66 protein-coding genes and 1 riboswitch (2 of these 67 running past the window's edge) are annotated in these 57,671 nt (G+C 31.9%); of the genes, 4 read left to right on the forward strand and 62 right to left on the reverse strand.

The genetic code is table 11. The annotated features are described in order from the left end of the window. The 12 genes from lpdA to HMPREF2658_RS05050 form a co-directional block, all read right to left on the reverse strand. A protein-coding gene (gene lpdA, locus HMPREF2658_RS04995) for a dihydrolipoyl dehydrogenase (RefSeq protein ID WP_001291530.1) crosses the window boundary here: on the reverse strand, positions 1–615 show its 5' portion. 807 nt of this gene lie to the left of the window's left edge; the window shows 615 of its 1,422 coding nt (coding positions 1–615); it begins with the start codon at positions 613–615; its stop codon lies beyond the left edge, outside the window. Between the two features lie 150 nt (positions 616–765). Then, the gene (recN, locus tag HMPREF2658_RS05000) at positions 766–2,445 is read right to left on the reverse strand and encodes a DNA repair protein RecN (protein WP_054194577.1); all 1,680 of its coding nucleotides are present in this window, start codon (positions 2,443–2,445) and stop codon (positions 766–768) included. 15 nt (positions 2,446–2,460) lie between these two features. Further along, the gene (gene ahrC / locus HMPREF2658_RS05005) at positions 2,461–2,913 is read right to left on the reverse strand and encodes a transcriptional regulator AhrC/ArgR (RefSeq protein ID WP_001124985.1); all 453 of its coding nucleotides are present in this window, start codon (positions 2,911–2,913) and stop codon (positions 2,461–2,463) included. Between the two features lie 430 nt (positions 2,914–3,343). Then, positions 3,344–4,225 (reverse strand): polyprenyl synthetase family protein, encoded by an 882-nt coding sequence (locus tag HMPREF2658_RS05010; protein WP_000183379.1) that lies wholly within the window; start codon positions 4,223–4,225, stop codon positions 3,344–3,346. Beyond that, positions 4,203–4,433 carry an exodeoxyribonuclease VII small subunit gene (locus HMPREF2658_RS05015; RefSeq protein ID WP_000159865.1) on the reverse strand — a complete coding sequence of 77 codons (231 nt, stop codon included), beginning with the start codon at positions 4,431–4,433 and terminating at the stop codon, positions 4,203–4,205. Before HMPREF2658_RS05015 ends, HMPREF2658_RS05010 begins: the two co-directional genes overlap by 23 nt. Next, positions 4,426–5,763: an exodeoxyribonuclease VII large subunit gene (gene xseA / locus HMPREF2658_RS05020; RefSeq protein WP_001286934.1), complete on the reverse strand. Its 1,338-nt coding sequence runs from the start codon at positions 5,761–5,763 to the stop codon at positions 4,426–4,428. Before xseA ends, HMPREF2658_RS05015 begins: the two co-directional genes overlap by 8 nt. A 16-nt stretch (positions 5,764–5,779) precedes the next feature. Further along, positions 5,780–6,169, reverse strand: a complete 390-nt coding sequence (gene nusB, locus HMPREF2658_RS05025) for a transcription antitermination factor NusB (RefSeq protein ID WP_000087385.1) — start codon at positions 6,167–6,169, stop codon at positions 5,780–5,782. A 59-nt stretch (positions 6,170–6,228) separates the two neighbouring features. Continuing rightward, positions 6,229–6,591, reverse strand: a complete 363-nt coding sequence (locus HMPREF2658_RS05030) for an Asp23/Gls24 family envelope stress response protein (protein ID WP_000241588.1) — start codon at positions 6,589–6,591, stop codon at positions 6,229–6,231. A gap of 14 nt (positions 6,592–6,605) precedes the next feature. After that, entirely contained in the window at positions 6,606–7,961 is a 1,356-nt protein-coding gene (gene accC / locus HMPREF2658_RS05035; RefSeq protein ID WP_000756611.1) for an acetyl-CoA carboxylase biotin carboxylase subunit, read from the reverse strand. Continuing rightward, entirely contained in the window at positions 7,961–8,425 is a 465-nt protein-coding gene (gene accB, locus HMPREF2658_RS05040) for an acetyl-CoA carboxylase biotin carboxyl carrier protein (RefSeq protein ID WP_054194576.1), read from the reverse strand. Before accB ends, accC begins: the two co-directional genes overlap by 1 nt. 473 nt (positions 8,426–8,898) lie before the next feature. Continuing rightward, on the reverse strand, positions 8,899–9,456 hold the full coding sequence (efp, locus tag HMPREF2658_RS05045) for an elongation factor P (RefSeq protein ID WP_000626504.1): 558 nt from the start codon (positions 9,454–9,456) through the stop codon (positions 8,899–8,901). A gap of 25 nt (positions 9,457–9,481) precedes the next feature. Continuing rightward, complete coding sequence (locus HMPREF2658_RS05050) at positions 9,482–10,543, reverse strand: M24 family metallopeptidase (RefSeq protein WP_000087115.1); 1,062 nt, start codon at positions 10,541–10,543, stop codon at positions 9,482–9,484. Positions 10,544–10,647: 104 nt separating this feature from the next. Between HMPREF2658_RS05050 and HMPREF2658_RS05055 the strand changes: the two genes are divergently transcribed. After that, the gene (locus tag HMPREF2658_RS05055) at positions 10,648–11,229 is read left to right on the forward strand and encodes a hypothetical protein (protein WP_000737686.1); all 582 of its coding nucleotides are present in this window, start codon (positions 10,648–10,650) and stop codon (positions 11,227–11,229) included. Positions 11,230–11,242: 13 nt separating this feature from the next. Continuing rightward, complete coding sequence (locus tag HMPREF2658_RS05060; RefSeq protein WP_001244301.1) at positions 11,243–11,461, forward strand: SA1362 family protein; 219 nt, start codon at positions 11,243–11,245, stop codon at positions 11,459–11,461. A 63-nt stretch (positions 11,462–11,524) separates the two neighbouring features. Here the strand turns inward: HMPREF2658_RS05060 and HMPREF2658_RS05065 are convergent, their stop codons facing one another. Continuing rightward, complete coding sequence (locus HMPREF2658_RS05065) at positions 11,525–12,355, reverse strand: lipoate--protein ligase family protein (RefSeq protein ID WP_000141109.1); 831 nt, start codon at positions 12,353–12,355, stop codon at positions 11,525–11,527. A gap of 157 nt (positions 12,356–12,512) precedes the next feature. Here HMPREF2658_RS05065 and HMPREF2658_RS05070 point away from each other — a divergent pair, with 157 nt between their 5' ends. Further along, positions 12,513–12,899 carry a rhodanese-like domain-containing protein gene (locus HMPREF2658_RS05070; protein WP_001276571.1) on the forward strand — a complete coding sequence of 129 codons (387 nt, stop codon included), beginning with the start codon at positions 12,513–12,515 and terminating at the stop codon, positions 12,897–12,899. Positions 12,900–13,262: 363 nt separating this feature from the next. Here the strand turns inward: HMPREF2658_RS05070 and gcvPB are convergent, their stop codons facing one another. The 31 genes from gcvPB to HMPREF2658_RS05225 form a co-directional block, all read right to left on the reverse strand. After that, positions 13,263–14,735, reverse strand: a complete 1,473-nt coding sequence (gene gcvPB / locus HMPREF2658_RS05075) for an aminomethyl-transferring glycine dehydrogenase subunit GcvPB (RefSeq protein ID WP_000202176.1) — start codon at positions 14,733–14,735, stop codon at positions 13,263–13,265. Continuing rightward, positions 14,728–16,074: an aminomethyl-transferring glycine dehydrogenase subunit GcvPA gene (gene gcvPA / locus HMPREF2658_RS05080; RefSeq protein ID WP_000019698.1), complete on the reverse strand. Its 1,347-nt coding sequence runs from the start codon at positions 16,072–16,074 to the stop codon at positions 14,728–14,730. Before gcvPA ends, gcvPB begins: the two co-directional genes overlap by 8 nt. Before the next feature lie 19 nt (positions 16,075–16,093). Next, on the reverse strand, positions 16,094–17,185 hold the full coding sequence (gene gcvT / locus HMPREF2658_RS05085; RefSeq protein WP_000093344.1) for a glycine cleavage system aminomethyltransferase GcvT: 1,092 nt from the start codon (positions 17,183–17,185) through the stop codon (positions 16,094–16,096). A gap of 74 nt (positions 17,186–17,259) precedes the next feature. Then, a riboswitch (glycine riboswitch) is annotated at positions 17,260–17,357 on the reverse strand. Continuing rightward, positions 17,344–17,868, reverse strand: a complete 525-nt coding sequence (locus HMPREF2658_RS05090; protein WP_001015120.1) for a shikimate kinase — start codon at positions 17,866–17,868, stop codon at positions 17,344–17,346. (Overlaps the previous riboswitch by 14 nt.) Then, on the reverse strand, positions 17,858–18,004 hold the full coding sequence (locus tag HMPREF2658_RS05095) for a hypothetical protein (RefSeq protein WP_001789879.1): 147 nt from the start codon (positions 18,002–18,004) through the stop codon (positions 17,858–17,860). Before HMPREF2658_RS05095 ends, HMPREF2658_RS05090 begins: the two co-directional genes overlap by 11 nt. Positions 18,005–18,100: 96 nt before the next feature. Then, on the reverse strand, positions 18,101–18,598 hold the full coding sequence (locus HMPREF2658_RS05100; protein ID WP_029694423.1) for a competence type IV pilus minor pilin ComGF: 498 nt from the start codon (positions 18,596–18,598) through the stop codon (positions 18,101–18,103). Beyond that, on the reverse strand, positions 18,534–18,815 hold the full coding sequence (locus tag HMPREF2658_RS05105; RefSeq protein ID WP_000844412.1) for a hypothetical protein: 282 nt from the start codon (positions 18,813–18,815) through the stop codon (positions 18,534–18,536). Before HMPREF2658_RS05105 ends, HMPREF2658_RS05100 begins: the two co-directional genes overlap by 65 nt. Then, positions 18,802–19,248, reverse strand: coding sequence for a competence type IV pilus minor pilin ComGD (comGD, locus tag HMPREF2658_RS05110; protein WP_001796473.1), 447 nt, complete (start codon positions 19,246–19,248; stop codon positions 18,802–18,804). Before comGD ends, HMPREF2658_RS05105 begins: the two co-directional genes overlap by 14 nt. After that, the gene (gene comGC / locus HMPREF2658_RS05115; RefSeq protein ID WP_000472255.1) at positions 19,226–19,537 is read right to left on the reverse strand and encodes a competence type IV pilus major pilin ComGC; all 312 of its coding nucleotides are present in this window, start codon (positions 19,535–19,537) and stop codon (positions 19,226–19,228) included. The genes comGD and comGC overlap by 23 nt, the downstream gene beginning before the upstream one ends. Positions 19,538–19,550: 13 nt before the next feature. Then, positions 19,551–20,621, reverse strand: coding sequence for a competence type IV pilus assembly protein ComGB (gene comGB, locus HMPREF2658_RS05120; RefSeq protein ID WP_000776409.1), 1,071 nt, complete (start codon positions 20,619–20,621; stop codon positions 19,551–19,553). Continuing rightward, positions 20,593–21,567 carry a competence type IV pilus ATPase ComGA gene (gene comGA / locus HMPREF2658_RS05125; RefSeq protein ID WP_000697220.1) on the reverse strand — a complete coding sequence of 325 codons (975 nt, stop codon included), beginning with the start codon at positions 21,565–21,567 and terminating at the stop codon, positions 20,593–20,595. The genes comGB and comGA overlap by 29 nt, the downstream gene beginning before the upstream one ends. Positions 21,568–21,618: 51 nt before the next feature. Further along, positions 21,619–22,242 carry an MBL fold metallo-hydrolase gene (locus tag HMPREF2658_RS05130; RefSeq protein ID WP_001223009.1) on the reverse strand — a complete coding sequence of 208 codons (624 nt, stop codon included), beginning with the start codon at positions 22,240–22,242 and terminating at the stop codon, positions 21,619–21,621. Beyond that, positions 22,239–22,568 carry an MTH1187 family thiamine-binding protein gene (locus HMPREF2658_RS05135; RefSeq protein ID WP_001018871.1) on the reverse strand — a complete coding sequence of 110 codons (330 nt, stop codon included), beginning with the start codon at positions 22,566–22,568 and terminating at the stop codon, positions 22,239–22,241. The genes HMPREF2658_RS05130 and HMPREF2658_RS05135 overlap by 4 nt, the downstream gene beginning before the upstream one ends. After that, positions 22,568–23,554 (reverse strand): ROK family glucokinase, encoded by a 987-nt coding sequence (locus HMPREF2658_RS05140; RefSeq protein ID WP_000161307.1) that lies wholly within the window; start codon positions 23,552–23,554, stop codon positions 22,568–22,570. The genes HMPREF2658_RS05135 and HMPREF2658_RS05140 overlap by 1 nt, the downstream gene beginning before the upstream one ends. Next, positions 23,551–23,754 (reverse strand): YqgQ family protein, encoded by a 204-nt coding sequence (locus HMPREF2658_RS05145; RefSeq protein ID WP_000087561.1) that lies wholly within the window; start codon positions 23,752–23,754, stop codon positions 23,551–23,553. The genes HMPREF2658_RS05140 and HMPREF2658_RS05145 overlap by 4 nt, the downstream gene beginning before the upstream one ends. Then, on the reverse strand, positions 23,735–25,198 hold the full coding sequence (locus HMPREF2658_RS05150; RefSeq protein WP_001017870.1) for a rhomboid family protein: 1,464 nt from the start codon (positions 25,196–25,198) through the stop codon (positions 23,735–23,737). Before HMPREF2658_RS05150 ends, HMPREF2658_RS05145 begins: the two co-directional genes overlap by 20 nt. 11 nt (positions 25,199–25,209) lie before the next feature. Further along, complete coding sequence (locus tag HMPREF2658_RS05155) at positions 25,210–25,749, reverse strand: 5-formyltetrahydrofolate cyclo-ligase (RefSeq protein WP_000164546.1); 540 nt, start codon at positions 25,747–25,749, stop codon at positions 25,210–25,212. Between the two features lie 208 nt (positions 25,750–25,957). Then, positions 25,958–26,107 (reverse strand): 50S ribosomal protein L33, encoded by a 150-nt coding sequence (gene rpmG, locus HMPREF2658_RS05160; protein WP_001265709.1) that lies wholly within the window; start codon positions 26,105–26,107, stop codon positions 25,958–25,960. Positions 26,108–26,219: 112 nt separating this feature from the next. Next, positions 26,220–28,295 (reverse strand): peptidoglycan D,D-transpeptidase FtsI family protein, encoded by a 2,076-nt coding sequence (locus HMPREF2658_RS05165; RefSeq protein ID WP_000919759.1) that lies wholly within the window; start codon positions 28,293–28,295, stop codon positions 26,220–26,222. A 120-nt stretch (positions 28,296–28,415) separates the two neighbouring features. Beyond that, a complete protein-coding gene (locus HMPREF2658_RS05170; RefSeq protein WP_000863556.1) occupies positions 28,416–29,015 on the reverse strand; it encodes a superoxide dismutase in 600 nt (199 codons plus the stop codon). Positions 29,016–29,290: 275 nt separating this feature from the next. Beyond that, entirely contained in the window at positions 29,291–29,701 is a 411-nt protein-coding gene (locus HMPREF2658_RS05175) for a Fur family transcriptional regulator (RefSeq protein ID WP_001095258.1), read from the reverse strand. Further along, positions 29,688–30,551: a metal ABC transporter permease gene (locus tag HMPREF2658_RS05180; RefSeq protein WP_000564318.1), complete on the reverse strand. Its 864-nt coding sequence runs from the start codon at positions 30,549–30,551 to the stop codon at positions 29,688–29,690. The genes HMPREF2658_RS05175 and HMPREF2658_RS05180 overlap by 14 nt, the downstream gene beginning before the upstream one ends. Positions 30,552–30,592: 41 nt before the next feature. Further along, positions 30,593–31,378, reverse strand: coding sequence for a metal ABC transporter ATP-binding protein (locus tag HMPREF2658_RS05185; protein ID WP_001213908.1), 786 nt, complete (start codon positions 31,376–31,378; stop codon positions 30,593–30,595). A 125-nt stretch (positions 31,379–31,503) separates the two neighbouring features. Further along, positions 31,504–32,394, reverse strand: a complete 891-nt coding sequence (locus tag HMPREF2658_RS05190) for a deoxyribonuclease IV (RefSeq protein WP_000924214.1) — start codon at positions 32,392–32,394, stop codon at positions 31,504–31,506. Positions 32,395–32,403: 9 nt separating this feature from the next. Further along, positions 32,404–33,750, reverse strand: a complete 1,347-nt coding sequence (locus HMPREF2658_RS05195) for a DEAD/DEAH box helicase (RefSeq protein ID WP_001062177.1) — start codon at positions 33,748–33,750, stop codon at positions 32,404–32,406. Between the two features lie 113 nt (positions 33,751–33,863). Continuing rightward, on the reverse strand, positions 33,864–34,964 hold the full coding sequence (locus HMPREF2658_RS05200; RefSeq protein WP_000683915.1) for a Nif3-like dinuclear metal center hexameric protein: 1,101 nt from the start codon (positions 34,962–34,964) through the stop codon (positions 33,864–33,866). 2 nt (positions 34,965–34,966) lie between these two features. After that, on the reverse strand, positions 34,967–35,644 hold the full coding sequence (locus HMPREF2658_RS05205) for a TrmK family tRNA methyltransferase (protein WP_000624564.1): 678 nt from the start codon (positions 35,642–35,644) through the stop codon (positions 34,967–34,969). 130 nt (positions 35,645–35,774) lie between these two features. Next, entirely contained in the window at positions 35,775–36,881 is a 1,107-nt protein-coding gene (gene rpoD, locus HMPREF2658_RS05210) for an RNA polymerase sigma factor RpoD (RefSeq protein WP_001283055.1), read from the reverse strand. A gap of 223 nt (positions 36,882–37,104) precedes the next feature. Then, positions 37,105–38,904, reverse strand: a complete 1,800-nt coding sequence (dnaG, locus tag HMPREF2658_RS05215; RefSeq protein WP_001217237.1) for a DNA primase — start codon at positions 38,902–38,904, stop codon at positions 37,105–37,107. 60 nt (positions 38,905–38,964) lie between these two features. Next, positions 38,965–39,783, reverse strand: a complete 819-nt coding sequence (locus tag HMPREF2658_RS05220; protein ID WP_000411298.1) for a pyruvate, water dikinase regulatory protein — start codon at positions 39,781–39,783, stop codon at positions 38,965–38,967. Positions 39,784–39,793: 10 nt separating this feature from the next. Next, positions 39,794–40,417 (reverse strand): transcriptional regulator CcpN, encoded by a 624-nt coding sequence (locus HMPREF2658_RS05225; RefSeq protein WP_072468919.1) that lies wholly within the window; start codon positions 40,415–40,417, stop codon positions 39,794–39,796. Between the two features lie 334 nt (positions 40,418–40,751). Between HMPREF2658_RS05225 and HMPREF2658_RS05230 the strand changes: the two genes are divergently transcribed. Beyond that, the gene (locus HMPREF2658_RS05230) at positions 40,752–42,143 is read left to right on the forward strand and encodes a glycine--tRNA ligase (RefSeq protein WP_001030077.1); all 1,392 of its coding nucleotides are present in this window, start codon (positions 40,752–40,754) and stop codon (positions 42,141–42,143) included. Between the two features lie 150 nt (positions 42,144–42,293). On the opposite strand, the gene recO is transcribed toward HMPREF2658_RS05230, so the two are convergent. The 18 genes from recO to hemW all read right to left on the reverse strand — a co-directional run. Then, positions 42,294–43,040 carry a DNA repair protein RecO gene (gene recO, locus HMPREF2658_RS05235; protein ID WP_001557361.1) on the reverse strand — a complete coding sequence of 249 codons (747 nt, stop codon included), beginning with the start codon at positions 43,038–43,040 and terminating at the stop codon, positions 42,294–42,296. A 27-nt stretch (positions 43,041–43,067) separates the two neighbouring features. Beyond that, positions 43,068–43,967 carry a GTPase Era gene (era, locus tag HMPREF2658_RS05240; RefSeq protein ID WP_000134765.1) on the reverse strand — a complete coding sequence of 300 codons (900 nt, stop codon included), beginning with the start codon at positions 43,965–43,967 and terminating at the stop codon, positions 43,068–43,070. Next, a complete protein-coding gene (cdd, locus tag HMPREF2658_RS05245) occupies positions 43,968–44,372 on the reverse strand; it encodes a cytidine deaminase (RefSeq protein ID WP_000121871.1) in 405 nt (134 codons plus the stop codon). A gap of 10 nt (positions 44,373–44,382) precedes the next feature. Continuing rightward, complete coding sequence (locus HMPREF2658_RS05250; protein WP_000819532.1) at positions 44,383–44,727, reverse strand: diacylglycerol kinase family protein; 345 nt, start codon at positions 44,725–44,727, stop codon at positions 44,383–44,385. 2 nt (positions 44,728–44,729) lie between these two features. Further along, positions 44,730–45,197 carry an rRNA maturation RNase YbeY gene (gene ybeY, locus HMPREF2658_RS05255; protein WP_000494130.1) on the reverse strand — a complete coding sequence of 156 codons (468 nt, stop codon included), beginning with the start codon at positions 45,195–45,197 and terminating at the stop codon, positions 44,730–44,732. After that, entirely contained in the window at positions 45,198–46,145 is a 948-nt protein-coding gene (locus HMPREF2658_RS05260; protein WP_001117767.1) for a PhoH family protein, read from the reverse strand. 303 nt (positions 46,146–46,448) lie between these two features. Then, a complete protein-coding gene (locus tag HMPREF2658_RS05265; RefSeq protein ID WP_000110602.1) occupies positions 46,449–47,147 on the reverse strand; it encodes an SPOR domain-containing protein in 699 nt (232 codons plus the stop codon). 16 nt (positions 47,148–47,163) lie between these two features. Further along, positions 47,164–48,153 (reverse strand): flotillin-like protein FloA, encoded by a 990-nt coding sequence (floA, locus tag HMPREF2658_RS05270; protein ID WP_000492114.1) that lies wholly within the window; start codon positions 48,151–48,153, stop codon positions 47,164–47,166. 17 nt (positions 48,154–48,170) lie between these two features. Then, positions 48,171–48,854 carry an NfeD family protein gene (locus tag HMPREF2658_RS05275; protein ID WP_001802667.1) on the reverse strand — a complete coding sequence of 228 codons (684 nt, stop codon included), beginning with the start codon at positions 48,852–48,854 and terminating at the stop codon, positions 48,171–48,173. Positions 48,855–49,096: 242 nt separating this feature from the next. Continuing rightward, positions 49,097–49,273 (reverse strand): 30S ribosomal protein S21, encoded by a 177-nt coding sequence (rpsU, locus tag HMPREF2658_RS05280; RefSeq protein WP_000048060.1) that lies wholly within the window; start codon positions 49,271–49,273, stop codon positions 49,097–49,099. Between the two features lie 292 nt (positions 49,274–49,565). Further along, positions 49,566–50,912, reverse strand: a complete 1,347-nt coding sequence (mtaB, locus tag HMPREF2658_RS05285) for a tRNA (N(6)-L-threonylcarbamoyladenosine(37)-C(2))-methylthiotransferase MtaB (RefSeq protein WP_070854231.1) — start codon at positions 50,910–50,912, stop codon at positions 49,566–49,568. Between the two features lie 6 nt (positions 50,913–50,918). Further along, positions 50,919–51,671, reverse strand: coding sequence for a 16S rRNA (uracil(1498)-N(3))-methyltransferase (locus HMPREF2658_RS05290; protein WP_054194575.1), 753 nt, complete (start codon positions 51,669–51,671; stop codon positions 50,919–50,921). Position 51,672: 1 nt separating this feature from the next. Then, complete coding sequence (gene prmA, locus HMPREF2658_RS05295; protein WP_001104614.1) at positions 51,673–52,611, reverse strand: 50S ribosomal protein L11 methyltransferase; 939 nt, start codon at positions 52,609–52,611, stop codon at positions 51,673–51,675. A 3-nt stretch (positions 52,612–52,614) separates the two neighbouring features. Beyond that, positions 52,615–53,754, reverse strand: a complete 1,140-nt coding sequence (gene dnaJ, locus HMPREF2658_RS05300; RefSeq protein ID WP_001119019.1) for a molecular chaperone DnaJ — start codon at positions 53,752–53,754, stop codon at positions 52,615–52,617. Positions 53,755–53,889: 135 nt separating this feature from the next. Continuing rightward, positions 53,890–55,722: a molecular chaperone DnaK gene (dnaK, locus tag HMPREF2658_RS05305; protein WP_054194574.1), complete on the reverse strand. Its 1,833-nt coding sequence runs from the start codon at positions 55,720–55,722 to the stop codon at positions 53,890–53,892. A 68-nt stretch (positions 55,723–55,790) separates the two neighbouring features. Continuing rightward, positions 55,791–56,417 (reverse strand): nucleotide exchange factor GrpE, encoded by a 627-nt coding sequence (gene grpE, locus HMPREF2658_RS05310; protein ID WP_000182215.1) that lies wholly within the window; start codon positions 56,415–56,417, stop codon positions 55,791–55,793. Between the two features lie 31 nt (positions 56,418–56,448). Continuing rightward, positions 56,449–57,426 (reverse strand): heat-inducible transcriptional repressor HrcA, encoded by a 978-nt coding sequence (hrcA, locus tag HMPREF2658_RS05315; RefSeq protein ID WP_000627143.1) that lies wholly within the window; start codon positions 57,424–57,426, stop codon positions 56,449–56,451. Between the two features lie 100 nt (positions 57,427–57,526). Further along, on the reverse strand, positions 57,527–57,671 hold the 3' portion of the coding sequence (hemW, locus tag HMPREF2658_RS05320; protein ID WP_000218098.1) for a radical SAM family heme chaperone HemW. Its footprint extends 980 nt past the window's final position; 145 of the gene's 1,125 nt are visible here — the last part of the coding sequence; its start codon lies beyond the right edge, outside the window — the gene reads right to left on this strand; it ends in the stop codon at positions 57,527–57,529.

Below are 57,671 nucleotides of genomic sequence, written 5' to 3' on the forward strand. Positions count from 1 at the left end.
AACACCTAAATCTATCATCAATGATGCAAATTCCATTCCGATAACACCACCACCAATAATACCAATACTTGATGGTAACGTCTTTAATGATAATATATCATCGCTAGATAAAATTTTATCATGATCAAATGATAAGAATGGCAACTCTGCAGGCGAAGAACCAGTTGCAATTAATACAAATTGGTTGGGTAATAAGTCTGATTCACCATCTTCATATTCGACAGAAATTGTGCCAATTTGAGGTGAAAATATAGATGTACCTAGAATACGTCCCGTGCCATTATAAATGTCAATGTGATTGTGTTGCATTAAATGCTTTACACCTTGATACATTTGATTAATAATGTCTTCTTTTCGTGCCAACATATTTTCAAAATTAACATTAGCATCTTTGACATCAACGCCAAACATTGCTGCCTGTTTTACTGTTTGAAATACTTCAGCAGATTTAAGCAGCGATTTAGTAGGAATACAACCTTTATGGAGACAAGTACCTCCTAATAGTTGTCGTTCTACTATTGCCACTTTCTTACCTAATTGAGACGCACGTATCGCAGCAACATATCCTGCAGTACCTCCACCGAGAACGACTAAATCATATTGTTTCTCTGACATGTTCTTACTCCTAACTAATGATATATATCCATTGAAAATTTATTAATACATAGTTTTCATGTCCATTAATTACCTATTTTACATGATTGTCTATTTAGTTTGAATGCACATAAATAAATCCACAAATGAGTATTCAACACACTTTGGAAATTATCTATGTCTTTGATTGTGTTGTATCATTTCTCTTGCATTTTCTCGAGTTAAATCAGTAACACTTGCACCTGAAATCATTCGTGCAATTTCATCTACTTTATCATCGCCAATTAACTCTTGAACTTGTGTTGTTGTACGATCATCTTTTGATGATTTCGAAATTAATAAATGATGGTCACTCATCGATGCAACTTGTGGCAAGTGAGAAATACAAATAACTTGTATATATTCTGCTATATCTCGCATTTTCTCTGCCATTTTTTGTGCGGCTTGTCCAGATACACCTGAGTCAACCTCATCGAATAAAATTGCAGTTTGACCTCTCGATTTAACAAAAATGCTTTTTAACGCTAACATAATTCTAGAAAGTTCTCCACCTGACGCAATTTTATTTAAACTTTTTAATGGTTCTCCTTTATTAGGACTGATTAAAAATTCTACAAATTCAATTCCATCAATATTCGGTTCTTCTAATTTTTTAAATGAAATCTCAAGATTTGCATCTTTCATTTGTAAGTTTTGAATTTCCGATACAATGTGGTCTCTTAACTCCCTAGCGACTATACGACGCTGCTTAGATAACGCTTGTCCAACCTCTATAACTTGATTATACAATGCATTTATTTCTTCTCGTAACTGCGATGTACTTTGTTCATAGTTTTCAATTTTATTGATTTCATTATTAAGTTTTTCTTGATATGCGATTAATTCTGAAATATCTTTTCCATATTTGCGTTTTAAATTATTCAGCAAATTCATACGAGATTCATACTCGTTTAACACTTGTTCGTCGAATTCTGTATTAGCCATTTCATCATATAACTCATGTTTTGCATCTTCTAAAATGTAATAAAATTGATCAATATCTTCTTTTAATTTGTCATATTTGTTTGGAACTATATCGTTTATTGTTAACAAATGGTTGCTTAGTTCATACAAACGATCAGTGATAGCATTTTCATCCGTTAATGTCATATGTGCGTTATTAAGCGCTAAGCTTAATTTTTCAGAGTTTTGAATGCGTTTAATATCTATTTCAAGTCGCTCTATTTCGCCTTCTTTTAGATGTGCTTCAGACAATTCTTCTAATTGGAATTTCATTAAATCTAAACGCTGCAGCAATGCTTGGTCTGCTGATTCTAAATCTTCTAACTCTTTCTTTTTGGCTTTATAATTTTGAAAAGTTTGGTGATATTTATCCAACAAATCTTGATAACGTGATTCTGCGTAATTATCCAATAATGTTAAATGGTATTTTTGTTTCAACAAAGACTGCGTTTCATGTTGGCCATGAATATCTAATAATTCTAGCATAACTTTTCGTAAATCTTGTAAAGTAACTGTTTGATTATTAATTTTACAAAGACTTTTACCAGAGCTAAAAATTTCCCGTTTAACTAATAAAAAATCTTCATCTACATCAATATCCATATTTTTCAATATATGTATAGCATCTTTACTCTCGTCAATATCAAATATACCTTCGATGACAGCCTTTTTTTCACCATGTCTTACAAAATCAGATGAAGCTCTCATTCCAATTAATTGTCCAATTGCATCTATAATAATTGACTTACCTGAACCCGTTTCACCACTTAAAACAGTTAAACCATCAGAAAATTGAATTTCTAACTCTTCAATAATAGCAAATTGCTTGATTGATAAGGTTTGTAACATAAACTCATCGCATCCTTATAACAAATTGAAAATTCTTGACTTGATTTCATCACTTGCCTCTTTGCTTCGACAAATAATTAAACAAGTATCATCACCACAAATTGTGCCTAGTACTTCTTCCCAATTGATTTGGTCTAATATAGCTCCAATAGATTGTGCATTACCAGGTAATGTTTTTAGAACAAGTAAATTATCAGTACCATCTATATTAACAAAGGAATCCATTAAATAACGTCCCAATTTTTCTAAAGGATGGAATTTTCTATCGTTTGGTAAACTATAAACATATTGACCTGAAGGTATAGGTACTTTAATAAGTTGTAGTTCTTTAATATCACGAGAAACAGTTGCTTGAGTGACATTTAAATCATAATCGTTTAATCGTTTAACTAATTCATCTTGTGTCTCTATCTGTTCATTTGAAATAATTTCTCTAATTTTTATATGCCTAACCGATTTTTTGGGCACAGTAAACACCTCTGATTACGAATATTTATACATTTATTTTAACACATGCACTGATTTACGACTACTAAACACCTTTACGTAAAAAGGGTAAACATGGTTTATCTATCTTGGTTATCTATTTATAAATATTTTTCATATTACGCATAACAATTGCTTAAAATATGTATAAAAATGAATATATGTGTAATAAACTTGCTAATTATTAGATTTAATAAGCGTCAATTGTTTGAACATATTTAATTAAAATCACATTGATATCACAGATGCGAATATTGTCGTATAGAAATTGAAAATTCTATTTTTAGATGAAAGTCTTTAACATAATTTTAAGTTTCAACATGAGAAAAATCGATTAACAAACAACGTCAGTTGAATATGCCTTTTGAGACATTTCAAACTTAACAATTGTTGCTAATCGATATATTTGCTTTTAGTGATCCCTGCTATAAAATAAATCAACGATTTCTAATAAGTGTTTTGTATTGAATTGTTCATCAATTTGCATTAGTTCATCCACTGCTGCGTCTCTATGATAAGTCAATTTATCTTCTGCGCCATCTTTTCCTAATAAACTCACGTATGTACTTTTATTATTTTCAAGATCGCTGCCCACTTTTTTACCTAACTTCGCTTCATCACCATAGCAGTCTAATAAATCATCTTTAATCTGAAACATCATACCTAAATGATAACTATAACTTTCTAAATGTTCTTTAGTTGCATCATCGACATTAGCGATATCTGCTGCACTCATAACCGCAAAAGTTAATAGTGCTCCTGTTTTTGTTTTGTGTATCATTTCCAAAGTTTCAAGATTAATTGGTTGGCCTTCGCTTTGCATATCTAACATTTGACCGCCAACCATTCCAACATGACCACTTGCTATTGACAGCCGTTGTAGAACTTTTATTTTTACTTCATCAGTTAATCTATCATCACTTGAAATAAGTTCAAATGCTTTAGTTAATAAAGCATCACCTGCTAATATCGCCGTCCACTCACCATATACTTTATGATTTGTTAATTTACCTCGTCGATAATCATCATTATCCATCGCTGGTAAGTCATCATGAATAAGTGAATATGTATGAATCATTTCTAGTGCAATTGCGCTCTTCATACCTAACTCATACTCGGTATTTAGTGAATCTAAAGTGAGTAATAACAGAACTGGTCGGATGCGTTTACCTCCAGCATTTAATGAATACAACATACTTTCTTCTAGCTGAGTATCCATTACTGATTTATTTATCGCAACCGATAATTCATTATTGACTTCATCTATTAATTTATTCATCGGTAGATTCGTCATTTTTTACATCCTCAGCTTCTTCTTTTATTAAGTCATTCACCTTTTTTTCGGCATTTTTTAAAGTTGTGTCACAAGCTGCTGATAGTTTCATACCACGTTGATATAAATCTAATGATTCCTCTAAAGATACTGTTTCATTATCTAATTTTTGAACAATTTGCTCTAATTCTTGCATCATTTCTTCAAAACTTTGCGTTTCTTTAGTCATTATTACACCTTACTTTCGTAACTTTTGCATCTACTAAGCCATCTTTCATTGTTAACGTCAATTGATCATTTTCTGTTAAATCTTTAGTACTCGTAATGACTTCGTCTTTTTTATTAACAATTGCATATCCACGCAACATTGTATTAGTTGGACTTAAATTGTTTAAGTTTTCTACTTTATTTTTCAAATCATTTTTATAACTTAATATCTTAGAATTCAATAATTTAACAAGTTGGTTTGTCAATTGAAGATTATTTTGTTGTTCTTGATTAACACTACTTAGTAACGCTTTTAAATTATAGCGTTGTTGCAACAGCATTAATCGATGTCTCTGTTGTTCAAAAGTTGCCTGAATTTGTTGTTTCAGTCTCTTTTCTAAATCATCTCGACGTTGTATCTGTTGATCATACAATAAAGTTGGTTGTTTAAACTTGTAATACGATGACAAATGTTCAACATGTTTACGTTGTTGTTCTAAATGTTTCTTGATGAAACGAGTCAATGTAAACTGATATTGCTGTATTTGTTGCAGCAATTCATATTGGTCTGGTGTTGCAATAACAGCAGCTTGAGTTGGAGTCGCCGCTCTGATGTCTGCAGCAAAATCACTTAATGTAAAGTCTGTTTCATGACCTACTGCTGATATAATCGGTGTCTTACAATTATATATTGCACGGACGACAGCTTCTTCGTTGAAATTCCATAAATCTTCAATGGATCCACCGCCTCGACCTACAATGATGGTATCTACACCTAAACTATCTGCATATTCAATTTTTTCAATAATGTCGTCTTTTGCTTTTTCACCTTGAACCAAAGTACTAATTTGTATTTGTTCAGCTAATGGAAAACGACTATTTATCGTTGAATGGATATCTCGAATTGCGGCACCTGTACTCGCTGTTAAAACTGCAATTTTTTTAGGAAACTTAGGTATTGATTTCTTATTCGCATTATCAAAACAACCTTCTTCAGTTAATTTTTTCTTTAATGCTTCTAATTTTTGATATAAGTTCCCTATACCATCTAATTGCATTTTATTTACATAAATTTGATAGTTTCCACGACGTTCAAAAACAGAAACACGTGCTTCTAATAAGACCTCATCTCCTTCTTTAGGTTCGAAGTTTAATTTAGAAGCACTACCTTTGAACATCATGGCACTTATAACGCTTTCTTTATCTTTCACATTAAAGTATAAATGACCACTTGAATGCTTTTTGAAATTTGAAAGCTCACCTTTAATCAATACAGATTGGAGATGTGGGTCTTGATCAAATTTATATTTAATATATTTCGTTAAAGCTGAAACACTTAAATAATCTGACATATAACATCACTCAATTTTATTTTTTTATATTACTCAATACACCATTTATAAATTTATAATGATCATCATCACTGAATTGTTTTGTTAATTCAACTGCTTCATTCATTACGACTTTAGCAGGTGTATCACTGTGTAATATTTCATATGTTGCCATTCTTAAAATAATACGATCTGTTTTTAATAAACGTGCAATAGTCCAATCTTTTAAATAAGGACTAATTGTCTCGTCTAATACAGGTTCGTGATCTTTAACGCCAGAAACTAGCCAATGAATAAATTCGAAGTCTAAATCTGGATTATCGTCTTTAATAAAGCTTATCGCTTCATTTATCGTTAAATCACTGTCCTTCATTTCTAATTGAAATAAAGTTTGAAAAGCTTGCACTCGGGATTCTTTACGACTCATTTTTAACTCCTTCAAACGTTTGTATTTTTCTTTATTTAATTACTGAATTAGGTATGACATTACTTTTCAATAACGATTTGTGTAATGTGAATATTAATTTGCTTAGGTTCTATCGCTGTCATATTAGAAATTGAATTAAAAATTGACGTTTGAATTTTGTTTGCAGTTTTTGAAATATTAACACCATGTTTTAATGCACAATATACATCTATATATATGCCATCTTCTTTACTCTCGATTTTTAAATCACGGCTTAAATTTTTACGACTAACTTTTTCTAAATTTGTTTCTTTTAATTCAGCAAAATGGCCAGTGATGCCTTCGACTTCCGAAGTAGCTATACTTGCAATAACAGATAGCACTTCTGGCGCTATTTCTACTTTACCTAATTTTGAATTTGAATAATCAGTTACTTTGACCATGGATTGACCTCCTATTAACATTCATCATTCATAATGCTATTTTGCTCTAAAAAGTTTGTATTAAATTTACCGCTTCTAAATATATCGTTATTCAATAATTTAATATGGAATGGAATAGTTGTATCAATACCAAGAACCACAAATTCACTTAATGCACGAATGCCAGCCATAATCGCTTCATCTCGTGTCGGTTCATGTATGATTAATTTCGCAACCATCGAATCATAATATGGCGGTATCGTATAATTAGTATAACATGCTGACTCTATTCGAACACCATATCCACCTGGTGCAAGATATTGCTCAATTTTACCTGGTGATGGCATAAAGTTCTTGTAAGGATTTTCAGCATTAATTCTAAATTCAATTGCGTGTCCTGTTAATTTAATATCTTCTTGTTTATACGGTAACACGTCACCCATAGCAACTTGTAATTGTAATTTAACTAAATCAATTCCTGTTACCATTTCAGTTACAGGATGTTCTACTTGAATACGTGTATTCATTTCCATAAAATAAAATTTATTATCATTTAAATCATATATAAACTCAATTGTTCCCGCATTTTCATAATTTACAGCTTTCGCTGCACGAACTGCGGCATTTCCCATTTCACGACGTGTTTCGTCATCTAAAATTGGGGAAGGTGCTTCTTCCACTAATTTCTGCATACGTCTTTGAATTGTACAATCACGTTCTCCTAAATGAATTACATTACCATAGCTGTCCCCAACAATTTGGATTTCAATATGGCGGAAGTTTTCGATGAATTTCTCCATATAAAGTCCACCATTACCAAATGCAGTTTGTGCTTCTTGTTCTGTCATTCGGAAGCCAGTTTCAAGTTCTTTTTCATCACGAGCAACACGGATACCTTTTCCACCACCACCAGCAGTAGCTTTAATGATGACCGGATAGCCAATTTTCTTAGCGATTTTCTTAGCTTCTGAGACGTCTTTCATTAAACCATCACTACCAGGAACAACTGGAACATTGGCTTTGATCATTTCTGCCTTAGCAACATCTTTGATACCCATTTTTTGGATAGATTGATAACTTGGTCCAATGAACTTCAATTGGCATGCTTCGCATAATTCTGCAAAGTCAGCATTTTCAGCTAAAAAGCCATAACCCGGATGAACGCCATCACAACCTGTAGAAGTTGCAATAGATAAGATATTCGGAATATTTAAATATGAATCTTTAGACAAAGTGGGACCTACGCAATATGCTTCATCAGCAATTTGAGTATGTAGCGCATCTTTATCCCCTTCAGAATAGATTGCAACAGTTTGGATGCCTAAATCACGACAAGCGCGAATAATCCTAACTGCGATTTCACCGCGGTTTGCAATTAAAACCTTTTTCATTATTTCACCTTAAATAACGGTTGGCCATACTCTACCATTTGTCCGTCTTCTACTAAGATTTCAACAATTTCACCTGAAATTTCTGCTTGAATTTCATTAAATAGTTTCATTGCCTCTAAAATACACACTGTTGTTTCATTTGAAACAGTGTCCCCAACTTGAACATACGCTTCTTCATCTGGAGATGGCGATTTGTAAAATGTACCTACCATAGGTGCATTAATTGTTTTGTGATTATCTGAAGTTGGCTTTGGAGCTTCAGTTTTATTGCTATCAGTTGATTGTACTTGAGGCATAGGCATTGCCGCAGCTTCAACTGGCATTTGTGAGATTTGTGGCGTGATAATCTCAGTTTCTTTTTCTTTCTTAAGCGTCACTTTGCCTTTAGTATCTTCAATATTGATTTCCGTTAAAGTTGATTTATCCAGAATTCCAATTAATTCTTTGATTTCTTTAAAGTTCATTATTACTGACTCCTTCAGTTTGTTTTCATCTACCCGTCTATTTTACTTGAGACAACTCTTCAATTCAAGCATGTTCATATCGCAGGCGACATTATAAGTCTATCCCAAAGTTATAATAAAACCACATTTTAAATTAAAAACACTTGTGGATTTATTACTTAACATTGACTCATCTTAACTCTTGATTAAAAATTTTATGCTTTCAGTTAAACATATCAATGTTATTTTTATTTGCTATTATTTCTTATCCTCATCAATATGATATGTAGATATATACCCTTACTCATGTCTATGTTTTTTTACTACCAATTAGACGATTCGTTTTATATTTTAAAATTTATTTTAAAAATAAAAAGCCTCATATCAGCATATAACCTATAATCATTTTAGGCAATAGCTTTATGAGACTTATTTGGAATATCTTACGTTAAATCAGTATAGTGAATATAAGCTATTTGTTAACAAATTAGAGATTATCCTCTTGAAATGTAGCTTCCATCACCAGTGTTGATAATTAAAACGTCACCTTCGTTTACAAATAAAGGTACATTTAATGTATAACCAGTTTCAACAGTTGCCGATTTAGTAGCACCAGTTGCAGTATCACCTTTAATACCAGGTTCTGTTTCAGTTACTGTCAATTCAACAGTTTTAGGTAATTCAACACCGATAGTTTCACCTTCGTATGTTTGAATTTGTACTTCCATACCTTCTTTTAAGTAATTCAATTCTTCTTTTAAGTAATCACTTGAAAGTTCTGTTTGTTCAAAGCTTTCATTATCCATAAATACATGATTATCTCCGTCAGCATATAAATATTGCATGCGACGATTTTCAATCATTGCTGGTTCAACTTTTTCACCAGCTCTAAACGTTTTCTCTTGAATTGCACCAGTTCTTAAATTACGTAATTTTGAACGAACGAATGCTGAACCTTTACCAGGCTTTACATGTTGGAAGTCTATAACTTTCCAAATAGCGTTATCAACAGAAATTGTTAAACCTGTTTTAAAATCATTAACCGAAATCATTCAGTTTCCTCCTCATTTTACACGCTTATGTTAAAACTATAAGGTCTTTTGTGCATTTAGTAAAGACTTGACAACCATTTTCTGTAATTAAAATATCATCTTCTATTCTTATACCGCCCAAACCTTCTATATAAACACCAGGTTCTACTGTAACACAGTTGTTAACTTGAAGTTTATCTTGTATCGTACGAGCCAGCATTGGCCCTTCATGGATTTCTAAACCAATACCATGTCCTAGTGAATGTCCAAATTCTTTTCCATACCCTTTTGACTCTAAATAGTTTCTTGAAATGGCATCAGCTTCTGCACCAGTCATGCCAGGTCTAATCTCATTAATTGCTTTCATTTGAGATTCAAGTACTATTTGATATATTTCTTTCAGTTTAGGATCTGGTTCTCCAATAGCAAATGTTCTAGTAATATCTGAACAATAGCCGTTATAATACGCGCCAAAATCTAATGTAATCATGTCGCCTTTTTCGATAACTTTGTCACTTGCAACACCATGTGGTAATGCACCTCTATGACCAGATGCTACAATCGTATCGAATGATGGTCCATCTGCTCCTAATTCTAGCATTTTACTTTCTAATATTGCCTTTAATTCTTTTTCGGTCATACCTGCTTTTACAACAGTTAAAATATATTCATATGTTTCATCAACAATATTAGCTGCTTTTTGAATTAAAGCAATTTCGTCAGCATCTTTGACGTCTCTAATTTTATCTACAGTATTAGAAATGCTTATTAATGATATACGGCTTTTATTTAATTCAAGGTATGTATCATAACTTACATGGTGCCCCTCAAAACCTACATTTTCAAAATTTTCTTGGTGTAGCAATTCTTTAATCTCACCAATAATAGTAGATTTACGATTAATAATTTCATAATTTGGCGCCTGCTTAGTTGCTTGATCAATATATCTAAAGTCTGTTATCAAATATTGTTTATCTTTAGATATGATAAGTGCTCCACTGGTACCAGTAAAACCTGATAAATATCTTCTATTGTAATCCGAAAGAATGATAATCGCATCTAAATGTTTTTGTTTTAAAATACGATGCACTTGTGTTATTCTGCTCATCTTATTACCTCCTAGTGAAACGTTTGTGCATTTCAACTTTATACATTAAAATAATATCATAATAAGGATAAAAAATAATAGATATTGATTTTAGGGAGATAGTAATGAAAAAATTGGTTTCAATTGTTGGCGCAACATTATTGTTAGCTGGATGTGGATCACAAAATTTAGCACCATTAGAAGAAAAAACAACAGATTTAAGAGAAGATAATCATCAACTCAAACTAGATATTCAAGAACTTAATCAACAAATTAGTGATTCTAAATCTAAAATTAAAGGGCTTGAAAAGGATAAAGAAAACAGTAAAAAAACTGCATCTAATAATACGAAAATTAAATTGATGAATGTTACATCAACATACTACGACAAAGTTGCTAAAGCTTTGAAATCCTATAACGATATTGAGAAGGATGTAAGTAAAAACAAAGGCGATAAGAATGTTCAATCGAAATTAAATCAAATTTCTAATGATATTCAAAGTGCTCACACTTCATACAAAGATGCAATCGATGGTTTATCACTTAGTGATGATGATAAAAAAACGTCTAAAAATATCGATAAATTAAACTCTGATTTGAATCATGCATTTGATGATATTAAAAATGGCTATCAAAATAAAGATAAAAAACAACTTACAAAAGGACAACAAGCGTTGTCAAAATTAAACTTAAATGCAAAATCATGATAGGAGTCTTTTAATGCGTAATATAATATTTTACCTTGTACTTATTATTGCTGCGATTGGATTAGTAATGAATCTAGATGCCTTTATTTTTTCAATCGTCAGAATGTTAGTCAGCTTTGCAGTAATAGCTGGTATTATTTATCTGATTTATTATTTCTTCATCTTGACTGAAGACCAACGCAAATATCGCAAAGCAATGCGTAAGTATAAAAGAAATCAAAGAAGAAAATAGACAAAAAAATGGAAGCACTTGTAGTTAAAATAGTCTACGTGCTTCCATTTTTTATTCTAAAAACTACTTTCTAAACATCCATTCATCTGAACGATATTTTTCAGTTAATTCTTCCACTTCTGCCAATTGAGCTTCTGTTAATTCAAGTGGCTTTAATTCTATATTTAAACCTTTCTTAAAACCTTTCTCGAAAGCTTCTTCCATTTGACTAATAGTAATGTGTTCATCTGAAATATCATTGATGGCAACTGCTTTTTCAACGAATGCCTCTTTCATTTTTAATTTTAATCTTTCATTTTTATAAATAAACATATCAAACAATTCATCAATATCAATATCTTGTAAAATTGAACCGTGTTGGAGGATTACGCCCTTTTGTCTCGTTTGAGCACTCCCAGCAATCTTACGGCCTTCAACAACTAGCTCATACCAACTTGGTGCATCAAAACACACTGAACTTCGAGGTTGTTTTAATTTTTGACGCTCTTCAGGCGTTTTAGGTACCGCAAAATAAGTATCAAATCCTAAGTTTTTAAATCCTTCTAATAATCCTTGTGAAATCACTCTGTACGCTTCTGTAACAGTAGAAGGCATATTGGGATGCGATTCAGGCACTATCACACTGTAAGTTAGCTCTTTATCATGAAGCACCCCACGGCCACCAGTTTGACGCCTTACGAGACCAAAACCTTTCTCTTTAACCTTATCAATATCAATTTCTTTTTGTAGCCTTTGGAAATAACCTATTGATAATGTTGCAGGATTCCATGTGTAAAAACGTATAACTGGATCAATTTCACCTCTAGAGACAAAATTTAATAACGCTTCATCCATTGCCATATTATAATATGGGTCTTTACTTCCTGTATTAATAAAATTCCAAGTTTCAGTCATATTCAAGAACTCCTATCAGCAAAATGTATAATATTTGATTCGCTAATTAATCAATTTAACTAAATGAATAATAATTGCAATTCTTTAGTGAAATATTTTGATAATTTGACCTAACAGTCTTATAATTATATTATCGTTTAATTAGGGAGGATGCAAGATGAGTGCTAGTTTGTACATCGCAATAATTTTAGTTATAGCAATTATTGCTTATATGATTGTTCAACAAATTCTTAACAAGCGAGCTGTTAAAGAATTAGATCAAAATGAATTCCATAATGGGATTAGAAAAGCTCAAGTCATCGATGTTAGAGAGAAAGTTGACTATGACTACGGTCACATTAATGGGTCTCGCAATATTCCTATGACAATGTTCAGGCAACGATTCCAAGGATTAAGAAAAGACCAACCGGTATACTTATGTGATGCCAATGGGATTGCTAGCTATAGAGCCGCTCGTATTTTGAAAAAGAATGGATATACAGATATCTATATGTTAAAAGGCGGCTATAAAAAATGGACTGGAAAAATAAAGTCTAAAAAATAGTTTTGTAAATTTAATATACGATTTAATAAAATCTGAGTGTTAATTGATCATCAATAACAATACTCAGATTTTAATTTTTTAACAAAGACTGTTACTATATTTCTCTAGCTTCACAGATCATTAAATTTAGTTTCTGCATAATAAAGAAAGTTCAACTCATTTTCAATACGATTCAATTACCTCAATCTAAAAAGTGAAAAGACAATTTCTATGAAAGAATCCTGCCAAACCCTAAGAGTTATTACTTCGGTTTAGTTTTCTTGTTCAAATAGAAATTGTCTTTTTTAATTGATTTTGAAACCATTATCCTTAAATCTTCATACAAAGTTAGAATAATAATTCTCAGAAAATGTGTTTAATATCTTATTTTTCCTTTTTAAGATTTTCAAACTTTAATATTGGTTTACGAGCAGCTGTAGCTTCGTCTAATCGATCAATCACAGTTGTATGTGGTGCTTCTAACACTTTATCAGGATCATTTTTAGCTTCTTCAGCAATACTAATTAATGTATCGATGAAATAATCAAGTGTTTCTTTTGACTCTGTCTCAGTCGGTTCAATCATCATACCTTCTTCAACATTTAATGGGAAGTAGATTGTTGGTGGATGTACACCGAAATCTAATAATCGCTTAGCCATGTCTAAAGTACGTACACCAAATTCTTTTTGACGCACACCACTTAACACAAACTCGTGTTTACAATATTGTTTATAAGGTATTTCAAAGTGTTCAGATAAACGTGCTTTAATATAATTCGCATTAAGAACCGCTGCTTCAGAAACCTCTTTAAGTCCAGTTGCTCCCATAGTTCGAATATACGTATAAGCTCTTAAGTAAATACCAAAGTTACCATAAAATGGTTTTACACGTCCGATAGAATTTTTAATGTCATTATCATATTTAAATTTGTCGCCATCTTTAATAACCATTGGCTTTGGTAAGTAACTTGCTAGTTCTTTTACTACACCGACTGGACCTGAACCAGGACCGCCGCCACCATGTGGACCAGTAAAGGTTTTATGCAAGTTTAAATGAACAGCATCAAATCCCATATCTCCTGGACGAACTTTGTCCATAATAGCGTTTAAATTCGCACCATCATAATATAATAGACCACCAGCATTATGGACGATTTCACGGATTTCCATAATGTTTTTTTCGAAAATACCTAAAGTGTTTGGATTGGTTAACATAATAGCTGCTGTATTTTCATTTACAACACGTTTCAAGTCATCAATATCAACTTCACCACGTTCGTTTGATTTTACAGTAACTGATTTAAATCCTGCAAATGAAGCTGAGGCTGGATTCGTACCATGCGCAGAATCTGGCACAATGACTTCATCACGATGACCTTCACCATTATTCTCATGATAAGCTTTAAATATCATCAATGCAGTCCATTCACCATGTGCACCAGCAGCAGGTTGTAATGTTACCTCATCCATACCAGTAATTTCTTTTAATTCTTCTTGCAAACTGTAAATAATTTCTAATGAACCTTGAACTTGGTCTTCATCTTGTAATGGATGTGATTCACTGAATCCTGGTATTCTAGCAACCTTTTCATTAATTTTAGGGTTATATTTCATCGTACATGAACCCAATGGATAAAATCCGTTATCTACACCGAAATTTTTATTTGAAAGTTCAGTATAATGACGTACTAAGTCTAGTTCAGCAACTTCAGGAAACTCCGCTTTGTTTTTACGAATAAATTTATCATCTAACAATGACTCAACAGAATTTGTTTTAATATCACTTATTGGTAATGAATATGCATATCTGCCTTCACGAGATCTTTCAAAAATTAATGGACTTGATTTACTAGTCATTTAACTCACCAGCCTTTTCTACAAATGTATCGATTTCATCCTTTGTTCTTAATTCAGTTACAGCTATTAACATGTGATTTTTAAAGTCGTCTGAAACAACGCCTAAATCAAAACCACCGATAATATTGTACTTAACTAATTCCTCGTTAACTTGTTGAATTGGTTTGTCAAATTTGACTACAAACTCATTGAAAGATGTACCATCTAATACTTCAAAACCTTTTTTAATAAATTGTTGTTTAGCATAGTTAGCATGTTCTATATTTTGAACTGCAATATCATAGATACCTTGTTTACCAAGTGCTGACATTGCAATTGATGACGCTAGGGCATTTAATGCTTGGTTAGAACAAATATTAGATGTCGCTTTATCGCGTCGAATATGTTGTTCACGTGCTTGTAATGTTAATACAAAGCCTCGATTACCTTCATCATCTTGTGTTTGACCGACTAATCTACCTGGTACTTTACGCATTAACTTTTTAGTCGTTGCAAAATATCCACAATGTGGCCCACCGAATTGAGCAGGAATTCCAAATGGCTGAGTATCACCTACAACAATATCTGCACCAAATGAACCTGGAGGTGTAAGTAATCCCAATGCTAATGGATTTGCATATACGATAAATAATGCTTTTTTATCTTCAATAAAGCTATGAATCTTTTCAAGATCTTCAATTGAACCGTAGAAGTTTGGATATTGAACTGCAACAGCGGCTGTTTCATCATCCACTGCTGCTTCTAATTTTTTCAAATCTGTAACAGTGCCATCTAAATCGATTTCCACAACTTCGAATTCCTTACGCGTCTTAGCATAAGTATGAAGTACTTGTAATGCTTGATAATGTAAACCTTTTGAGACTACAATTTTATTTTTCTTTGTTTGACTAAATGCTAAAATACATGCTTCAGCAAAGCTAGTCATCCCATCATACATAGAAGAATTTGCTACATCCATATCTGTTAATTCACAAATTAAAGTTTGGAACTCAAAAATGGCTTGTAATTCACCTTGAGAAATTTCCGGTTGATATGGCGTATATGCTGTGTAAAATTCTGATCTTGAAATCATAGCATCCACAACTGATGGCGCGTAATGATCATAAACACCAGCACCCAAAAATGATGTATGCGTTTCTTTAGTGATATTCTTGCTTGCAATGCGATTTAATCTTCTAAGTAACGTTGTTTCCGCTTCGCTTTCAGCAATATTTAAATCTCTATTTAATAAAATGTCACTTGGTACATCACCGAATAATTCTCCTATAGATTTTGCACCAATTGTTTGTAACATTTCTTGCTTGTCTTTTTCAGTTAAAGGTATATAACGATGACTCACAATGCACACCCCTTTTTAATTATTTATCAATTTGATTTTTCTTAACAATTTTCGCTTTTAATTGACGCTTACGAACTTGAACAAGCAACTCTCTACCCATTTCAAACTCATCTCTTTTTATCATTGCAAGTGCAATTGATTTACCTGATGATGGAGACTGTGTTCCTGAAGTTACTTTTCCAATAATATTTCCATCTAAATCCATAACTTCATAACCAGTTCTTGCAATTCCTTTTTCAAGTAATTCTAATCCTACTGTTCTTCTTGGTGCACCATTTTCTTTTTGATCTTTTAATACAGATTTACCAATAAAATCAGCATCAATTAATGGTTTACTTGCAAAAGCGATACCACCTTCATATGGCGTAATTGATTCAGTTAAATCTTGTCCATGTAATGGCAATCCAGCCTCTAATCTTAATGTATCACGAGCGCCTAACCCACATGGCATAACATTATACTCTAATAAACCATCCCAAATTTTTTCAGTATCATCGATATTACAATAAATTTCAAACCCATCTTCACCTGTGTAACCTGACTGAGATAAAATGACGTTTGCTCCAAATAATTTGACATCCTGTTTAAATTCAAACATTTTCATTTCAGTTACATCTTCATCAACTAATTGATTAATTAAATCTCTAGCTTTTGGTCCTTGTATTGCTAATTGACCATATTGATTTGATACATTTTGTACTTCAACATCAAATTTCTCTTTGTGTTTTAAAATCCAATTAAAATCTTTTTCAGTATTAGCAGCATTAACAACTAATAAATAATTGTCGTCAGCTAATTTATATATTACTAAATCATCAATAATACCGCCTTCTTCATTACATAAAGCAGTATATAATGCTTTTGAAGTAGTTAAATTATCAGTATCATTTGATAATAAATATTGCACAAACTGACTAGCATCTTTACCTGTCACTTCAATTTCACCCATATGACTAACATCAAACAGGCCAATTTCGTATCGAACAGCATTATGCTCCTCTTTAATACTTGAAAATTGAACAGGCATCGCCCATCCTCCGAATTCCACAATTTTTGCACCTCTATCAACATAATTTTGATATAAAGGTGTTTGTTTTAAATCACTTGACATTGAAATACCCCCTTAAAATTATAAAAACAGGATAGCAATCGCTACCCTGTTTATAAATCACCAATTCAGGAACGCGTTACAGTATTATCCTTTTGCCTGAGAGTTTCGTAATAAATTACTTGCACCTTCGGCGATAGAGTCTTAACGCTCTATTCTCTCTAATACTGATCACTCGCTTTTATTAAATTTAGCAATTCATAATATATTTCTGAAATTGATAGCAAATGACTATCAAATTTCTTGAATGCGATTTCATTATATCTTAAAATTCGCGAGCAATACAAGTCATTTAACTGCTTGATTGTCTTATTATTTGCATTAGGTCGATGTGGGTCATCATTGATTCGACTATATATAATATCAATATTACAATCTAACCAAATAATGTTTTTTTGATTTTTCAAAAAATTAAATGCCTCTTCACTTTCAATAATACCACCACCAGTAGCAATTATATCTGCAGTGTTAATACATTCTTGCAAACATGTAAACTCTAAATTCCTGAAATATTGTTCACCATGTTTACTAAATATTTCTGGTATTGTTAACTTATACTTCTCTTCGATATATGAATCTATATCAATAAATGATAAATTTTGCTCATCTGCAACGTATTTACCAATCGTAGATTTACCGGTACCCATGAAACCAATTAAAATTATTGGTGATTTATCATGATTCATGCGTTTTCCCTTCTTTCAATAACAAAACAATCTTATAGTTATAGTCAGTTTCAATATTATATAATGTCTTTAATTTTAAACTATATTGACTGATATAAAAAGTGAAAATGGAAAAATAAATTGCTGTTAGCATCAATAAGAACGGAGTTACATATCCTTTTTCTTTATATAAATCAAAATTAATAAATTATTTCACGTCCTTTTTAATAGTACTCATTTAAATTCTAGTAAGTTATACATAAATTGTTTTAGTCTGCAGATTTGTACCGACTTTAACTGTTATCGTTATTTTAATAATAGATTTATAGTAGATATTTGCAGTAAATGCTGTAACATTATTAATCATTGTTATATTTCCTCTGTCATTTACAACTTTAATAATTTTATTATTTATTAATTTGTATTCGATCATTTCTTCACCTTTATGTAAAATGATACGCTGTTGCCTAATTTCAATATCGTTTTTATCTACACCTTTAAAATCCTCTAGAATATCTCTTGAGAAAAATTCGAAATCTACAGTTGTTAATTCCCTACTTTCAATTAGAAAAGTTTTGCTAAGTCTAATTAAGTCTGGAACAATTAGTAAAGTTATACTTATAACCATCATCGCTACTAACATTTCAATAAGCGAAAAAGCTTTGACATTAATACTGTATACATGTCTATTGATAAGAAGTGGTATTTTTTGAAATGGCACATATTTGTTGGTCACTTTGCTTAATATCATATTTCCCTATAGTTACCCCCTTCTTAAGTTCTTCTTTATTAATTTTAGATACAGTCGTCAAAATTACTTTAGAAGCATCAATTGTTTGTAGTTTATGGTTTATACTCGCTTGCATTTGATTCATCATTGGTATCAATAGTAATGTAATCAATCCAATTAGCAAAAATCCAGCCATACTATCTATTAAGAATGATCCTTTACACTTATAGCTTTTCATAACGAATTCTTCCTTTTTCAATATGGAATATTATTCTATAAATTGAATTGTTATTGTCAATTGTTATGCTACCAAATTTATTGATATTCCCTTTTTTATCAAAGGCAATAATGTCAACTTTTGCAACATTAATTATTTTGCCTACTTTTAATTTTAGAAATCGTATTTTATTATTCTCTATTACTTTAATAGTGTCACTGTTTTCATAAAATCTAACATTGATATATCCTTGATTTGCTATAGCTTGCGATTTAATATAATTCAATTCAGTAATAAGAGAAATGATATTTGCCTCATCATCTATTACTCTAAGATTGCTTAATCCTTTAGATGTCATTGTCAAAAGTAAAAATATACTGATTAACATCATTACCACAAGCATCTCAATCATAGTAAATGCTGACTGCTTTCTAATTTGCAACTGCTTCTCCATTACTAATTGTTATTGACTCTCCTGATTTACATGTCTTTTGTGCTTCTTTTATAAAACCATCTGCAATTAAGTCTTCAATAGACGATGGATTTCTATTATGTTTCAATGCATACGCTTCAATTTGACTATTAACCATTTTTACCTGTGCATTACAACCTGTTGATTGTATGTGAGCAGTTTGTTTAGCAATATTTGGAATGATTAAAATTAATAATAAACTGATGATTAATAACACTAATAGCATCTCTATCAATGTAAACGCTTGAGTTTTCTTTAGAAATTTAAACATATATTAACCTCCATTATTTTATACTTTGCATCATTTGAAACATTGGTAACATAATTACTAAATAAATTGCGACAATAAATAAACCTAAAATCAAAAATAAAATAGGCTGTAAAAACTGAGTCTGTTTTATCGCTTTATCCTCTATTTGCCTCACTAATATTTGCGAATATAGCTTTAGTTCTACTTCTAGCTTTCCTCTCTTTTCACCTTGTAGCACAAACTTAATTAATTGAGGCTTAAAGCATTTTAGTTTTTCTAAAATTTGAGGTAAACCATATCCCATTTCTGAATAAGTTAATAAGTATTTACCTAGAAACTGTCTAAATGGATCACTACTATGGTTAATATAAACGTCTACTATTGATTGAAGTGTAATACCATTTTTATAAAACAACACTAATTCATTAGTTACAAAATAAGTTTTAAATAATTGGAAATAGCCCGATATTAGCGGTAGTTTCATCACAAAGTTTATCTTATTGAGCATATTTAATTTGTTATAAATTAATTTCATAATAATAGCCAACATAGATACTATTATGAGCATTACTACAATTATAGTAGGTAAGCTAGTAATGAAAAAAGACAATGTTTTTTGAAAAGAAGATAGTTGAATATTCATAGAAGTATATAATTGTTGAAACTGTGGAATTACTGTGAAGTTTAATATTATAATCATAGCAATAAAAATAGAGACTAGTATTAAGGGGTATTGCAGTGTCTTTAACAATCGTTGTTCTGACTTTCTATTCACTTTCATATAATTTACGGTTTCTTCTAGAACGTCTATGATATTGCCAAATCTTTCTGCCAAATATACTTGCATGACGATAGTATCGCTATAACCTATCAGTGATAATATCTGGTTGCATGGTGCACCATTTGAAATTTCACTTAGAATGGTGATGCCTAATTGCTTATTTTTATATGTCATTTGAAGATTTAAAAATTGAAAACTTTGATACAGAGTGAAACCATATTTCAACAAATTACATAAATTTGAAAGTAAATCGATTTGTTGGGCCTTACTTAATTGTCGCTTCTTAGAATGTAGTTTAAATGTATTTATCCATTGTAGTTTCACAAATGACACCTGCTTTTGTCATATCATCAAGTTTATCTTCTAAGTTCTTAAATGATGATGGTAATGAATGATTATGGGAAAAGAAATATCGGAGTTGTTGCTGAGATAGAATTTCACATACTAATTGTCGCTGTTGCTTAATAGTAGTTACAAGTCGTTGGTTTATAATTAAGTTAGTTGCCTGTATCAATTCTTGTACAGAAATGCCCATTTCTAATAGCCTTAAAATAGCACCTTTACAATCAGTTGCATGCAATGTAGTCAGAACAAGGTGACCACTTAAACTAGCCTGTATAACACACTTGGCAACATCTTTATCTCTGATTTCACCTATTAAAATAACATCAGGATCACATCTTAAAATAGCTTTAAACGAATTTACATAGTTAATGCCAGCTTTATCATTCACATTAATTTGGACAATACCAGGAATTTGCATCTCTACAGGATCCTCTATAGAAATTACATTTAAATTCAAGGCTTTATTCGCGTATGAGACCATTTGATACATTAATGTACTCTTTCCTGAACCAGTTGGTCCACTAAACAATAGTAATCCTTGTTTCTTATTCATGAGGTGTTTAAAATCATTGAATTTATAAGTTGATTTCTGTTGTTGAAAAAATTGAGGTACAATTCTGATCACACAACTTTCTTGGCCAAGTGACAATGGTAAAGTTGATATTCTCAAAAAATATATTTTATTGAAATGGTAACTATATCGACCGCTCTGTGCGACTTGTTGTGTAGATACATCAAGTCCAGCTTGAAACTTCATATAAACTAATAACTTTTGATAAATGCTATTCCCAATTTGTTCATACTGCTCCAAGTTATCATTAATTCTAAATTTAATACTTACTTCATTTTTAACTGGAATAAAATGTACATCACTCGCTTTCATTTCTATCGCTTTATTAATTATTTCTTGAAATAGAATCTTCAAAAAAACACCTCCTACATATAATCACGTAGGAGGTGTTTTTATTACTTCAATTTAACCGTGTAAAAATGGATTTAATTGTTCATCATCAACCGTCGTATATGGACCATGTCCAGGGAATAAAGGTAAATCGCCTTCTAATTCAAATATTTTATCTTGAATAGAATCAACTAACGTTTCATAATCACCTTTATATAAATCTGTACGTCCGATTCCATTATTAAATAATGTATCTCCAACAACTGCGAATTCATCGAACACATATGTTAAACTTCCTGGTGAATGTCCAGGTGTGTGTAACACATTAAACTTAAATCCTTCTATTTCTGCGCTACCTTCGTTTAACTTTTCAGGAGTTACCTTACTTGTAATAATTGGTAGCCCATATTGCTTAAATTTATCTGCCCCATTTTTAACGGGATCTTTTAGAAAATCAAACTCTGCTTCATGCATATAAACCGGGACATCGAATCGATTGACTATATCATCGACTGCTCCGATATGATCAAAGTGTGCATGTGTTAATAAAATAGCTTTTAACGGTTTATTTATTTGGTTTAATTTTTTAATAATTTTTTCACTTTCACCTGAAGGGTCAATCAGAATAACAGCTTTGTCATTTTCGATGAAATACGTATTGGTATCAACTAAGCCTAAAGTTAAGCTTGAAATCCTCATAGGTTTTCACCACTATTTTCTAAATGTTTTTGTACTGATGTTAGTTTATCATTCATTTTTCTAGATTTGTCTCGTCGGTCATCTATACGAATATTTGTACAAACTCTACTTAAACCTTTATCAAAAGGTAATTCATGTATCACTTGCACAACTTCTAATACATCGCTTAATTCCCCTTCAATTAGAGTATTCATTGGTGTTAATTGAAAATCAATTTTACCCATCGCTTTATATTCTTGAAGTTTTTTCTGAATATCTGCAATATATTTACTAACGCTCGGACCTTCAGTTCCAACTGGAATAACAACCACATCAACAATAGCCATTATTTTACCCCCTCTTTATCTAATACATAGGTCTTGATTAATCCTGCTGCTCCTGTAATACCTGCATCATTACCTAATTTCGCTTGTACAATTTCAGTTTCAAATTGAGCAGGTGTAAATGTTAAATTATGATATTCCGTTTTAATATTTTCAATTAAAATAGGTCCTGCAGTAGACATTCCTCCACCTAGAACGATATATTTCGGATTACTTGTAACACTAATAATACTACATAAATATCCAATATAGTTTGCAACCTTTTCAGTAATGAAAATACAGAATTGGTCACCAGCTTTTGCCGCATCAAAAACAGCTTTTGCTGTAACTTTATTTTCTTTAATCAATTCTAATATAGAAGATCTAAACGTCAACTTCGGATAGTAGAAGTTGACTAAGTTAACAACGCCTGTCGCTGAAGCAACTGTTTCAATACATCCAGAACGACCACAATTACATTTAAATCGTTGATCGAAGTCTGCTCTAAAATGACCTATTTCTGCGCCAGAGCCATTATGACCATGTACGATTTCACCATTTGAAATAATTCCTCCACCTAGTCCTGTACCAAGTGTGATGGCAACAACATCATCGGCACCTTCACCAGCACCTTTGTGTTTCTCCCCTAAAGCAGCTATGTTAGCATCATTATCTACATACACTGGACAATCAACGAATTGTTCAAAAATCTCACGTACATTAACTTTTTCTGGCCAATATAAGTTTACTGCTCCATTTACTGTACCTTTTTCAAAGTCAACAGGACCTGGTACACCAATACCTACGCCAAGTATATTTGAAAAATTATAATTATTTTCATTTACTTTTTCAACAAACGAATCATAAATTCCTTTCAAAAGTGTATATCCTGTACTATCAGATGTATCAGTGTGAATAGACCATTTATGTAATTGTTCTAATTCAGGTGTGAAAATACCTAATTTACAAGTCGTCCCGCCTACATCAGCTGCTAAAATAATTTTTGTCATTTCTGTTCATTCCTTCTCTGATTAATTATCAACGTACATTTCAAATATTCTTCCTTAGATAACAGTTCATATTGATACAATGATGAAATCTCCTGTTGAATCATTTCGTACATATCTTCTGGATTTTTAAAATATATTAGAAATCCGTAACTTTTCAATAACTGTTGTACATCATAAAAGTTATTTATTTTTCGACTCATTTGATTTAGTCAACTCTTTTTCTAAGTTAATATAATCTGTATTTTTAGGGTCTGCATTTAATGCTTTACGCACATATTTTAATGCTTTTTCATCATCATTTAATGAACGATTTGCTATCGCTAACTCAAAATTTAATAAACCTGATTTAGGAAACATTCTAAGTCCTCGCTCCCATTCTGTCATACCTTCAGACTTAGAATTGATAGTAGCCATAATCATACCACTTAAATAATATGTTTGATCATCGGCATAATTTTTATTTATTGTCTGCTTCACAATATTTTGAGCATTATCATAATTACCACTAGTCATATCATCTTTGATCAATTTATTATAAATATTATCTTCTTTAATTGTAAAAATTCTAATTTGAAGTGCAATAAATATAACAAGCATACCAATTAGTAAAATCCAAAAAATATTACGATTCACTTTATAGTAATAGCCAATTAAAGTTATTAATAAACCACCAATGAATCCTCCAATATGCGCCACAATATTTATATTTGACATAAACAGAGAAACACCAACTAATATCACTAATGCAATTAATAACTGTCCTAACATTTTTTTGTTAAATGTTTTCGAAACATACATCATCGCAAAAATTGATCCAATCAGACCAAATATAGCACCACTAGCCCCAACTGAAATTGTAGTCGTATTAAATGATAGTGATACAAAGTTTCCAAACAGCCCTGCAATAAAGTATACAGTTAACATCCTCCATGAACCAATAATTGCTTCGACTATTTTACCAAAAATAAATAATGAAAGCATATTCATAAGTATATGTTCAAAACTAAAATGTAAAAACATCGATGTAACAATTCGATACCATTCACCATGTACGACATTAAAATGCACTAACCCGCCAACATCTAATAATTTTACATCCGAAAAATTATTTAAATATAAAATCATACATAACCATATTAAGACATTTACAAATATTATTGTGTATGTTGCCGGTGAAAATTTCTGCATATATTTATCTAAAAAGTTATCGGTTAATACTTTGCGTTTATAGAACATATATGTCTTTTTATCATTATTTTCTGAAATAAGTCTAGCCAAAAATATATTCGGCATATGCTTTATCAGATCTTTTGTGTGTCTTATAACATTGAATTTAATTCTAATTGGCGAAACTTCATTTAATTGTTCTTCTGAAAATTCCGATTCTGTAAAATAATAAAATTCAAAACTTTGAGGTTCGAAAGAAATAAAATTTGCTATTTCATCTTTGTGTTCAAGCACTTTCGCTTTGTCAAAACGTATTTCTTGGGTAGACTTGATATGTTGTTTAAAAATGACTACTTGTTTTTTTCTTTTATGGGCTAACCAAATTTCTTGGTCATCTTTTTCCCTACTGACAATATCAAAATTCAAGTACCTAATCCAATAATATATTGTTTTCCAAAATTGTTTGTCTATGTTCATTTAGTCCTCCACTATGCTGATTGATATATAATCAATTTATCGACTGGTTGATCGAATGATTCCGGTTCAAATGATGTTATTTGAAAATCGTATAATAAGCTTATTGTCTTTGTCTGATAATTAGCTAAAAACCTGTCATAATAGCCACCACCATACCCAATTCTATATCCATCGTCTTGAAAACCAACACCAGGAACAACAATTAAATCTAGGTTATTCGTTGTTTCACCTTTTGAAGTTGGATAGTAAATCCCCTTATTATCGACATCAATATCTTTTAGATTAAATATCTCTTTAAAAGTCATTTGATGATTTAAATAATCCATTTTCGGCACAAAAATACGTTTATGATCCATTAAGGCTTGTTCAATAATAGAAAAAGTATCTACTTCATGATTAAAAGAAAGAACTAGCGCAATTGCGTTTGCTTCTTTGTATTCTTCAGTTGCAAAAAATTGATTTCTTAACCATGTGTCTGCTTTTCGCTTTTCAGCTTTATTAAAATTCTTCATTTTATGTAAAATGTATTTTCTAATCTCATTTTTAGTCACATTATCACCCACTTTATTCAATTCTATTATATCGTTAATAACAATACATGTCATTATGTTGTCATGATGAATTATGCGACAATTCTAAAATTTATTATTTCAATTGAAAATCTTTTATCATTTCATACGTGTGAATAATTAAAAAGGTGAAACCTCTTATTTTGAGATTTCACCTTTTTTATTGTTAATTTGAATTTAATTTTAATGATTATTTTGTTTCACGGTGTAAAGTTTGTTTGTTTTCACGTGAACAGAATTTCTTCATTTCAACACGTTCTGGATTATTTCTTTTGTTCTTAGTTGTAATGTAGTTTCTGTCACCACATTCCGTACAAGCTAAAGTTACGTTTACGCGCATGGTTATTCCTCCTTATCATTTCTAAATACGACTTTATTATTATACCAACATCTATAATATTTGCAAAGTTAAAATTTTACAACCATGCGCTACACAATCGTCAGGCTAAATTTTATTTGTCTTTGTCTTTATTTTTATCATCTTTACCTAACTGCTTAAAGTAGTAGTTAATTACATCTCTACCTAAGTCTCCACCTGTTAACCATGGTGGTGGTACAGGCTGATTTGTATATACAATTGAAAACGCTAATTTTGGATCATCAATTGGCGCGTATCCTATATAAGTAGAGTTAACTCTTGGCTCTCCGTTTTGAAACACTTCAGCGGTACCCGTTTTACCAGCAGTAGGTACTACTGTATCTTTAAAACTAACATATCCAGTACCATCTTTTTCATTAAATGCCATTTTGAATCCTTCTTGAATTTGTTTGATTTCTTTTTCAGTATTATTAACCTTGTTCAAGACGGTGCCATTAATTTTCTTCTTGAGTGGACCAACCTCATCTTTATTAGTTGATTCATGAATCGTTAATCCAATGTGTGGCTGTATTCTATAACCATCATTCGCTATAGTTGAAACATATTGTGATAATTGTAATGGTGTATAGGTATCATATTGACCAATTGATAAATCTAGATAATTACCTGGATTATTTGTTAATGGTTCGATTTGACCTCTTGTTTCATTTGGTAAATCTATACCCGTTTTCACACCTAATCCTACTTGATTTAATCCTCTTCTTAGCTTTTGGGCAGGTGAACTTATATCTGAAGGTAAAGCCATACCAGAATAATAAGGGTCTCCCGCTAATTTTAATGCTGTTTTAAACATATATACGTTTGATGAATGCATCAAAGCTTGCTTATCATTAATAGATACATGCCCGTTTTTATTAAAGTATGATCGTTTTGTCAAACCACCTTGGAAATGTAATGGTTCATCGACCATTGTTTCTCCAACTTTGATAGCTTTATTCTGATAACCAGCTAATAATGTTCCACCTTTTACAGAAGATCCAACCGCAAATTGAGAAGTAAACGTACCAATGTCATAATCAGTCACTTTACCACTCTTATTAATCTGCTTTCCGGCAAGCGCAAGAATGTCTCCATTTTTAGGATTTTGTACAACCATCATTGCATTATCCATATCTTTGGCACCTTGGCTTCGAAGCTTCTTAATTTGTTTATCTAATAATGCTTCTACTTCTTTTTGAAGATCTATATCGATCGTTAATTTCAAATCTTGACCGCGAGCGCCAGGATTTAACACTTCTGAAGATGTGACTTTACCAGATTTGTCCGTTGTGTATTTCATTTCTTTCTTCTTACCACGCAATACATCTTCATATTGATATTCTAGGTAAGATTTTCCAACACGATCATTGCGTGAATATCCTTTGGATAAGTAATGTTCTGTCAATTCTTTTGGAATACCTTCAGCAGGTGTCGATACATCTCCGAATATACCTCTTAAAGTGTCGCCATATGGATATTTTCTATCCCAATCCATAGCCGTGTTAACACCTGGTAATTTGGAAAGTTGCTGAGAAACTGCTGCATACTCTTTTTCACTGACATCTTCATTTTTTATCATTTGTGGATCTAAAACTGTTCCTGCATTCATCTCTCGAAAAATGGCTAAAACTTGTAAATCTTTAGAAGACAATTCATCTAATTGTGATTTTCCAATTTTCGATAACAGTTGTTTATCATATTGATCTTGTTTAATACTTCCATCTGCTAACATAGCTTGTTCTTTTGTCATCATTGCTTTTGCTTTTTTAGGATGCAACTGAATCCAGAAATCTTTCTTATCACGTTCTGTAATCTTCTTAGTATCCATCTTGATTAGCTTCGATAACTTTTCAGCCGTATCCAACATTTCCGATTGTGTTGTTTTTCGACCCCTAGTATATGTAATAGCCATTTTAGAAGCATTATCAACTAAAACTTTCCCATTTCTGTCTAAAATACGACCTCTTGGCACAGACTCATTCACTGTAATGTTTTCATCATTTTTTATAATTTGTTTATAATGTGAGCCTTGTGCGATTTGTAAATAACCTAAACGTAGTACTAGTACTGCAAAAATAAATACAATCACACCAAATATAAAGTTAATTCTCTTGTTAATTGTATTTTGAACGATTTCATCATTTGATTTTTCTTTTAGTCTTTTTAACAAAACTACCTACCTCTATTCAAAGTCTTTCACTTTAAATCATATATGAATTTAGAAATTATTTCTATCTTTTTGACAAAAAAATAACGGTCTCATTTAAGAGACCGGACAAGTAATCATACTTTATTTTGTTGCGTTATATAATTCGTCAACTTTTTCCCAGTTAACTACATTCCAAAATGCGCCAATGTAGTCAGGGCGTTTGTTTTGATATTTTAGGTAATAAGCGTGTTCCCATACGTCTAAACCTAAAATAGGTGTTTTACCCTCAGTTAATGGATTATCTTGGTTTGGTGTAGTCACAATTTCTAACTGGCCATTGTTTACGACTAACCAAGCCCATCCTGAACCAAAGCGTGCAGCTGCTTTGTCAGCAAATTCTTTTTTAAATTCTTCTAAAGAACCCCATTGTTCTTTAATTTTTTCTACTACAGTACCTTTTTCTTCTGAGTTTGGTGAAAGTAACTCCCAGAATAATGAATGGTTTAAATGTCCACCGCCATTATTACGTACAGCAGTTTGGATGTTAGCTGGTACACTGTCTAAATTAGCAACAATTTCTTCAATAGATTTAGATTCTAAATCTGTACCTTCTACTGCAGCATTTAATTTCGTAACATAAGTGTTATGATGTCTGTCATGGTGAATTTCCATAGTTTCTTTGTCAAAATGTGGTTCTAATGCATCAAATGCGTATGGTAATTTTGGTAATTCAAAAGCCATAAATAATCATCCTCCTAAAATGTCTGTAAGTAAATAATAACAAGCAGTGACTGGTTCAACAAAGAATTTGCTTAAATTCTACTACTTATTATTTTCTCTACTCATTTAATATAACTCAAATCAAAAATAATTAAACATTTTGTATATAAAAAGTTAACAGATTTGCCATAAAATCATACGAACGGAGTATGAAATGAACCTTTATCTTCTATAATTTAAAAAATGAGATTTATGCATACATCTGACCAAATGTGCATAAATCTCATTTCTTTATATTAATCTTGGCAAGACTCACATACACCATAAACTTCAAGTTTGTGTTTGTGAATATTAACACCAGGTAGTGATAATTTTATCTGATCTATTGGACAATAATCTATTACCTTTGTATCTCCACACTTTTCACAGATAAAATGATGATGATGATGGTTTGTACAAGCGATTCTAAACTTCATTTCACCATCAAGTTCTGTATTTTCAATAATCCCTAAATCTTTAAATAAGTGCAGGTTTCTATAAATTGTGTCGAATGAAATTCCAGGATAATTTTCATCCATACGTTGTTGTATATACTTTGCGTTTATATACTTATCTTCTTCGACAAAAATATCTAACATATCTTTACGTTTATCTGTATATTTTAAACCGTTCTCTTTTAAAATTTTAATAGCATCATTTGTATTCATTGATATTAGCTCCCTTTTTAAACTTCATTCGCATTTTCTGATAAGCCATTGTAATCATAAGTAAAATAACTAGTAGAACTACAATTACACCACCCGGAGAAATGTCCATATAGAAAGCTAGGACTAAGCCTAATATTACTGATAATTCACCTAAAAATACACTTAGTAATATCAATTGCTTAAAACTTTTTGTTATTCGCATACTTATTGCAATTGGTAACGTGATTAACGCACTTACTAACAGTATCCCTACAACACGCATTGAGGCAGAAATAACCATCGCTACAATAACAATAAATAAAAATTGAATCCACCTAGGAATGCCAATGACTTTACTATATTCCTCATCAAATGACAATATAAATAATTCTTTATAAAACAATGTAATAAACAGAACAACTATGATGGCAATGACAATAATCGTTGTTAAATCACTTATATTCACTGCGCTTATTGAGCCAAATAGTAATCCAACAATTTCTTGATTGAACCCATCAGCTAATGAAATGAAGATTGCACTCAAGGCGATACCAGCACTCATTATAATTGGAATAGCAATTTCTTGGTAAGCAGTGTATGACGTTCTTAATTTTTCAATTAGAAGCGCACCTACTATTGCGAATAAGATTCCAAACCACATTGGATTAATAAATACTAGTGTTGGCATAATAGTAAGTAAAAACATACCGAAGGATATACCACCTAAAGTTACATGACTTAGAGCATCAGCTATAAGTGATAGTCGTCTAACAACGATAAAAGCACCGATTAGAGGCGCAATAAAACCTATCAAGATACCACTAATTAAAGAGTACCTCATAAAATCAAAATTCAATAATGCATCTATCAATTGTGACACGCCTTTCCATTTTAAATAAACTCAAATCTTTATTAATTACAACATTCTCGATTATGCTGATGATCGACAAAACGTACAGGATGTCCATAAATTTTTGAAATTTCAACTTCATCAAGTGATTTAAACTCATCAGTTGTACCATGGAAATGCAAATGCTTATTTAAACATGCTACTTCAGTAGCAGTATCTGCTACAACACCAATATCATGAGTAACTAAGATAATGGTGATACCTTCTTGTTTTAATTGATCTAAAGTATTATAAAATTCACTTACATGTTTTGCATCAATACCATTCGTCGGTTCATCAAGTACTAATACTGCAGGTTCTGAAATCAATGCTCGAGCAATCATTACACGTTGTTGTTGACCACCTGATAATTCTGCTATATTTTTATGAATTAAATCACTTATATTCAGTCTTTCTAGTACTTTAATCACTTTTTCATTATCTTTGCTATTAAATGTTTGGAAAAGACGTTTTGTCTTTGTTAATCCGCTTAAAACAACTTCTTTAACACTTGCTGGGAAACCTGAATTAAAGGCATTTGCTTTTTGTGATACATAGCTTAATTTAATTGATGTTTTCTTATTTTTAAAATCAATACCTTCAACAAAAATCTCACCACTTTGTAAAGGTAATAATCCTAGAATCAACTTCAATAATGTTGATTTACCAGCACCATTTGGTCCAACAATTGCTAAAAATTCACCTTTATTTATTTTAATGTTTATATTTTCTAACACTTTTTTATGATCATAGTAGTAATTGACATTTTTCAATTCAAAGACTGGTGTCATCGTATTCTCACCTCGCATTCAACTATACAACTCCTAGTAACATATGTAAACAGTAATGTTTACGACTCAAAATTAGACAAAATAAAGAGATATGCCCCCTTCAAGTTTTATTTATCGCATTTCTTGAAGAGAGCATTATCATTTTATTGTTGCATAACCTTATTTTTTAATTCTGGGTCAAATTGCTGTTGTTTTAACATTTCAATTTCAAGCTTATATGGCGGTTTTTTATTTTTCTTATCTTCACCAACATAAGGTGTTTCTAAGATTTTCGGAATATCTTTAAAACTATCATGATGCACAATGTAATTTAATGCATCAAAGCCAATGTAACCGAAGCCAATATTTTCATGTCGGTCTTTTTGAGCGCCACGGTCATTTTTAGAATCATTGACATGAACAACTTTAATTCTGTCGACTCCAATGATTTTATCAAATTCATTTAATACGCCATCAAAGTCCTCTTTCACATTATATCCAGCATCATGCGTATGACATGTATCAAAGCATACTGATAAACGTTCGTTATTATGAACTCCATCAATAATACGTGCTAACTCTTCAAACGAGCGACCAATCTCTGTACCTTTACCTGCCATCGTTTCAAGCGCAATACGTACATTATTGTCATTCGTTAAAACTTCATTTAATCCTTCAATAATCTTATTAATTCCGGCATCAACACCAGCTCCAACATGCGCACCTGGATGTAATACAATATCTTTAGCGCCTATAGCTTGCGTTCTTTCAATTTCTTGTTGCAAGAAATCTACACCAAGATTAAACGTTTCTGGTTTGGTTGTATTTGCAATATTAATGATGTATGGTGCATGAACAACAATATTAGATAAGCCATATTTTTCCATCACTTCATGACCTTTAGTTATATTTAAATCTTCAATACTTTTACGGCGCGTGTTTTGAGGTGCACCAGTATAAATCATAAATGTTGTTTCACCATATTCATGCGCTTCTATAGCAGAACCTTCTAACATCTTTTTACCACTCATTGAAACATGTGATCCTAATAACATAAAACACACCTAACCTTTTTTGTTTTGCTTACGTTTTTGTCTATTTTGCTGCTTACTAAATTGTTTACGCTCTTGACGTTTCATTTTTTCAACTTCTTGTTTAAATTTCTTCTTATAACCTGGTTTAACTTTGTTTTTAATTTTACTTCGAACTTTGTTCTTCACTTGATTAGTTAAATGGTCATCTTTGCGCATTCTTGCTTGACGCTGATTGTGCGCTTTAACTTCTTTTAACTCACCATCTTTAATATCAACAGTATTGAAAACAAAACCGCGATCTTCTATTAATGAAATATTGTGTTCTTCATCAGGACTATAAAGCGTAATTGCTACACCTTTATAATTCCCACGGCCAGTTCGGCCGACTCTATGTGTAAAGAAGTCAATATCATTTGGCACATCAAAATTGATGACATGACTAACACCTTCAATATCAATACCACGAGATGCTAAATCGCTGGCAATAACGTATTGGAATTCTAAATTACGTATACGTTTCATTTGTTGTTTACGTTCACGTGGCGTTAAACCACCATGAATCATACCAACTTTAATACCAGCTTCATTTAGTGAACGTGCTAAATCATTTGCATTATCTCTACTATTACAGAAAATAATACATAAGTATGGATTTAGTATATCAATTAAATTTAAAGTCTTTTCAACTTTAGCTGCACCTTTAGTAGGTATTAAAAAGAATTCGATGTTCTTTTTATTTTGTTTTTTACTGTCGACAGCTACATATTCTGGATGACTTAAATATTTATTTAAAAATGGTTGTAACTGTTGTGGAATTGTAGCACTAAACACCGCAATATTTGCATTATCTTCCAATCTTGCAGCAATGTAATCTACATCTTCAATTAATCCTAAGTCAATCATAAGATCCGCTTCATCAATAACTAAATATGATGCTAAGTGCACATGTAAATGTCCCGTTTTAGCTAAATCATTAATTCTAGTAGGGGTGCCTATAATCAATTGTGGTTGTGCATTACAACGTTGTCTATCTTTCTCTATATCTGTACCACCAATAAAAACTTTAACTGAAACACCAGCTTTAAATTGGCTTAAATGGTTCGCTGCATCGTATAGTTGTTGTGCAAGTTCTCTTGTTGGTGCAACTACGATTGCTTGTGGTTCTTTTATTTCACTATCAATTAACTGCATTAATGGTAATAAAAATGCATGAGATTTCCCTGTACCCGTTTGAGATTGACCAATTAAATTTGTTCTCTTTAGTATTCTTGGAATAATTCGATTCTGAATTTCAGTTGGTTTTTCAAAATTAAGGTCTTTCACAGCGTCAATTAAACTAGATTCTAGATTAAATTGTTCGAATGGATGTTTTGCCATGATTTGGCCTCCTTATATGTTCATCTTTACTATTATAAAGTATAAATGTGCTATTTTAAATAAAAATATTAAAACCTCGAAATTTCAAAATTTAGAAATCCCGAGATTTTAGTTTAAATATATTGAAATGGATCTGTATTAATTGTAGATGCTTCAACATCTATATTTATTTTTTCTGTATTGAACCAATTCATTAGTAATGTTTTTAAACCTTCTTTCATCACATATTCGCTGTAATGATTAATATCAATTAAGTTCACACCCTGAATTTTAGCATCTAAGGCATCATGATGTTTAATATCACCTGTAACAAAGACATCTGCGCCTTGTTGAACAGCTTGATATTCATATCCAATACCTGAACCACCAATAATTGCAATACGTTTAATTTTCTGATTAGACTCACCAACAAAACGGACACTTGGGATATTTAATTTAGATTTAATATCAGCTGCGAAATCTTCCAATGTCATTTGATTATCCACTTCTGCCATAACGCCAAGTCCATAAAGAGATGTTTGTTTTATCTCAATAAAATCAAATACCGGTGTTTCATATGGATGGTATTGTTTAATTAATTGCTCAGCCCTTAACTTTTGACATGCATCTATCATAAATTCAATTTTAACTTCATCTACATATTCAATTTTATCAATTTGTCCTATTGTTGGATTAGCTTCACCAACTGGTTTGAATTGCCCTCTTCCCTTACTTTCAAAGAAACAATATTCATAATTACCTTCTTGTGCTAATCCATTTTCACTAAGCTTATCTTTAAATGGTCCAACATTATCCTTAGGTATATATGTTTGAACTTTATAGTATACATCTTGTTGATTATTTATTATTGAAATGTTCTTCAATCCCATCGCCTTCGCCAACATCATATTGACACCATGAGGATTTACATCTAAATTTGTATGCATCGCTATTAAATTAATGTCATGTTGAATTAGTTTTCTAATAATCAAACCATAACCATTAGCTTTTAATGCTGTTACGCCTTTAAAGATTAGAGGATGATGACTAATAATAGTATTATAGCCTTTTTCGATTGCTTCATTTACTACTTCCAACGTACAGTCTAATGCTGTTAAAACACCAGTAACTTCAACATCTTCATCACCTATTAACAATCCTACATTATCCCAAGATTCAGCAGTTCTAAATGGCACATGATGATCTAACAATGTCATTAAATCAGCTATTTTCATTACTATAACACCCTTTCAATTACAGCAATTTCTTCATTAATTTGAGCTAAACGTTGATGATGTTGTTCAGTATTGAGTTTCGATTTAATATGATAAAGTGCTTCTAACTCTCTTTGCCATTTTTTTATAAAATATTCATTTTTGTTGTTCAGCAATTTTGGTCCGAATTTCAATTCATCAGATGATAGCTCTATTAATTGCGCAGAATATTCTGCTACAACAATTTCATAAATATGGCCTTTTTCTTCCATTATTATTTCATCAATTATTTCATAATTCAATTGTTGTAATGTTTGTCTTAAACTTTCGGTTTGGATATTACTTTGTAAAATCAACCTTGGATGTTGACTTAACTTATCTTGCCCATCTTTTAAAATTTTAGCAATAAGTGGTCCGCCCATACCACAAATTGTGATATTATCGATTACGTCCTCAGGATGAATAACACTTAAGCCATCCCCTAAACGTACATCAATTCTATCTACTAATTGATTTGCAGCTACATTTTTCACAGCAGCTTGAAAAGGGCCTTGAATAACTTCTCCTGCAATACCGCAATCGCATAAATGGTTTTGAATTGCATAGATTGGCAAATAAGCATGATCTGAGCCAATATCCGCGATTGTACCTTGTTTTAAAAATCGACTTACCGTCGTTAATCGGTTATTTAACGAAATCATTTTCTTCTCCTTTATGAAAAAAGAGGTTGAACATTATTCAATGTACCAACCTCACTCAAGTTAAATCTTAATCTAAAAATAAACAAGCGCTTATTCATGTCTTGGTATCAATCATTAAAATTGATATAAATTAATCCATAAAGTCTTTCAAACGTTTACTACGACTTGGATGTCTTAATTTTCTAAGTGCTTTTGCTTCGATTTGTCGAATACGTTCACGTGTAACACCGAAAACTTTACCAACTTCTTCAAGTGTTCTTGTTCTGCCGTCATCAAGACCAAATCTTAATCGTAATACATTTTCTTCTCTATCAGTTAATGTATCAAGTACATCTTCTAATTGCTCTTTTAATAATTCATAAGCAGCATGATCTGAAGGACTTTGTGCTTCCTGATCCTCAATAAAGTCTCCTAAATGACTATCATCTTCTTCACCAATTGGTGTTTCTAATGAAACAGGTTCTTGCGCAATTTTTAAAATTTCACGAACTTTTTCTGCTGGTAAATCCATTTCTTCACCAATTTCTTCTGGTGCTGGATCTCGACCTAAGTCCTGTAACAATTGACGTTGAACACGAATTAATTTATTAATTGTTTCTACCATATGCACAGGGATACGAATCGTACGTGCTTGGTCAGCAATTGCACGAGTGATTGCTTGTCTAATCCACCATGTTGCATATGTTGAAAATTTAAATCCTTTGTTAAAGTCAAATTTTTCAACAGCTTTAATAAGACCCATATTACCTTCTTGGATTAAATCAAGGAATAACATACCACGACCTACATATCTTTTAGCAATACTTACAACTAAACGTAAGTTCGCTTCTGCAAGTCTCGATTTTGCTACTTCATCACCTTGTTCAATACGTTTGGCTAATTCGATTTCTTCTTGTGCACTTAATAAGTTAACACGCCCAATTTCTTTAAGGTACATTCGAACTGGGTCATTTATTTTAACACCTGGAGGGGCACTAAGATCACTTGGATTCAGTTTCTCGTCAGTATCTGAACTATCTTTTTCATTAACTAGTGAAATATCATTATCATTTAATTGATCAAAGAAATCATCCATTTGATCAGAGTCGATATCGAAATTCTGAAGTTTTTCAGCAATTTCTTCATGACTTAAATGACCCTCTTTTTTACCTTTTTCAATTAATTGCTTCTTAACATCTTCTAATGTTAATGTCGGATCAATTGTTTGTTTTTTAATTTTAACTGTGTTATCAGACATGAAACGGCCTCCCGATTTTAAATATGAACTTTCGAAATTTATTCAATATTGCTATTTTAAACTAAATTCTTAATTAATTCATCCATATTTTTAATTTTATTTTACAAATAGGAACTAATCCCAATATTTATTTTTCAATAGTGTTGTTTAAATGCGGTAACTATCATTTACCCTTATACATTTTGACATAATCATTATTCGTATTATTCTTTAATACCACATGCTACATGCGTTCTTTATTCTTAGCAACAATTTGCTGTAAATAGTATTTCTGTAATTCTACATCGCCAATCCTTGTAGCTTCCCTTAATTTATGATTCAATGACTCAATGGTTTCTTGTCCGTTTTCATTAATAACATTGACATAATCATCAATTTCATTTTCATATGGTTCGTCATTCAAACTATATTGTTCTAGGCTAATTAATGTTTCTCTCAACTCATTTGAATTAACATACTGTACAGCATCACTGATATTATATTGATCATTTTCCGCATAAAAATCATGTAAGACTTCGAATACATATTTAAAATGCTGATTTGTGAAGTTATCCTTATCAACACTTTCATAATAATTTAAAAATGTATCTTTATCTCTCATTAAATGTTTTAAAAATGCTCGCTCTGCTTTTTCTTGACGGCTCAAATTGTCAAATTGTGCCATACCAATTGGCTCAGGTTCAATATAACCGCCATACTCATCTTCTGGATAATAATTGGCTGGTGCTTGATTGAATTGTATTTCGTTAGCTAATTGCTCAGGACTAACATTGAAAAATGGCGCAACATCATTTATAGCCTTTTGTTGTAGAATTGATGACTTCATAAATGAAATGTCATGACTCAGTTCTTTCAAATAACGTTCATATGAAAGGTCATTATGTGCAATTTCATCTTTTAATATACTCACTTTATAATGTGCAAATGACTTTTTGTCATTTTTTACAAAAGCAGTAAATGCGTCGTTGCCATACTTACCAATGTATTCATCAGGATCCATGCCAGATGGCAATTGTATAACAAATACATTTAGCCCTTGCTGTAACAAATGTTGACCTGTTTTAAGTGTTGCTTCACTACCCGCAAAATCCCCATCAAACATTAATGTTATATTTGATGTTAACTTTCGTATAAAGGTAATATGTTCATCTGACAACTGTGTACCCATTGTTGCAACAACGTTTTTCAAGCCAGCAGTATCAGATTTTATAACATCCATAAAACCTTCTAGTAATACAATTTCATCTAATTTTCTAATTGATTTACGCGCTTTATCTAAGTTGTATAACAACTTTCTTTTTTGAAAAATAGGTGTTTCAGGACTATTTAGGTATTTTGGTTCTTGACCGGTATATGTTCGGCCTGAATATCCAACAATTCTTCCTTGCGCATTTTTCAAAGGAAACATAATACGATTTCGAAATCTATCGTAATAACTGAAGTTTTCTTCATTACGTGATAATAATCCGGCTTCATATGCTAATTCAATATCGTAACCCTTTTTTTGAAGAAAATCATGACAAAAATGTGAGCTATCGGGTGCAAAGCCAATGCCTCGCTCTTTAATAAGCGCATCTGTAAAACCACGTTCTAGTAAGTATGTTAATGCTTTTTCGCCTTCGACTGTCTTTGTTAAAGCGTAATAGTAAAATTCTTGTATTAACTCATGCATTTCGATCATTTGTAAATCATCAGAAGCAATTTGAACATTTGAGTTAGATTGTGTTGCCTCAATATCTACAGCAACATTAACTCTATCACCTAATTCTTTAACCGCTTCAACAAATGATATGTCTTTAATTTCTTGAGTAAATTGAAAAACATTGCCACCTTTTTTACAACCAAAACAATGACAAATTTGTTTATCTTCAGAAACTGTAAATGAAGGTGTCTTTTCATCATGAAAAGGACACAAACCTATATAATTGCGTCCTCTCTTTTCTAATTTTACATATTCACTTACCAAGTCTAAAATGTCGGTTTTATCTTTTATTTCATTAATGATCGATTGATCTATTCGCAAATTAAATCACCTATTAAGCATTAGTTATACTATTATACCTAATTTTTGACAAAAATGAAATCATTTCGATTTATTTTGTTCAATATAATGGATTATATCGTTTGCTGTTTCTTCGATTGCTTTTTGAGAAACATCAATGACAGGACATCCAATTTCACTTACGATTTCTTCAAAGTAATTCAATTCTTCTTGAATTCGTGCTTCTGTTGCATATCGAGCTGTGTCACCTAGTCCTAATTGTTTTAGTCGCTCTTTTCTAATACGATTTAATTTTTCTTCACTTATTTTAAGTGCGATACATTTCTTTGGATCAATATCATATAAGCCATCTGGCGGTGTCACTTCTGGTACAATCGGTACATTCATAACTTTGTAACTCTTATGCGCTAAATACTGGGATAATGGTGTCTTTGAAGTTCTCGAAATACCAAGTAAAACAATATCAGCTTTAGGTAATCCTTTAGGATCTTTACCATCATCATATTTAACTGCAAACTCTATCGCATCAATTTTCTTGAAATATGCATCATCTAATCTATGAACGATACCTGGCTCATTATAAGGTTTTTCTTCAACCGATGCTGATAATAAATCCATTAATGGCCCCATAATATCGACGGACTTCAATTGGAATTCTGCTACTTTCTCACTCATATATTGCTTCATTTCAGGTTTAATAAGTGTATAAACAATGATAGCATTTGTATCTTTAGCAACTTGAATCACTTCATCAACATCTTCAAAAGATTCAATATATGGATATCTTAATAATTCATTTTTACATTGCTTAGGATTAAATTGTGAAATACCTGCCCTTGCAACTAACTCTGCCGTTTCACCTATAGAATCTGAGGCTACGATAATTTTAATTTTTTCCATTACTTCTCACCTATTCTTTATATAATGCTACTAATAACTTAGCTATTGTTGTTTTGGAAATTCTCCCAATTACTTCATACTTTTGATTATCTTTTTTTCTTACAATTGGAATCGAATCAATTTCTTTTTCAATCATTCTATCTGCTGCGTATATGACTAATTCGCTTTCCTCTAAATAAGTGACATTAGGCATACGTGTCATATTTACACTGATAGGTACTGTATGAATATCTGCTCCAATCATTGAAGCTCTTAATAAATCTTTTCTTGAACACACACCAACAAAATCGTTATTTTCATTAATAATAAATAATGTACTTACATCTTCTAAAAAAATTGTACAAATAGCGTCATAAACTGTTGTATTCTCTCTTAGCACAACAGGTTGAGACATATAGTCCTTAACCTCAAATTGTCGAAGTTTTTCATTAAAAAATTTACCTTTTGATTTACCTGAATAATAATATCCAACTCGGGGACGCGCTTCTAAAAAACCTGACATTGTTAATATCGCTAAATCTGGTCTGAGCGTTGCTCTTGTTAAATTCAGCTTATCTGCTATTTGTTCACCAGTAATGGGTCCTTGAGTTTTAACAATTTCGATGATTCGTTCTTGTCTTTGACTGAGTTCTATAGGTCTTCACCCCTTTTTTATTCACTTATTATTATACCGATATTTCTTTCATGTCACAAACACATTAATTTTACTTGCCTTTAAATAATCTATCAATTAGAATAAACGTACAGCGAGTTAAGGATAGTGTAAGCTTAACAATAAGATTGGCGCAACGAATCATTTTAAAATAAAAGCGAGTGACTACACTAATTTGGGTGGAACCGCGGGTTAAATACGTAACTTATTTTGTATTATATACAATTTAAAATATTAACTCGTCCCATGGAAGTAAAGCATATTTACTATGCTGTTATTTTCCATGGGGCGTTTTCATGTATGAGGAGAGGTAATTATGGCAAAAGATATGGATACAATTGTTTCATTAGCAAAACACAGAGGTTTTGTGTTCCCTGGTAGTGATATTTACGGTGGTTTATCAAACACATGGGATTATGGTCCTTTAGGTGTTGAATTAAAGAATAATGTTAAAAAAGCTTGGTGGCAAAAATTCATTACACAATCACCGTTTAACGTTGGTATCGATGCTGCAATCTTAATGAATCCAAAAGTATGGGAAGCTTCAGGACACTTAAACAACTTCAACGACCCAATGATTGATAATAAAGATAGTAAAATTCGATATCGCGCTGATAAATTAATTGAAGATTATATGCAAGATGTTAAAGGTGATGAAAACTTCATTGCCGATGGTTTAAGTTTTGAACAAATGAAAAAAATTATTGACGATGAAGGTATTGTTTGTCCTGTAAGTAAAACTGCTAACTGGACTGAAATTCGCCAATTCAATTTAATGTTTAAAACATTCCAAGGTGTAACTGAAGATTCTACAAATGAAATTTTCTTACGTCCTGAAACCGCACAAGGTATTTTTGTAAACTATAAAAATGTGCAACGTTCAATGCGTAAAAAATTACCATTTGGTATTGGTCAAATTGGTAAATCATTCCGTAATGAAATCACTCCAGGTAACTTCATTTTCAGAACAAGAGAATTTGAACAAATGGAACTTGAATTCTTCTGTAAACCTGGTGAAGAAATCGAATGGCAAAATTATTGGAAAACTTTTGCAAGTGACTGGTTAACAAGCTTAAATATGAGCAGTGATAATATGCGTTTACGTGATCATGATGAAGATGAATTATCTCATTACTCAAATGCAACAACTGATATTGAATATAAATTCCCATTTGGTTGGGGTGAGTTATGGGGTATCGCAAGTCGTACAGACTTCGACTTACGTAAACATGCTGAACACTCTGGTGAGGATTTCAGATACCACGATCCAGAAACGAACGAAAAATATATTCCATATTGTATCGAGCCATCACTTGGTGCAGATCGTGTAACATTAGCTTTCTTATGTGATGCATATGATGAAGAAGGCGTTGAAGGTAGTAAAGATGCACGTACAGTTTTACACTTCCATCCTGCATTAGCACCATATAAAGCAGCGATTTTACCTTTAAGTAAGAAATTATCTGGCGAAGCGATTAAGATTTTTGAGCAATTAAGTTCTAAATTCTCAATCGATTTCGATGAATCACAATCTATCGGTAAAAGATACCGTCGTCAAGATGAAATCGGTACACCTTATTGTGTAACATTCGACTTTGATTCATTAGAAGATAATCAAGTTACAGTGCGTGACAGAGATTCAATGGAACAAGTTCGTATGCCAATCTCAGAGTTAGAAGCTTTCTTAACTGAAAAAACAAAATTCTAATTAAAAAGACTCTCCACCATATGTGGTGGCTATATAATTTATAAAAAGAGATACTGGTTAGTAAAATTGCCAGTATCTCTTTTCTATTCGAAAAAGGTATTCAAATAAACACATTTATGTGGCTACTTGAATACCTTTTATTATTTTATGTTATTGTTCCAATCTTTTTAATTGGTTGATTAGTTTCTGACTTTTAAAAAACATACCTGCATATTCACGATATAACATTAAAATGATATCTGACATTTCATCAATAATTTCTTGATGGATATTCAATGAATTCATTTTATCTATTGGTAATTTTTGTAATACATCTAATAAATATAGTGTTTTATTCGATAATATAACTGCATGTACATCTTTAGAGGCCTCTTGCCTTGAAATCGCACCGTCAAACTTAAAACTATAACCTATTAAATCTGCTTGTGTGTCATTACCACTCACAGCACAGCGATTAAATGATGCGGTAAAACCAAATCGTTTCATACACTTTAACATAACAACGACTGACATTAACTGTGCAGATGTACCTGATTCTATTTTTTCAAGAACAAATTGTAATAATTGATAGTTATATGGTGCAATGTCCCCTTCATCCATTGAACGCTCAATAGTTTCAGCTGCCAGAGACGCATAACTGCTTACGTAAAGGTCCATTTGTAATTTATAATGTTGACTAATAACATCTACAGAATTTAACGTTCCCATACCTCGCCACTGATTGTAAATAAACAAACCATAAACAAACAATTGCGTTTGCGCTTGCAAACCCGTCTTAACTTTTTTAGCACGCCTTGCCATAAGTGGTACTTTTGCACCATGCTCATTTAAAATCGTGATAATTTTATCAGATTCACCATAATCAACTGCTTTGATGATAATCCCTTTTTGGCGCATTAACAATTATCTTCACCACTTTTAAGATTAATCTTGGTCTTCAACATAACCAATTTGGCGAATAAAGTTAACTTTGTTTCGCCAGTCTCTTTGAACTTTGACCCATAATTCCAAGTAAACTTTAGAGCCTAGAAGCATTTCTATATCACGTCTCGCACGTTTTCCTACTTCTTTTAACTTTTTACCGCCTTTTCCAATGACAATTCCTTTTTGCGAATCTCTTTCAACATATATAGTTGCTTCGATATGAACACGATCTTCGCTTTCTTTAACCATACGGTCTACATTTACACCAATCGCATGAGGGATTTCTTCACTTGTAAGATGAAGGATTTTTTCACGAATGATTTCACCCACTACAAATTGTTCAGGATGGTCTGAAATTTGATCATCTGGATAATATTTAGGTCCTTCGGGTAAATACGTCTTTAATACATCAATAAAATGATCTACATTTAGCCCTTCTAATGCTGAAATTGGTACAATCTCTGTAAAGTCCATATAACTTTGATATTCTTCAATCTTTGGCATTAATTCATCTGGATGCACTAAATCTATTTTATTTAATACTAAAAATACTGGTGTCTTAACATTTTTCAACATTTCTATAATATATTCATCGCCCCGTCCAATTTCCTCATTGGCATTAACCATAAACATGATTGCATCTATCTCAGATAATGTATTTTTAGCGACTTTCATCATATAGTCACCTAATTTGTGTTTAGGTTTATGAATACCTGGCGTATCAATGAATATAATTTGCGCATCATCTCTTGTCATTACACCTTGAATTTTATTTCTAGTTGTTTGAGCTTTATCGGACATGATTGCTATTTTATGGCCAATCACTCTATTAACAAATGTTGACTTCCCAACATTTGGTCTACCTATAATTGAAACAAATCCTGATTTATGTTCTGTCATTTATTCTAAATCCTTTCCTGAAAATCCAAATGGTAGTAACTCTGCGACTGTCATCATAACCATATCTCCTTTATGATTTGTCATATACACAGGCATATCATCATCACATAATTCCTTCAAAACTTGACGACATGCACCACAAGGTGATGACGGTTTATCTGCATCTACGGTTACAGTTATTGATTCAAAATCACCTGGTCTGTATCCTTGAGAAATTGCCGATACCAAACTAGCTCGTTCAGCACATATCGATAATGGATAAGAAGCATTTTCTACATTGGTACCATAAAAAGTTCTACCGTCTTTCGTTTTTAAATAAGCCCCTACTTTAAAATGACTGTATGGCGAATATGATTCTTGTTGTGCTTTTCTAACTTCTTGAAAATAATGAGGTTGATAACTCATATATGCCTCCCTAAAATAACGCTATAAAATGTGGTAAAAATACTATTAAACCTATAATAAATGCTAATATTGAAACTATAAGTACACTAAAAGCCGCTATATCTTTAGCGTATTTAGCTAAATCATGATATTCAACGGTCACTAAATCTACAACATATTCAATAGCAGTGTTTAAAGCTTCAACAGTGAGAACTAATGCAATAGCAATGAGTATAAAAATCCACTCAATCCGATTAATATTTAGTACGAGACCAAAGACAATAGCAACAATCATTGCAAACACATGTAAAAGAAATTTATAGTCTTTTTGAATTAAGATTTTCAGCCCATCAAGTGCATATTTAAACCTTTTCATAATTAGTCTCGTGTTAATCCATATGCGTTTAATATTGTATCTTGTCGACCAAACATTTCCTTTTCATCCGCTTCAGTCATATGATCATAACCTAATAGATGCAAAAATCCATGTAATGCTAAAAATCCTAATTCTCGTTCAAAAGAATGTCCGTAATTGTTTGCTTGTTCTTGCGCTACATCCGTACAGATAATTATATCCCCTAAAACACGTGGTATATCAAGACCACTAAAATCAATATCTGGCTCATCTTCTTCTAAAGCAAATGAGATTACATCTGTAACTTTATCTTTATCTCTATATGTTCGATTAATTTCTTGTATTTCTTGTTTATCTACAAATGTAACAGAAAGCTCAGCATCGTCTTCTATATGCTCTTCTTTTTTAGCAAATTCTAATAAATCTTCAATTTGTTTATACCAAGCATCTTTAACTAAGCCTGTGTGATCGCTAAAATCTATCGTAAACATTTAATTCTCTCCTTCATAATGTTCAATGATCTTACTTACCAATGGATGTCTTACTACATCGCTCTGATCTAATTTCAATATACTTATACCTTTAACGTTGTGTAACCTACTGACCGCTTCCTTAAGTCCACTTTTAACACCTTTAGGTAAATCGATTTGAGTTTGGTCACCAGTAACTACCATTTTTGAGCCAAAACCTAGTCTTGTTAAAAACATTTTCATTTGCGCATGTGTCGTATTCTGCGCCTCATCAAGAATTACAAATGCATCTTCTAATGTTCGTCCGCGCATATATGCAAGTGGCGCTATTTCGATAATGCCTCTTTCAATAAATCGCTCTGTTTGTTCACGCCCAAGAACAGTATATAAACCATCATATAAAGGTCTTAAATATGGATCTACCTTTTCTTTCAAATCTCCTGGTAAAAATCCAAGTGACTCTCCTGCTTCAACAGCAGGTCTTGTTAATACAATACGTTTAACAGCACCTTTACGGAGTTGCTTTGCTGCATAAACTACAGCTAAGAATGTCTTACCTGTACCAGCAGGACCTATACCAAATACTAAATCATTATTTTTCATGGCATTAACATATATACGTTGCCCCATCGTTTTCGCACGAATCGTCTTACCAAAGGCATCTTTAGTTATCTCTTCATCATATAAATCTAACAGATGTTGAATTGTGTTATTATGCGCCATTTTAATAGCTGCTTCAACATCTTTAATTGTAATATTATTACCTAAATCAATAACCTTCAGCAAATTGATTAATACTGATTCCGCTTTTTCTACGTTTTCTATTTTTGTACCTTTAACGGCAACTTCTTGTCCTCTTGCATGGATGACAACATCGAAACTCTCTTCAATTGCTTTTAAATGTTCATCATTATTTCCAATTAAAGCTTGAGATTGGTTCATATCGTCTATTTGTATAATTCCAGGCATACACGCGCTCCTTTTCATATATCATTTATATTCATTCTATGATGCTTTAATATCTACTTAATTATATCATGCAATTGATTGATTTAAACATCTTTGCATTGACTTACTCATTTTTCTTTAATTTAAAAGAATCATTTATACTTTTCACCTTGTCATAAAAGCAGATTCAATTTTAGACTAATCAATTTTTCGTTGTAATTTAAATAACTCATATTTCTCGAAAGATTCTCTTTGTTTTTCAATTTTTCTTAACGTAAAAAAACAAGCAACTACCATTACGATAGTGCTTGTTTTCAAAAAATTTTATAATTGTTTTGGTTTAGCTAAAATTTCTGACCATATCATACCATTGATTACTTCATCTTTATCAAATTGGAACGCTGATTTAGTCAAATCTTTTTCGACATTTTGAGAATTAAGCAACTGCTTTAATTTCAAACGTTTTGTACGTTCAGATAAGTATTTATCCTCAATAATATCTCTAGCACGTTTTTCCATTTTAGCAATTTGCTTTTCTTTTTCTCTATCAATGTCAGTACGAATCGTTTTAATATCATCTCTAAGTGATTTTTCTAATTGACGTCTAATTTCGTCAGAATTATCTTGTCTAGAAGGTCTATGTTTCTGTTCCACCGGTTCTGCTTTAGGCATTGTAATTGGTTTCTCTGTCATCGGTTTTGTTTCTTGTTGTTTTTTAGGTGCCATAGGTTCTACAACAGGCTTCGATTTAGGCTCTTCCTTTGGAAGTTCATCGAATAAAGGTGGTAACGTATCATCATATTTTCGTTTCGATGATTTCTTTTCTTCTTCATTTAATTCTTCACTTATTTCTTTAAACGTTCGCTCAATTTCTTCAAAAAAGCCACCTTTTTTTGGTTCATTATCGGTAGATGTTTTTTGAGGTGGCTTTTGATTTTGTCTATCTTTATGACTATTTTCGCGCATAGTAGTAATGATAGAAATGATCACTGATATGACAAAAATTAGAATACCGACACTCATTTAATCACCTCTCGACTTAATGTTCAGGTGACTCATCATCACTTTGATCAGTTCGTTTATTAATTGCATTTCTCATGCCTGTATCAGCTTCGATATTTTTCAAATTATAATAATCTTTAACACTGATATTACCTGAACGTAATGCTTCAGCCATAGCCAATGGTACTTCAGATTCGGCTTCAACTACTTTAGCATGCATTTCTTGTACACGCGCTTTCATTTCTTGCTCAGTTGCTACAGCCATAGCTCTACGTTCTTCAGCTTTTGCTTGTGCAATATTTTTGTCTGCTAATGCTTGTTCAGTTTGTAAGTCTGCACCAATATTTTTACTAATATCAACGTCAGCAATATCAATTGATAAAATTTCAAATGCAGTACCTGAATCTAAACCTTTGCTTAATACTGTTTTAGAAATATTATCTGGGTTTTCAAGTACTTCTGTGTGATGCTTACTAGAACCAATTGTTGAAACGATACCTTCACCAACACGTGCGATGATTGTTTCTTCACCAGCACCACCAACAAGTCGAGCAATATTAGCTCTAACTGTGATACGAGCTTTGGCTTTCACTTCAATACCGTTCATTGCTACACCTGCGATAAATGGTGTTTCAATGACTTTAGGATTAACAGACATTTGAACCGCTTCTAATACGTCACGTCCTGCAAGGTCAATTGCAGCAGCACGTTCGAAAGGAAGATCAATGTCAGCACGTTGTGCAGCAATATTAGCGTCAACAACTCTGTCAACATTTCCTCCTGCTAGATAATGCGATTCTAATTGGTTTGTTGTTAATGCTAGTCCTGCTTTATGCGCTTTAATTAATGGCGCTATAACTTTTCTTGGAGATACACGACGTAAACGCATACCAACCAATGTACCTATACCAACATGAACGCCAGCTGCTAACGCTGAAATCCATAAGCCAATCGGTACAAATGAGAATAAAATAAGTAATGCAACTACTATAATAACTGCTATTACGATAAAACTTAAACTAAACATGGTATCGCTCCTTTTAATTAATCTACTTCCCTCACAACTACTCTTGTTCCTTCAACTTCAAGGATTTTTACCGTTTTATTGCGTAAAATAAAGTTGCCATCTGAAACAGCATCAATACGTTCATTTTCACAAAAAATAATCCCTGCAGGTCGAAGATCTGTAACTGTTTGAGCAGTCTTTCCTACGAGGTGCGAGCGGTTATCATGAGAATTGTAACCTGACTCAGAATTAGTTGAATCTTTTAAGATAACTTTATCCAAAAACGGAATCTTTCTGTTGAAAATCTTCACTAATATCACCCATTCTACAATCGTTAAAATCAAGGCAACGATAACATTCGCAAGCATAAATAGCAAATTATCTCCGAGCGTTGTTATGCTTATAGTTATCAGTATCATGCCAATAATACCAATTACTGCACCAACTACAAATAATTCAATTACAACTAATATAACGCCAATTGAGAATATTAAGATAGAATGCATATTGACATTTCCTTGGATTAGAAATCCCAAAAATAAAATAAGTAATGATAATGTGGCGATAATACCAGCTGCATTGATTTTTTTAGAGTAAAGTTGATATACAAATCCTAAGAATGTCAAACAGGTTAATATTAACGTAAAAATAGGTTGAACAATTATATTACTAACTTGTTCAACCCAAGTATCTCCAGCCGTTGATTCCAAGATAGTTGTCATTTGTAAAAAATTATTATAACTCACAATTTCACCTCGCCCTCACATTAATTATACATGAAATTGAATATACTTTATAGTTATAAGAACCTATAGAATATCAATTTGATTATTTATAAACTATATAACTTTTTAAATTAAAAATTGACAACAAAAAAACATCACATATTAGTGTCAGACACTAACTTGTGATGTTTATTTTATATAATTAATATTCGTGTTGAGGGAGTCAACAGAGGTATTAATTATTTGAATTTACGTTTACGTGCAGCTTCTGATTTCTTTTTACGTTTTACGCTTGGTTTTTCGTAAAATTCACGTTTACGTACTTCTTGGATTGTTCCACTTTTAGAAACTGAACGTTTAAATCTACGTAACGCATCTTCAAGTGATTCATTTTTACGTACTACTGTTTTAGACATCTGTATTTCCCTCCCTCCAAATATCAACGGAACTTTATAGTCAATTGCACAGTAAAACTATGCATTTATAAGTATAATATATCTGTAATTTATGGTCAATTAGTAAATTGTTTTTTATTTGAAACATATTTCACATCAAAATCACAAAGACTTTTAGATTTTGTTCTAAAAATCTCTTAATAATTTATTTAATGAGAAGAGTTGCTTATATAGTATATTGTGAAGCCGTTAAAACAACGTTACAAAACCTATATCTTTAATACGGAACCTTATGGTATGAATCAAGGAATACTTAAACTAAAACTTCTCTATCAGATTTATTTGTTGCGAAATCAACAACTTTAATTGCTTGCCCTTCATTTAATGGATAATTTGCTTGCGTAATTTTAACTTTTACAATTTGACCTATGAGTGATTCGTCACCTTCAAATTGTACTTTCATATAATTATCTGCATATCCAACTAATGTACCTTCTGTGTCACCCTGTTCCTCAGGAATTACTTCAAGCACATCTTGATCAAATTTAGACGCATATAACTTTCCGAGTTGATTGCTTAGCGTAATTAACTTATGCACGCGTTCATTTTTAATTTCTTCATCAATTTGGTCATCCATTCTTGCAGCTGGCGTGCCAATTCTAGGAGAATAAGGGAAAACATGCAGTTCAGAGAACTTATGCTTTACGATAAAATCATATGTTTCTTGGAACTCAGCTTCAGTTTCACCTGGGAAGCCAACAATTACATCACTCGTAACTGCCAAGTCTGGTAAAGCTTTATGCAATTTTGTTAATCGTTCTGAAAATCTATCCATTGTATACTTACGTCTCATACGTTTTAATACTGTATCTGAACCAGATTGTAATGGAATATGCAAATGACGAACAACTTTTGTTGAACGTTCTAAAACGTCAATTACTTCATCTGTATGTTGACTTGCTTCAATTGAAGAAATTCGAATTCGTTCTAATCCATTAATCGTTTCAAGATCACGTAATAATTGGGCCAAGTTATAATCTTTTAAATCTTGACCATATCCACCTGTATGAATTCCCGTCAATACAATTTCCTTATATCCTGAATTCACTAGTTGCGTCGCTTGTTCAACTACTTTTTCCGGATCTCTTGAACGCATTAAGCCACGAGCCCATGGAATAATACAGAATGTGCAGAAGTTGTTACAACCTTCTTGAATTTTTAATGACGCACGTGTTCTATCTGTAAAATAAGGGACATCTAATTCTTCATATTTACGATTTTTCATGATATTTCCAACACCATTAATTGGTTGGCGTTCTTTACGGAATTCGTCAATGTAACCTAATAGTTTATGTCTATCTTGTGTACCAACTACTACATCGACACCAGGAATTTCCATAATTTCAGCTGATGAAGTTTGCGCATAACAACCTGTTACACAGATTACAGCATCAGGATTTTGTCTTATTGCACGTCTAATAATTTGACGACTTTTTTTATCACCTGTATTTGTTACTGTACAAGTATTAATAACAAATACATCAGCATTCGCTTCAAAGTCAACGCGCTCATAGTTTGCTTCTTTAAATAATTGCCAGATTGCTTCAGTTTCATAATGGTTTACTTTACAACCTAATGTGTGAAACGCAACTGTTGACATAAATATTCACCCCATTAATTCATTTTCATAACTTATTGCACTTAACGCATACAATGGCGCAGTTTCTGCCCGTAAAATTCTCGGTCCAAGACCAACAACTGTACTAGTATTACTAAATAATGAAATTTCATTTTCTGACAAACCACCCTCAGGACCAAAAATCATCAACACTTTATCCTGAGCCTTGAATTGTTGTAAAGTTTGCTTGAAATTGCTTAACTCACCATCTTTTGCTTCCTCTTCATATGCAATAAGAATATAGTCATAATTATCAATAGTATCACAAATTAATTTTAAATTCGACTCGAATTGAATAGATGGAATCACTAAACGATAGCTTTGTTCAGCAGCTTCTTTAATTATTTTTTGCCAACGTTCTATCTTTTTGGCAACTTTTGCCTCGTTTAATTTAACAATTGAACGTTCCATGCTAACAGCTATAAATGATGAAGCACCCAATTCAGTAGCTTTTTGTAGCAACCACTCATATTTGTCAGCTTTAATTAGTCCACTGCAAATCGTAACATCAACTGGCAATTCTGTATTAATATTTTGTTTTTCTTTTAAATCAACTGCGATTTTATCACTTGTTATATCAGCAATTTCACATAAATAAACTGTTTGATCATTAAAAGTTAAAATAATTTTACTACCAACATCATATCTCATTACATTTGTTATTTGATGAATATCTTCTTTTTTTGTAATAAAAAAACGCTGACTTACATCAGCGTTTTGGTCTATGAAATAACGTTGCACATTATTCACTCACTTTCTGGCCAACAAGACAAACCCAACCGTTGTCATGTTGTTCTGAAATAATTTTAAAACCTACACGCTCCATATGTGACTGTATACCTTCATACTTCTCTTTTATAATACCAGAAGTAATAAAATAACCGCCTTCATTTAGAGTATTATAAGCATCTTCAATCATTTCATCAATAATATGCGCTAAAATATTTGCTATTACAATATCAAATTTTTCTGTTTCGTCTTTCAATAAGTTACCTGGAACAGCTTCAATTAACGTTTCACAATGATTTCTTCTGAAGTTTTCTTTAGCTACACTCACTGCCATTTCATCAATATCCAACGCTTTAATACGTTTTACACCGATTAGATGACTTGCAATACTTAATATACCTGAGCCAGTACCAACATCAATTACTGAATGCTGTGGCAATACATATGTTTCTATTGCCTTCAAACACATACTTGTAGTCGGATGATCTCCTGTTCCAAAAGCCATACCTGGGTCGAGCTCAATGCAAAGCTCTTCATCCGCTTCTTTAGCATATGTTTCCCAACTAGGGACTATTGTGAACTTCTTCGACGCTCGGAATGGATGGAAATAGTTTTTCCATTCATTTTCCCAATCCGTTTCTGCAATGATTTGCTCACTGAATTGAACGTTATGTTGATCAAGTTCATCTAAATTTAATAACTCATCTTTAATTCGCTGTCGCAACTTATCATCATAAGTCATCTCATTAAAATAGGCTTTCAATCTTACTCCCTTATCTGGATAATCCTCTTTTTTCAAAGCGTAAATTTCACCGTATTTATCTTCTGGTTGGTTAATTAAATCATCTGAATCTTCTATCACGACACCATTTGATCCATGATTTTCAAGTATATTGGTAGCCAATTCTACTGCTTCATGATTAATAATAATTGAAAGCTCTGTCCAGTTCATACTTTATTCTCCCTTAAAGAATCTTTTTGCTCTATCTTTAAAATTCGAAGGTTGTTCATTAATTTCTTCGCCATTTAATTGGGCAAATTCTTTCATTAGTTCTTTTTGTCTATCTGTTAATTTAGTAGGCGTTACTACTTTAATATCAACATATAAATCTCCGTATCCATAGCCATGAACATTTTTTATACCCTTTTCTTTTAAGCGGAATTGCTTACCTGTTTGTGTACCAGCAGGAATTGTTAACATAACTTCATTATTTAATGTTGGTATTTTTATTTCATCGCCTAAAGCTGCTTGTGGGAAGCTAACATTTAATTTGTAATAAATATCATCACCATCACGTTTAAATTTTTCAGATGGTTTAACTCTAAATACTACGTATAAATCACCAGCAGGTCCTCCATTCACACCTGGAGAACCTTCACCAGCTAATCTAATTTGTTGTTCATTGTCAACACCTTCAGGTACTTTCACTTCTAATTTAACTGTTTTATTTTCAGTACCTTTTCCGTGACATGTTGGACAAGCTTCTTCAAATTCTTGACCACTTCCATTACATTTAGGACAAACTTGTTCAGTACGAACTCTACCTAAAATTGTATTTTGTTCTACAGCTACATGACCAGCGCCATTACAGTAACTACAAGTCTTTTTACTTGTTCCAGGCTTTGCACCATCACCATGACATGTTTCGCATGTTACATCTTTACGGATTGAAATTTCTTTTGTTGTACCAAATACCGCTTCTTCAAATGTCAATGTCATTGTATACTGAAGATCATCACCTTTTTGCGGTGCATTTGGATCTCTTTGTCTGCCGCCACCGAAGAAAGAGCTAAAGATATCTTCAAAACCACCGCCACCGAAGCCACTAAAACCGCCAAAGTCAGAGCCATTGAATCCTTGTCCACCAAAACCTTGTGGACCGTCATGTCCAAATTGATCATAGCTTGCGCGTTTATTATCATCACTTAAAACTTCATAGGCTTCAGAAATTTCTTTAAACTTTTCATCTGCACCTTCTTCTTTGTTAATATCTGGATGATATTTTTTCGAAAGCTTTCGATACGCTTTTTTGATTTCATCTTTTGAAGCATCTTTACTAATGCCTAAAACTTCATAATAGTCTCTTTTGGCCACAGCTATCTCTCCTTTTCTTAATTAACTCATATAGTTTAACGTAATATGTCATACTATCCAAATAAAAAGCCAAAGCCAATGTTCTATTGACTTTGACTTTTCAGATCATGACAACATTCTAATTGTATTGTTTAATTATTTTTTGTCGTCGTCTTTTACTTCTTTAAATTCAGCATCTTCTACAGTACTATTGTTGTTTTGACCAGCATTAGCACCTTGTGCTTGTTGTTGCTGTTGAGCCGCTTGCTCATATACTTTTGCTGATAATTCTTGAATCACTTTTTCAAGTTCTTCTTTTTTAGATTTAATATCTTCTATATCTTGACCTTCTAAAGCAGTTTTAAGAGCGTCTTTTTTCTCTTCAGCAGATTTTTTATCTTCTTCACCGATATTTTCGCCTAAATCAGTTAAAGTTTTTTCAACTTGGAATACTAGGCTGTCAGCTTCGTTTCTTAAGTCTACTTCTTCACGACGTTTTTTATCTGCTTCAGCGTTAACTTCAGCATCTTTTACCATACGGTCGATTTCTTCGTCTGATAATGAAGAACTTGATTGAATTGTAATTCTTTGTTCTTTATTTGTACCTAAGTCTTTTGCAGTTACATTTACAATACCGTTTTTATCGATATCAAACGTTACTTCAATTTGAGGTTTACCACGTTCAGCTGGTGGAATATCAGTCAATTGGAATCTACCAAGTGTTTTATTATCTGCAGCCATTGGACGTTCACCTTGTAATACGTGTACATCTACTGATGGTTGATTATCTACTGCTGTTGAATAGATTTGAGATTTAGATGTAGGAATCGTAGTGTTACGTTCAATTAACGTATTCATACGTCCACCTAAAATTTCAATACCTAAAGATAGTGGTGTTACGTCTAATAATACTACGTCTTTAACGTCACCTGTGATAACGCCACCTTGGATTGCAGCTCCCATAGCCACTACTTCGTCCGGGTTTACGCCTTTGTTAGGTTCTTTACCGATTTCTTTTTTGACAGCTTCTTGTACTGCTGGAATACGAGTTGATCCACCAACTAAGATAACTTCATCGATATCTGAGTTTGTTAAGCCAGCATCTTTCATTGCTTGGCGTGTAGGTTTCATTGTTCTTCTAATTAATGAATCTGATAATTCCTCAAATTTAGAACGAGTTAAGTTTACTTCTAAGTGTAATGGACCGTTTTCACCAGCTGAGATAAATGGTAATGAGATTTGAGTTTGCGATACACCTGATAAGTCTTTTTTAGCTTTTTCAGCAGCATCCTTCAAACGTTGTAATGCCATTTTATCTTGAGATAAGTCTACGCCATTTTCTTTTTTAAATTCTGCAACTAGGTAGTCAATAATTACTTGGTCAAAATCATCACCGCCAAGTTTGTTGTCACCGGCTGTTGATAGTACTTCGAATACACCGTCACCTAATTCTAGGATAGATACGTCAAATGTACCGCCACCTAAGTCAAAAACAAGAACTTTTTCATCTTTATCAGTTTTATCTAAACCATATGCTAATGCTGCAGCTGTTGGTTCATTAATGATACGCTCAACTTCTAAACCAGCAATTTTACCAGCATCTTTAGTTGCTTGACGTTCAGCGTCGTTAAAGTATGCAGGTACTGTAATTACAGCTTTGTCAACTTTCTCACCTAAATAGCTTTCAGCTGTATTTTTTAAGTTTTGTAAAATCATAGCTGAGATTTCTTGTGGTGTGTAAGATTTACCTTCAATATCTACTTTATAATCAGTACCCATATGACGTTTAATAGATTGAACAGTATTTGGGTTTGTAATAGCTTGACGTTTAGCTACTTCACCAACTTGAGTTTCTCCATTTTTGAAAGCTACAACAGATGGTGTTGTACGTGAACCTTCAGGGTTTTGAATTACTTTTGGCTCATCGCCTTCTAATACTGTTACACATGAATTTGTTGTACCTAAGTCTATACCAATAATTTTACTCATAATAAAATTCCTCCATTTAATCATTAAATTAATTTGATTTTAAACAATGTCGTTTCGCCAAATTTAAGTTATTGGTTTACTTTGACCATTGATGGTCTTAATACTCTATCTTTAAGCTTGTATCCTTTTTGTAGTTCTTGAGTGATTTCGCCAGATTCAAAATCAGGGTTATCATCTTGAACTACAGCTTGGTGAATATTTGGATCAAATGCTTCACCTTCAGTTTTAATAACTTCAAGACCATTATCTTTTAGTGCGTTAATCAAACTTTCATGCACCATTTGTACACCTTTTTGAAGAGATTTAAAAGTCTCATCATCACCTTCAATTTGAAGTGCACGTTCTATATTGTCTATTGCTGGTAAAATATCTGTTAACACACGTTGTGCTTGATATGTTTTATTTATTTCATTTTCTTTTTGAATTCTACGCTTATAATTTTCAAACTCAGCGTAGAGCCTTAAATATTTCTCTTCGTTTTCATCTGCTAATTGTTGAAGTTCATTAATTTTTTGATCTTTTGGATCTATTTCTTCAATAACATTCTCGTCAGACGTTTCTTCTATTGCTTCATCTTGTAAATGACCTTTACTTTCTTCAGCTTGTTCAACTGAATCATCAATATTTTGCTTGACGTTTGTTTCTTCAACTGTTGATTCAGTATTTTTTTCAACTGATTCGTCTTTATTTGTCATTTTCTGTCCTCCAATACTTTCTAATCCATCATTACCAAATTCTATTTAATAATTGAATGACATTTTGATAATGCATAGCTGTAGGTCCAATCACAGCGATTTGACCTTTTAACGTTTCATCAAAATGATATTGACTTGTTACAATTGAAATATCACTTAAGCTGTCATCAATTTCATTACCAATTTTAACATTAATATTTGGTGAAGATATATCTTGTAATAATTCTGCAATTCTATTTGATTCTATATATTGTAGAATGGGCTGAATTGAAGATACATTACTTTCATTCAATGCATCAATAAGTTTAACCTTTCCACCCATATAAATGCTATTACTTTGATTAGAAATATGATTATTCATCGTATTTAACAATTTATTGATAAATATTTCTTCCTGCTCTGATTGAACAAAAGAGATAATATCATCTTGTAAATTCTGATTAAACTCAGTTAGTTTGTTCGTAACAAAATTTGAAATTGTATTTAGTTTGTCATTACTAAACGGTATGTCTGAAGCAAGATGTACATGCTCAACATGACCTGATGAAAATACGATAACCATTATAACTAAATTAGGATTAGCACGAATCAAGTGTACATTATTGATAATATCTTGTTTATGATTAGGATGAACAACTAAAGTTGTATATTGAGATATATTTGATAATTCATCTGCAAAATATGTCAATGCTGATGATACATCATATTGATTCTCAACTAACAATTGATTTAATCGTCTTAATTTATTTGTTTTTTGATGAGATGTTTGTTCAAGTAAACGATTGACATAATACCTAAAACCTAATTGTGATGGCGAACGCCCTGAAGAACTATGTGTCTTTTCGATATAGTTTAAATCTTCAAGCTGTTTCATCTCATTTCTAATTGTAGCAGGACTAACATTCAAGTTATGTCGCTCAATTAGTGTTTTAGAACCAACGGGTTGTCCAAAATCAACATAATCCTCAACAATTGCGTTTAATATACTCAATTGCCTATCTGTAATCATGTTTTCACCTCATTAGCACTCGCTTATCTCAAGTGCTAATTATAATTTATCAAATTGGTCAAAGTAAGTCAATGTTAAAGACTCGAAATTTCACATTTTTTTAATCATTTATTAGGAAAGCTTCAAAAACCTCATTACCAATGACTTTCCCTCGATTTGTAAGTGCAATCGCATCGTTCTTTTCTACAATTAATTTCTTCTCTTTTAAATTATTTATTGTTTGACCAAAGACACTTTCAATAGAT

The sequence above is a fragment of the Staphylococcus sp. HMSC062H10 genome (genome assembly GCF_001836945.1).
GTDB classification, from domain to species: Bacteria; Bacillota; Bacilli; order Staphylococcales; family Staphylococcaceae; genus Staphylococcus; species Staphylococcus aureus.

Excerpts from the sequence above, each read along its gene's own strand:
- prmA (WP_001104614.1), bottom strand. The coding sequence starts at position 52,611 with ATGAACTGGACAGAGCTTTCAATTATTATTAATCATGAAGCAGTAGAA.
- dnaK (WP_054194574.1), bottom strand. The coding sequence starts at position 55,722 with ATGAGTAAAATTATTGGTATAGACTTAGGTACAACAAATTCATGTGTA.
- nusB (WP_000087385.1), bottom strand. The coding sequence starts at position 6,169 with ATGAGTCGTAAAGAATCCCGAGTGCAAGCTTTTCAAACTTTATTTCAA.
- accB (WP_054194576.1), bottom strand. The coding sequence starts at position 8,425 with ATGAACTTTAAAGAAATCAAAGAATTAATTGGAATTCTGGATAAATCA.
- efp (WP_000626504.1), bottom strand. The coding sequence starts at position 9,456 with ATGATTTCGGTTAATGATTTTAAAACAGGTTTAACAATTTCTGTTGAT.
- grpE (WP_000182215.1), bottom strand. The coding sequence starts at position 56,417 with ATGACAAATAAAGACGAATCAGTTGAAAAAAATACTGAATCAACAGTT.
- HMPREF2658_RS05220 (WP_000411298.1), bottom strand. The coding sequence starts at position 39,783 with ATGGAAAAAATTAAAATTATCGTAGCCTCAGATTCTATAGGTGAAACG.
- HMPREF2658_RS05010 (WP_000183379.1), bottom strand. The coding sequence starts at position 4,225 with ATGACGAATCTACCGATGAATAAATTAATAGATGAAGTCAATAATGAA.
- HMPREF2658_RS05185 (WP_001213908.1), bottom strand. The coding sequence starts at position 31,378 with ATGCGAGGTGAGAATACGATGACACCAGTCTTTGAATTGAAAAATGTC.
- HMPREF2658_RS05260 (WP_001117767.1), bottom strand. The coding sequence starts at position 46,145 with ATGCCTGGAATTATACAAATAGACGATATGAACCAATCTCAAGCTTTA.
- HMPREF2658_RS05170 (WP_000863556.1), bottom strand. The coding sequence starts at position 29,015 with ATGGCTTTTGAATTACCAAAATTACCATACGCATTTGATGCATTAGAA.
- ybeY (WP_000494130.1), bottom strand. The coding sequence starts at position 45,197 with ATGTTTACGATAGATTTTAGCGATCACACAGGCTTAGTTAAAGATGCT.
- HMPREF2658_RS05195 (WP_001062177.1), bottom strand. The coding sequence starts at position 33,750 with ATGGCAAAACATCCATTCGAACAATTTAATCTAGAATCTAGTTTAATT.
- HMPREF2658_RS05100 (WP_029694423.1), bottom strand. The coding sequence starts at position 18,598 with ATGATATTAAGCAAAGTGACCAACAAATATGTGCCATTTCAAAAAATA.
- comGD (WP_001796473.1), bottom strand. The coding sequence starts at position 19,248 with ATGGAGAAGCAGTTGCAAATTAGAAAGCAGTCAGCATTTACTATGATT.
- comGC (WP_000472255.1), bottom strand. The coding sequence starts at position 19,537 with ATGTTTAAATTTCTAAAGAAAACTCAAGCGTTTACATTGATAGAGATG.
- hrcA (WP_000627143.1), bottom strand. The coding sequence starts at position 57,426 with ATGATTACAGATAGGCAATTGAGTATATTAAACGCAATTGTTGAGGAT.
- HMPREF2658_RS05230 (WP_001030077.1), top strand. The coding sequence starts at position 40,752 with ATGGCAAAAGATATGGATACAATTGTTTCATTAGCAAAACACAGAGGT.
- HMPREF2658_RS05135 (WP_001018871.1), bottom strand. The coding sequence starts at position 22,568 with ATGGCTATTGTTGATGTGGTTGTTATTCCAGTTGGAACTGAAGGTCCG.
- HMPREF2658_RS05030 (WP_000241588.1), bottom strand. The coding sequence starts at position 6,591 with ATGGTCAAAGTAACTGATTATTCAAATTCAAAATTAGGTAAAGTAGAA.
- HMPREF2658_RS05070 (WP_001276571.1), top strand. The coding sequence starts at position 12,513 with ATGAGTGCTAGTTTGTACATCGCAATAATTTTAGTTATAGCAATTATT.
- HMPREF2658_RS05060 (WP_001244301.1), top strand. The coding sequence starts at position 11,243 with ATGCGTAATATAATATTTTACCTTGTACTTATTATTGCTGCGATTGGA.
- HMPREF2658_RS05265 (WP_000110602.1), bottom strand. The coding sequence starts at position 47,147 with ATGAGTGTCGGTATTCTAATTTTTGTCATATCAGTGATCATTTCTATC.
- HMPREF2658_RS05275 (WP_001802667.1), bottom strand. The coding sequence starts at position 48,854 with ATGACAACTATCTTGGAATCAACGGCTGGAGATACTTGGGTTGAACAA.
- cdd (WP_000121871.1), bottom strand. The coding sequence starts at position 44,372 with ATGAGTTATCAACCTCATTATTTTCAAGAAGTTAGAAAAGCACAACAA.
- HMPREF2658_RS05190 (WP_000924214.1), bottom strand. The coding sequence starts at position 32,394 with ATGTTATTAGGATCACATGTTTCAATGAGTGGTAAAAAGATGTTAGAA.
- floA (WP_000492114.1), bottom strand. The coding sequence starts at position 48,153 with ATGTTTAGTTTAAGTTTTATCGTAATAGCAGTTATTATAGTAGTTGCA.
- recO (WP_001557361.1), bottom strand. The coding sequence starts at position 43,040 with ATGCGCCAAAAAGGGATTATCATCAAAGCAGTTGATTATGGTGAATCT.
- HMPREF2658_RS05140 (WP_000161307.1), bottom strand. The coding sequence starts at position 23,554 with ATGACAAAAATTATTTTAGCAGCTGATGTAGGCGGGACGACTTGTAAA.
- mtaB (WP_070854231.1), bottom strand. The coding sequence starts at position 50,912 with ATGTCAACAGTTGCGTTTCACACATTAGGTTGTAAAGTAAACCATTAT.
- HMPREF2658_RS05175 (WP_001095258.1), bottom strand. The coding sequence starts at position 29,701 with ATGAATACAAATGATGCTATTAAAATTTTAAAAGAGAACGGTTTAAAA.
- HMPREF2658_RS05130 (WP_001223009.1), bottom strand. The coding sequence starts at position 22,242 with ATGAGGATTTCAAGCTTAACTTTAGGCTTAGTTGATACCAATACGTAT.
- HMPREF2658_RS05090 (WP_001015120.1), bottom strand. The coding sequence starts at position 17,868 with ATGAATCATGATAAATCACCAATAATTTTAATTGGTTTCATGGGTACC.
- recN (WP_054194577.1), bottom strand. The coding sequence starts at position 2,445 with ATGTTACAAACCTTATCAATCAAGCAATTTGCTATTATTGAAGAGTTA.
- gcvPB (WP_000202176.1), bottom strand. The coding sequence starts at position 14,735 with ATGACTAGTAAATCAAGTCCATTAATTTTTGAAAGATCTCGTGAAGGC.
- HMPREF2658_RS05065 (WP_000141109.1), bottom strand. The coding sequence starts at position 12,355 with ATGACTGAAACTTGGAATTTTATTAATACAGGAAGTAAAGACCCATAT.
- rpsU (WP_000048060.1), bottom strand. The coding sequence starts at position 49,273 with ATGTCTAAAACAGTAGTACGTAAAAATGAATCACTTGAAGATGCGTTA.
- gcvT (WP_000093344.1), bottom strand. The coding sequence starts at position 17,185 with ATGTCAAGTGATTTAAAACAAACACCTTTATATCAAAATTATGTTGAT.
- rpmG (WP_001265709.1), bottom strand. The coding sequence starts at position 26,107 with ATGCGCGTAAACGTAACTTTAGCTTGTACGGAATGTGGTGACAGAAAC.
- HMPREF2658_RS05205 (WP_000624564.1), bottom strand. The coding sequence starts at position 35,644 with ATGATTTCGTTAAATAACCGATTAACGACGGTAAGTCGATTTTTAAAA.
- rpoD (WP_001283055.1), bottom strand. The coding sequence starts at position 36,881 with ATGTCTGATAACACAGTTAAAATTAAAAAACAAACAATTGATCCGACA.
- HMPREF2658_RS05050 (WP_000087115.1), bottom strand. The coding sequence starts at position 10,543 with ATGAGCAGAATAACACAAGTGCATCGTATTTTAAAACAAAAACATTTA.
- HMPREF2658_RS05250 (WP_000819532.1), bottom strand. The coding sequence starts at position 44,727 with ATGAAAAGGTTTAAATATGCACTTGATGGGCTGAAAATCTTAATTCAA.
- era (WP_000134765.1), bottom strand. The coding sequence starts at position 43,967 with ATGACAGAACATAAATCAGGATTTGTTTCAATTATAGGTAGACCAAAT.
- HMPREF2658_RS05145 (WP_000087561.1), bottom strand. The coding sequence starts at position 23,754 with ATGAGTCGAAAAATAAATAACTTTTATGATGTACAACAGTTATTGAAA.
- HMPREF2658_RS05150 (WP_001017870.1), bottom strand. The coding sequence starts at position 25,198 with ATGAACATAGACAAACAATTTTGGAAAACAATATATTATTGGATTAGG.
- HMPREF2658_RS05055 (WP_000737686.1), top strand. The coding sequence starts at position 10,648 with ATGAAAAAATTGGTTTCAATTGTTGGCGCAACATTATTGTTAGCTGGA.
- accC (WP_000756611.1), bottom strand. The coding sequence starts at position 7,961 with ATGAAAAAGGTTTTAATTGCAAACCGCGGTGAAATCGCAGTTAGGATT.
- HMPREF2658_RS05105 (WP_000844412.1), bottom strand. The coding sequence starts at position 18,815 with ATGAAAAGCTATAAGTGTAAAGGATCATTCTTAATAGATAGTATGGCT.
- HMPREF2658_RS05015 (WP_000159865.1), bottom strand. The coding sequence starts at position 4,433 with ATGACTAAAGAAACGCAAAGTTTTGAAGAAATGATGCAAGAATTAGAG.
- HMPREF2658_RS05200 (WP_000683915.1), bottom strand. The coding sequence starts at position 34,964 with ATGAAAATAGCTGATTTAATGACATTGTTAGATCATCATGTGCCATTT.
- xseA (WP_001286934.1), bottom strand. The coding sequence starts at position 5,763 with ATGTCAGATTATTTAAGTGTTTCAGCTTTAACGAAATATATTAAATAT.